46 protein-coding genes (1 of these 46 running past the window's edge) are annotated in these 57,671 nt (G+C 68.8%); 10 read left to right on the forward strand and 36 right to left on the reverse strand.

The genetic code is table 11. The features are described from left to right. Window position 1: 1 nt before the first annotated feature. Genes hrpB through ACFTSF_RS22385 form a run of 8 tightly spaced genes read right to left on the reverse strand, consistent with a single transcriptional unit; the run spans window position 2 to window position 9,393 of the window. Window positions 2–2,473 (reverse strand): ATP-dependent helicase HrpB, encoded by a 2,472-nt coding sequence (gene hrpB / locus ACFTSF_RS22350; protein WP_380155622.1) that lies wholly within the window; start codon window positions 2,471–2,473, stop codon window positions 2–4. A gap of 24 nt (window positions 2,474–2,497) precedes the next feature. Beyond that, window positions 2,498–3,667 carry an NADase-type glycan-binding domain-containing protein gene (locus ACFTSF_RS22355; protein ID WP_380155623.1) on the reverse strand — a complete coding sequence of 390 codons (1,170 nt, stop codon included), beginning with the start codon at window positions 3,665–3,667 and terminating at the stop codon, window positions 2,498–2,500. After that, window positions 3,651–4,196, reverse strand: a complete 546-nt coding sequence (locus tag ACFTSF_RS22360) for a phage tail protein (protein ID WP_380155624.1) — start codon at window positions 4,194–4,196, stop codon at window positions 3,651–3,653. Before ACFTSF_RS22360 ends, ACFTSF_RS22355 begins: the two co-directional genes overlap by 17 nt. A 5-nt stretch (window positions 4,197–4,201) precedes the next feature. Then, entirely contained in the window at window positions 4,202–6,148 is a 1,947-nt protein-coding gene (locus ACFTSF_RS22365; protein ID WP_380155625.1) for a putative baseplate assembly protein, read from the reverse strand. Continuing rightward, on the reverse strand, window positions 6,145–6,567 hold the full coding sequence (locus tag ACFTSF_RS22370) for a GPW/gp25 family protein (protein ID WP_344146276.1): 423 nt from the start codon (window positions 6,565–6,567) through the stop codon (window positions 6,145–6,147). Before ACFTSF_RS22370 ends, ACFTSF_RS22365 begins: the two co-directional genes overlap by 4 nt. 1 nt (window position 6,568) lies before the next feature. Further along, complete coding sequence (locus ACFTSF_RS22375) at window positions 6,569–6,844, reverse strand: PAAR domain-containing protein (protein ID WP_132401897.1); 276 nt, start codon at window positions 6,842–6,844, stop codon at window positions 6,569–6,571. A 10-nt stretch (window positions 6,845–6,854) separates the two neighbouring features. Then, entirely contained in the window at window positions 6,855–8,687 is a 1,833-nt protein-coding gene (locus tag ACFTSF_RS22380; protein WP_380155626.1) for a VgrG-related protein, read from the reverse strand. Between the two features lies 1 nt (window position 8,688). Further along, complete coding sequence (locus ACFTSF_RS22385; RefSeq protein ID WP_380155627.1) at window positions 8,689–9,393, reverse strand: peptidase M23; 705 nt, start codon at window positions 9,391–9,393, stop codon at window positions 8,689–8,691. Between the two features lie 170 nt (window positions 9,394–9,563). Between ACFTSF_RS22385 and ACFTSF_RS22390 the strand changes: the two genes are divergently transcribed. Together ACFTSF_RS22390 and ACFTSF_RS22395 are read left to right on the forward strand one after the other, a co-directional pair. After that, window positions 9,564–12,362: an ATP-binding protein gene (locus tag ACFTSF_RS22390; RefSeq protein ID WP_380155628.1), complete on the forward strand. Its 2,799-nt coding sequence runs from the start codon at window positions 9,564–9,566 to the stop codon at window positions 12,360–12,362. Next, window positions 12,362–15,085 carry an ATP-binding protein gene (locus tag ACFTSF_RS22395; RefSeq protein WP_380155629.1) on the forward strand — a complete coding sequence of 908 codons (2,724 nt, stop codon included), beginning with the start codon at window positions 12,362–12,364 and terminating at the stop codon, window positions 15,083–15,085. The genes ACFTSF_RS22390 and ACFTSF_RS22395 overlap by 1 nt, the downstream gene beginning before the upstream one ends. An 88-nt stretch (window positions 15,086–15,173) precedes the next feature. Here the strand turns inward: ACFTSF_RS22395 and ACFTSF_RS22400 are convergent, their stop codons facing one another. Then, complete coding sequence (locus tag ACFTSF_RS22400) at window positions 15,174–15,803, reverse strand: tetratricopeptide repeat protein (protein ID WP_380155630.1); 630 nt, start codon at window positions 15,801–15,803, stop codon at window positions 15,174–15,176. After that, complete coding sequence (locus ACFTSF_RS22405; RefSeq protein ID WP_380155631.1) at window positions 15,796–16,593, reverse strand: TetR/AcrR family transcriptional regulator; 798 nt, start codon at window positions 16,591–16,593, stop codon at window positions 15,796–15,798. The genes ACFTSF_RS22400 and ACFTSF_RS22405 overlap by 8 nt, the downstream gene beginning before the upstream one ends. A gap of 57 nt (window positions 16,594–16,650) precedes the next feature. Between ACFTSF_RS22405 and ACFTSF_RS22410 the strand changes: the two genes are divergently transcribed. Then, entirely contained in the window at window positions 16,651–18,324 is a 1,674-nt protein-coding gene (locus tag ACFTSF_RS22410) for a carboxylesterase/lipase family protein (RefSeq protein WP_380155632.1), read from the forward strand. Between the two features lie 5 nt (window positions 18,325–18,329). On the opposite strand, the gene ACFTSF_RS22415 is transcribed toward ACFTSF_RS22410, so the two are convergent. From ACFTSF_RS22415 to ACFTSF_RS22440, 6 genes are read right to left on the reverse strand one after another with little or no spacing between them, the layout of a single operon-like run. After that, complete coding sequence (locus ACFTSF_RS22415; protein WP_380155633.1) at window positions 18,330–18,767, reverse strand: phage tail protein; 438 nt, start codon at window positions 18,765–18,767, stop codon at window positions 18,330–18,332. A gap of 4 nt (window positions 18,768–18,771) precedes the next feature. Then, window positions 18,772–21,096 carry a hypothetical protein gene (locus ACFTSF_RS22420; RefSeq protein WP_380155634.1) on the reverse strand — a complete coding sequence of 775 codons (2,325 nt, stop codon included), beginning with the start codon at window positions 21,094–21,096 and terminating at the stop codon, window positions 18,772–18,774. Further along, on the reverse strand, window positions 21,096–21,305 hold the full coding sequence (locus tag ACFTSF_RS22425; protein WP_344146304.1) for a DUF6760 family protein: 210 nt from the start codon (window positions 21,303–21,305) through the stop codon (window positions 21,096–21,098). The genes ACFTSF_RS22420 and ACFTSF_RS22425 overlap by 1 nt, the downstream gene beginning before the upstream one ends. Beyond that, window positions 21,251–21,712: a hypothetical protein gene (locus tag ACFTSF_RS22430; RefSeq protein WP_380155764.1), complete on the reverse strand. Its 462-nt coding sequence runs from the start codon at window positions 21,710–21,712 to the stop codon at window positions 21,251–21,253. Before ACFTSF_RS22430 ends, ACFTSF_RS22425 begins: the two co-directional genes overlap by 55 nt. Continuing rightward, window positions 21,712–22,161: a phage tail protein gene (locus tag ACFTSF_RS22435; protein WP_344146307.1), complete on the reverse strand. Its 450-nt coding sequence runs from the start codon at window positions 22,159–22,161 to the stop codon at window positions 21,712–21,714. Before ACFTSF_RS22435 ends, ACFTSF_RS22430 begins: the two co-directional genes overlap by 1 nt. 26 nt (window positions 22,162–22,187) lie before the next feature. Further along, window positions 22,188–23,744, reverse strand: coding sequence for a phage tail sheath family protein (locus ACFTSF_RS22440; RefSeq protein WP_380155635.1), 1,557 nt, complete (start codon window positions 23,742–23,744; stop codon window positions 22,188–22,190). Between the two features lie 240 nt (window positions 23,745–23,984). Between ACFTSF_RS22440 and ACFTSF_RS22445 the strand changes: the two genes are divergently transcribed. Further along, window positions 23,985–24,341 (forward strand): cupin domain-containing protein, encoded by a 357-nt coding sequence (locus ACFTSF_RS22445; RefSeq protein ID WP_380155636.1) that lies wholly within the window; start codon window positions 23,985–23,987, stop codon window positions 24,339–24,341. Continuing rightward, window positions 24,341–24,958 carry a class I SAM-dependent methyltransferase gene (locus ACFTSF_RS22450; RefSeq protein WP_380155637.1) on the forward strand — a complete coding sequence of 206 codons (618 nt, stop codon included), beginning with the start codon at window positions 24,341–24,343 and terminating at the stop codon, window positions 24,956–24,958. The genes ACFTSF_RS22445 and ACFTSF_RS22450 overlap by 1 nt, the downstream gene beginning before the upstream one ends. On the opposite strand, the gene ACFTSF_RS22455 is transcribed toward ACFTSF_RS22450, so the two are convergent. From ACFTSF_RS22455 to ACFTSF_RS22465, 3 genes are read right to left on the reverse strand one after another with little or no spacing between them, the layout of a single operon-like run. After that, window positions 24,948–28,052, reverse strand: coding sequence for a hypothetical protein (locus ACFTSF_RS22455; protein WP_380155638.1), 3,105 nt, complete (start codon window positions 28,050–28,052; stop codon window positions 24,948–24,950). The two genes, ACFTSF_RS22450 and ACFTSF_RS22455, sit on opposite strands and share 11 nt — an antisense overlap. Next, window positions 28,052–30,052, reverse strand: a complete 2,001-nt coding sequence (locus ACFTSF_RS22460; RefSeq protein WP_380155639.1) for an ATP-binding protein — start codon at window positions 30,050–30,052, stop codon at window positions 28,052–28,054. The genes ACFTSF_RS22455 and ACFTSF_RS22460 overlap by 1 nt, the downstream gene beginning before the upstream one ends. Then, the gene (locus ACFTSF_RS22465; protein ID WP_380155640.1) at window positions 30,049–30,687 is read right to left on the reverse strand and encodes a DUF4255 domain-containing protein; all 639 of its coding nucleotides are present in this window, start codon (window positions 30,685–30,687) and stop codon (window positions 30,049–30,051) included. The genes ACFTSF_RS22460 and ACFTSF_RS22465 overlap by 4 nt, the downstream gene beginning before the upstream one ends. 170 nt (window positions 30,688–30,857) lie before the next feature. On the opposite strand from ACFTSF_RS22465, the gene ACFTSF_RS22470 reads away from it, so the two are divergent. Beyond that, entirely contained in the window at window positions 30,858–36,539 is a 5,682-nt protein-coding gene (locus ACFTSF_RS22470; protein ID WP_380155641.1) for a choice-of-anchor D domain-containing protein, read from the forward strand. Between the two features lie 107 nt (window positions 36,540–36,646). On the opposite strand, the gene ACFTSF_RS22475 is transcribed toward ACFTSF_RS22470, so the two are convergent. The 3 genes from ACFTSF_RS22475 to ACFTSF_RS22485 form a co-directional block, all read right to left on the reverse strand. Continuing rightward, window positions 36,647–37,312, reverse strand: coding sequence for a response regulator transcription factor (locus tag ACFTSF_RS22475; RefSeq protein ID WP_344146331.1), 666 nt, complete (start codon window positions 37,310–37,312; stop codon window positions 36,647–36,649). Window positions 37,313–37,626: 314 nt separating this feature from the next. Then, window positions 37,627–38,064 carry a type II 3-dehydroquinate dehydratase gene (gene aroQ, locus ACFTSF_RS22480; RefSeq protein WP_344146334.1) on the reverse strand — a complete coding sequence of 146 codons (438 nt, stop codon included), beginning with the start codon at window positions 38,062–38,064 and terminating at the stop codon, window positions 37,627–37,629. Window positions 38,065–38,068: 4 nt separating this feature from the next. Continuing rightward, entirely contained in the window at window positions 38,069–38,659 is a 591-nt protein-coding gene (locus tag ACFTSF_RS22485; protein WP_380155642.1) for a TetR/AcrR family transcriptional regulator, read from the reverse strand. Between the two features lie 64 nt (window positions 38,660–38,723). Between ACFTSF_RS22485 and ACFTSF_RS22490 the strand changes: the two genes are divergently transcribed. Next, window positions 38,724–40,715, forward strand: coding sequence for a HelD family protein (locus ACFTSF_RS22490; protein ID WP_380155643.1), 1,992 nt, complete (start codon window positions 38,724–38,726; stop codon window positions 40,713–40,715). On the opposite strand, the gene ACFTSF_RS22495 is transcribed toward ACFTSF_RS22490, so the two are convergent. Then, window positions 40,701–43,556, reverse strand: coding sequence for an AAA family ATPase (locus ACFTSF_RS22495; protein WP_380155644.1), 2,856 nt, complete (start codon window positions 43,554–43,556; stop codon window positions 40,701–40,703). The two genes, ACFTSF_RS22490 and ACFTSF_RS22495, sit on opposite strands and share 15 nt — an antisense overlap. A gap of 119 nt (window positions 43,557–43,675) precedes the next feature. On the opposite strand from ACFTSF_RS22495, the gene ACFTSF_RS22500 reads away from it, so the two are divergent. Beyond that, complete coding sequence (locus ACFTSF_RS22500; RefSeq protein ID WP_380155645.1) at window positions 43,676–44,905, forward strand: SGNH/GDSL hydrolase family protein; 1,230 nt, start codon at window positions 43,676–43,678, stop codon at window positions 44,903–44,905. Between the two features lie 27 nt (window positions 44,906–44,932). Then, window positions 44,933–45,778: an NAD(P)H-binding protein gene (locus tag ACFTSF_RS22505; RefSeq protein ID WP_380155646.1), complete on the forward strand. Its 846-nt coding sequence runs from the start codon at window positions 44,933–44,935 to the stop codon at window positions 45,776–45,778. Here the strand turns inward: ACFTSF_RS22505 and aroB are convergent. From aroB to ACFTSF_RS22535, 6 genes are read right to left on the reverse strand one after another with little or no spacing between them, the layout of a single operon-like run. Then, window positions 45,771–46,877: a 3-dehydroquinate synthase gene (gene aroB, locus ACFTSF_RS22510; RefSeq protein ID WP_380155647.1), complete on the reverse strand. Its 1,107-nt coding sequence runs from the start codon at window positions 46,875–46,877 to the stop codon at window positions 45,771–45,773. The two genes, ACFTSF_RS22505 and aroB, sit on opposite strands and share 8 nt — an antisense overlap. Next, window positions 46,874–47,374, reverse strand: coding sequence for a shikimate kinase (locus tag ACFTSF_RS22515; protein WP_380155648.1), 501 nt, complete (start codon window positions 47,372–47,374; stop codon window positions 46,874–46,876). Before ACFTSF_RS22515 ends, aroB begins: the two co-directional genes overlap by 4 nt. Further along, window positions 47,371–48,576 carry a chorismate synthase gene (gene aroC, locus ACFTSF_RS22520; protein ID WP_380155649.1) on the reverse strand — a complete coding sequence of 402 codons (1,206 nt, stop codon included), beginning with the start codon at window positions 48,574–48,576 and terminating at the stop codon, window positions 47,371–47,373. The genes ACFTSF_RS22515 and aroC overlap by 4 nt, the downstream gene beginning before the upstream one ends. A 56-nt stretch (window positions 48,577–48,632) precedes the next feature. Further along, the gene (locus ACFTSF_RS22525) at window positions 48,633–49,064 is read right to left on the reverse strand and encodes a type II toxin-antitoxin system VapC family toxin (RefSeq protein WP_380155650.1); all 432 of its coding nucleotides are present in this window, start codon (window positions 49,062–49,064) and stop codon (window positions 48,633–48,635) included. Further along, window positions 49,061–49,339 (reverse strand): type II toxin-antitoxin system Phd/YefM family antitoxin, encoded by a 279-nt coding sequence (locus tag ACFTSF_RS22530; protein ID WP_380155651.1) that lies wholly within the window; start codon window positions 49,337–49,339, stop codon window positions 49,061–49,063. The genes ACFTSF_RS22525 and ACFTSF_RS22530 overlap by 4 nt, the downstream gene beginning before the upstream one ends. 53 nt (window positions 49,340–49,392) lie before the next feature. After that, a complete protein-coding gene (locus ACFTSF_RS22535) occupies window positions 49,393–49,605 on the reverse strand; it encodes a hypothetical protein (RefSeq protein ID WP_380155652.1) in 213 nt (70 codons plus the stop codon). A gap of 122 nt (window positions 49,606–49,727) precedes the next feature. Here ACFTSF_RS22535 and ACFTSF_RS22540 point away from each other — a divergent pair, with 122 nt between their 5' ends. Then, the gene (locus ACFTSF_RS22540) at window positions 49,728–50,801 is read left to right on the forward strand and encodes an ADP-ribosylglycohydrolase family protein (RefSeq protein ID WP_380155653.1); all 1,074 of its coding nucleotides are present in this window, start codon (window positions 49,728–49,730) and stop codon (window positions 50,799–50,801) included. 3 nt (window positions 50,802–50,804) lie between these two features. On the opposite strand, the gene ACFTSF_RS22545 is transcribed toward ACFTSF_RS22540, so the two are convergent. From ACFTSF_RS22545 to ACFTSF_RS22575, 7 genes are all read right to left on the reverse strand, one after another. Then, window positions 50,805–51,455: a hypothetical protein gene (locus ACFTSF_RS22545; RefSeq protein ID WP_380155654.1), complete on the reverse strand. Its 651-nt coding sequence runs from the start codon at window positions 51,453–51,455 to the stop codon at window positions 50,805–50,807. A 3-nt stretch (window positions 51,456–51,458) separates the two neighbouring features. Continuing rightward, window positions 51,459–51,923, reverse strand: coding sequence for a hypothetical protein (locus ACFTSF_RS22550; protein WP_380155655.1), 465 nt, complete (start codon window positions 51,921–51,923; stop codon window positions 51,459–51,461). Between the two features lie 81 nt (window positions 51,924–52,004). After that, the gene (locus tag ACFTSF_RS22555; protein WP_380155656.1) at window positions 52,005–53,597 is read right to left on the reverse strand and encodes an FAD-binding protein; all 1,593 of its coding nucleotides are present in this window, start codon (window positions 53,595–53,597) and stop codon (window positions 52,005–52,007) included. Between the two features lie 88 nt (window positions 53,598–53,685). Further along, entirely contained in the window at window positions 53,686–54,393 is a 708-nt protein-coding gene (locus ACFTSF_RS22560) for a prepilin peptidase (RefSeq protein WP_380155657.1), read from the reverse strand. Next, entirely contained in the window at window positions 54,383–55,420 is a 1,038-nt protein-coding gene (locus ACFTSF_RS22565; RefSeq protein ID WP_380155658.1) for a DUF2330 domain-containing protein, read from the reverse strand. Before ACFTSF_RS22565 ends, ACFTSF_RS22560 begins: the two co-directional genes overlap by 11 nt. Before the next feature lie 13 nt (window positions 55,421–55,433). Beyond that, a complete protein-coding gene (locus ACFTSF_RS22570; RefSeq protein WP_380155659.1) occupies window positions 55,434–56,876 on the reverse strand; it encodes an FAD-binding oxidoreductase in 1,443 nt (480 codons plus the stop codon). Further along, window positions 56,863–57,671 carry the 3' portion of a shikimate dehydrogenase gene (locus ACFTSF_RS22575; protein WP_344146384.1) on the reverse strand. It continues 16 nt past the right edge of the window, so 809 of the gene's 825 nt are visible here — the last part of the coding sequence; the start codon falls outside the window, past its right edge; its stop codon occupies window positions 56,863–56,865. Before ACFTSF_RS22575 ends, ACFTSF_RS22570 begins: the two co-directional genes overlap by 14 nt.

Raw genomic sequence — 57,671 nt, forward strand, 5'->3', positions numbered from 1 at the left:
TCTACTTGCGTGGCTTCACTCGCTTGGTCGGTACGGCGGTCAACGGGTCCTCCGGCCACGGGTGGCGCGGATAGCGCGCCCTCAGGTCAGCCCGCACCTGCGGATAGCCCTGCTTCCAGAACGACGCAAGGTCGCTAGTGATCGCGACCGGCCGCCGTGCGGGCGACAGGAGGTGCAGTACGACTGGCACGCGACCATCCGCGACAGCTGGAGTCGCAGTCCAGCCGAACACCTCCTGCAGCTTCACCGCGAGCACTGGTGGCGCCACACCGTCGTACACGAGCCGCACCTCGGACCCCGAGGGCACCTGCAGCTTCTCCGGTGCGAGCTCATCGAACCTGGTTGCCGCCGGCCACGGCAGCAGTCGCCGGAGTGCCGACGCCACGTCGATGCGAGCGAGATCGCGCTCAGTACCCAACCACTCGTCCAGATTGCCCAACAGCGCTTCGTCGTCAACCGCCGGCCACGGACTGCCCAGGTGCGCATGACAGAACGCCAGCCGCTCCCGCAAAGCGACCGCAGCCTCCGACCAACGCAGTACCGACAGCCCACTGCGCCGAATACCCTCACGAACCGCCGCCTGCACCAGCACCGGATCAGGCTTGGCCAGCGGCACATCGCTCAGCACAATCGCCCCCAGCGCCTCAACCCGCCGCGCCACAACCCGCCCGCCCTCCCACCGAACCTGGTCAGTCGTCGACACGAGATCACCGGCAACGTCACGCGCCGTCTGCTCATCAATAGGCGCAGCAGACCGGATCCTGGCGTCAGCCCGCCCAGGCGCCCGATCAGCCACCGCAATCGCCAACCAGCCGCTCGTCCTTAAAGCCGACTGCTCATCCAAAACAGCCCCCGTCCCACCCGACATCTGGTACGTCGCCGACTCGGCCCCCCGAACCCGCCCAATCCGATCCGGATAAGCCAGCCCCACCACAATTCCGGCAGCCAGATCATCCGGTACGACGCGTGTCCCCGGCTGGCGGCTGGTCGTCGTACCGAGGCGTTTGGTTTCTTCTCGCCAGCGGGCCGTCGCGCCGCGGTCGTCGCCTCGGCGGAGGGATCGCCAGCGGGCAGGTAGGTCGTCGCCGAAGTCGCGGCCCGAGTCGTCCGAGAGCATCGCGACGATCTCGCGAGCCCGGTCAGCGCCCACTCGCGGCGCACCGTCGAGCAACGCACGTGCGAACCGCGGATGTGCCCCGACCGCCGCCATCCGCCGTCCGCGCTCAGTGATCCGCCCGTCGTCATCAACTGCATCCAGACGACGCAACAAGTCAGCGGCCGCGTTCATCGCCACCACCGGCGGCGCCTCGAGCAGCGTCAGACCAGCGCCAGCAGGCGCACCCCACGCAGCGAGATCAAGCGCAAAGCCAGCCAGATCGGCGATCGCGATCTCCGGCGCCGGATGATCGTCGAGATGCGAGTGATCGGTAGCAGACCAGCACCGATACACCCGCCCCGGCGCCTCACGCCCAGCACGACCCGCGCGCTGCTCAGCCGACGATCGCGAAACCCGGCAAGTCACCAGCGCACCGAGCCCACGCGACTGATCCGTCCGCGGCTCCCGAGCAAGACCCGAGTCGACCACCACCCGCACCCCAGGCACAGTCAGCGAACTCTCCGCCACCGACGTCGTGACCACGATCCGCCGAGTGGCGCCCGGCGCCAACGCCCGGTCCTGTTCCGCCCTGGACTGCCGACCGAACAACGGCAGCACGTTCTCGCCGGCCAGCCGCCGAGTCACCCCGTTGATCTCGCCCTCCCCCGGCACGAACACGAGCACGTCCCCGTCGTTCTCGGCGAGCGCACGCCGTACGACGGCCGCAACGTGATCCAGCAGCCGCGGATCAACCCGCCCACCCGGAAGCAGCGGCACTGCGACCGGCGGTGGCGCCCACTCGACGCCCACGTCGAACAACGCAGCCGACGCAGTGATCACCGGCGCCGAACCCAACGCGCGACTCAACCTCACCGTGTCCGCGGTAGCCGAAGTCGCCACGATCGCGAGGTCCTCGCGAAGATTCGCCCGGATATCAAGGCAGAACGCGAGCAGCAGATCCGCATCCAGGTGCCGCTCGTGACACTCGTCGATCACAATCGCGGCCACGCCCGGCAACTCCGGGTTCTGCTGCAGACGCCGTACCAGAAGCCCTGTCGTCACCACCTCAACGCGGACTCCGGTACCGCCGCTGCGTTCACCCCGCATCGCGTAGCCGATCCGCTGACCAAGCGGTTCCCCGACCAGCGTCGCCAGCCGAGCCGCAGCGGCCCGAGTGGCCATCCGCCGCGGCTCGGCGACGATGACCGTGCCCCCGAGCGCGTCGGCCAGCGCCAGCGGCAACAGCGAGGTCTTCCCGGATCCGGGCGGCGCGACCAGCACCGCCGTACCGTGCGAACGCACCGCCTCAACCGTGGCAGGCAGAACCGCCCGGACAGGCAGATCCGCCCCAGGCACCGACAAGTCAGGCAGCAGCACGCCCCGACGCTAGCCGACCGCCTGTCAGGGCTTGCCGAAGAGCTCGATCTCAGCGATCGCAGTCAGCGTCGCACGGCTCGGATTGGTACTGCGCACGACAGCGATCTGCACACCGCGCGCATCGTCGACCTTCAGCTTGAACTTCTGGTACTTCGAGCTGTCCGCCAGCCGGAACCGCTTGATCACCGGCTTGTCGCCAGTGAACACCGTGATCTCCAGCTCGGCCGGCCGCGGTCCTGCGACGAACTTCGGCGTCTGATCCGACACTCCCGCGTAGATCCCGAACTGCGTGAGCCGCACCGGCTGCTGGAACGTCCCGGTCAGGTACGGCCCGACCACTGCGTTCTTACCGACCCGCGGCGCGCCCCAGTACGTGTTCTTCGCGCCGTCGAAGGCGAGCGCCGGCACCTGCTTGCCCACCGCTCCACTGCCCTTGATCTTCGTCAGATGCACCGGCTGCGGATCAGTCACCATGTCCTGCACGGCATGCACTGCACGCATCACCAGCGGGCGCTGGGGAAACGCGAGAATGCCACCACCGGCCAGCAGAGCCAGTACGACGCCAATCCGGGTCGCACCGCGGAACCGGCGCCGCGCGTTGCTCGGCCGGAACCGAGTACCCGCGGCATAGATGCGTTCGCGACCGAGGAAGCGCCGCCACCACGCGGTCTTCTTGATCACCTTCGCATCGACCAAGCTGAACCCACACTTGGCGCAGAACCGCCGGGTGCCCTCGTTCGGCATCCCACAGCCGCCACAGATCCGGGAGCCGGTCGGAATGATCACCGGGGACTTGGACCGCCGCGGCATCTTCCGCTTGACCGTCTGCGGTTGCCGCGAGCCTGGCTTACGTGCAGGTGGCAGTGCGTCCGGCTGCCGCGGCTCTGGCGCCGGTACTGGTACCGGCCGATGCGGCTGCGTCTGCGCCTGCTCTGGCGGGGCGGATGCGGGGGCGGCGGCCTGCACTGCCGGCGCCTCTGCCGTGGTCTCAGCCCCGACTACTGCGGGCGTCTCTGCGACCGGCGCTGAGACCTGCATTGGGACGGGTTCGGGCGGCGCCTGCACGACAGTGGTCCGCCCAGCCGCAGCCGGCGTCGGGACACGCTCTCCCTCCCACTCCAGGAAGACACCGCAGCGGGCACAGAAGACAGTCCCGTCCTCGTTCTGCTCTCCACAATCACTGCACAAGATCATTGCCGACCTCCATGACCTCGATCCGGGCCGGCAGGTTCGCCGGCCGTAGCGCTTCGACAACGCGGTGCACAACCGCCCCGTCAGCTTCTTGCGGCACCCGTACGACGAGTCGTGGCAGATCCGAGCCCGGTGGCGCCGACTGCGCTCGCGCGGACCACGCCGTACCGCCGGACTCCGTCACCTCGGCCTCGACCCCGCAGGCCAGCCGCAGGGTCTCGCGCAATGCGGCGGCCGCGCCGCGGGAGCGGTGCAGCTCTACCGCGGCCGCGACCAGCAACCGCTGCCGGTCGGCCGGGATGCGTGGATCGGTGAACGCCGCCACCCAGGACCCAAGGAGCTCCACGAAGTCCTCCGGAGCCAGTGCGGGATCCAGGTACGCCGGGAAGTTGTCCAGCGTGGACACCACCGGCGCCAGCGCATCGTCGAACACCCCGGTCAGCCGCGCCGCGAGGTCGTCCTCGGCGTACAGGCCGGGCAGGATCGCCAGCAGGGGATGGGGGTTGTGCAGACCGTCGACCAGGCCGCGCATCGGTACTACCTCCGCACCTGGATCTGGTGCTCGAACGAGAACACCAGCTCCGTCCGGGCCAGGTCGATCCGCTCGACCGGCGTCTCACTGCGCGTCCCGAGGACCGGGTCCGCCAGGTACAGCCGCACGTCCTCCACCGACTCGACACCGCGCACGCGCTGCAGGGCGGCGTGGATGTCACCAGTCTGTACGGCGCGGCCGAGTGGCCAGCCGTCTTCGCGCGGACCGCCGACCTGCGGGTGCAGCAGGCGGTAGACCGCAGAGAGCGCTGCCGGGCGTACTCGCTCCGACGACGCGTCCGCTGCTGCCGTGAGCCTGGCAACGACCGTCACCGCCCGGTAGTACGGCGGTTCGATCAGCAGGCGGGCGCCGAGCATCCGGCGTGGTTCCAGGTGTTCGGCGAGTCGCTGCAGCACCTCGTCGGAGGGGCGCAGCGCACCGAAGTCGGTCTGGGCCTCCGGGTCGCCGGAGAGGCGCGGAATCACCAGCAGGCGAACGACATTCGGCTCACTCTCGTCCCCCGGAACACAGTGCACCCGACCGAGTTCGGGAGTCGCCTCGCGGGCGAGCAGTTCGTAGTCCTCGGCCGTGACCGCGCGCGACGCCGTACGCAGAGAGAGCGGTCCCCGCTGCATCGCGTCGGACACCTGCTCACCGTCGACGCCGCCGATCGCGGGCCGCCGGTTGTCGACCTCGGACACGAACGGGAGAGAACTCTTGAGAACGCGGAGAGCGTGTGCTGCGACGTTTCCCGCGCTGCCACCACCGATCCGATACCGGTCGAGCCGCAGTACGGCGCCCTTCGGCGGCACCGCGCCGTACGACGTGAGCGCGCCGTCGGGCTGCCGTACCGCCGGACCGAACAGCAGTTGGCCGGTCTGCCGGTCGAGCGCGAAATGGTGGTCCTCGGCCGTCGACGCGGCGAAGCTGTCGACGAGCGTCCATTCCTGCCAGCCGTCGTCGGTTCCGACGCGCAAGATCTCGGGATCCGCAGAGAGCGCTATCGGGCGACGCTCGAGAACGAACCGCTGACCGGCACTGCCATCGCTACGCCCGATCTCCTCGAACAGGACGGCCTCGGCGTGCTCCGCGGTCGCCGTACCGCCGATCGTGGAGGCCTCGACCGAACGCAGCTTCGGGGACTCGCTGTAGAACGGCTGATCGACGTCCGGCTCGGTCAGGACGCAGCGCAACCATCCGGCCCGCTGCTGCGCGATCACGGACGGAACGTGGTCGCGCGGGATGTGCAGCACGATGTCGCCGGCCCGGTTGAGACCGCCGGTACCGTCGCGGTCGACCTCGCACGGGACCCAGTCCTCGCCGTTCCAGGCCTCCCAGCGCAGCGGCGGGTCCAGCGGGTCGACACCGATTCCTTCGACCTCGCAGTCCATCCGGAGCAGGACCGCGCAAGACGGAGCTGCCTCGGTGAGACCGATGTAGAGAGCGCTCCCCGGCGTCGGCGGCTCCGGGAAACAGTCGAACCCGACCCCGTCCTGCAGCTCGACGGTCCGGTCCATCGCCCCGCCGCCAACGTTGCCGGTAGCAACGGTCTGCAGAGCGGTGGTCACGATCGGCAGGTCGTCGACGGTACTGAACCCGATCGCCTCGTCGTGCTCGGTGCGCAGCGTCGCAACCTCGGTACCGGCCCGGACGGTGATCGTCTCGGGCTGGGCCGCGGACAGCCAGAAGGTGACGTCGGCACGAGCCGCGACCGGCGCGAACAGCTTCACCCCAATCAGGTCCAGGAAGCGCAGATAGTTGCGCTCCGGCACCCGATTCAGCCGATACATCAACTGGTCGACCATGGTCGCGAACGCCTCCACCAGCGTGACGCCGGGATCGGACACGTTGTGGTCGGTCCACTCCGGGCAGCGCTGCTGGATCATCCGCTTGGCGTCGTCCACCAACTGCTGGAACCGGCGGTCGTCGAGATTCGGCGCAGTCAAGGTCATGAGTTGGCTCCGGCGTCGATCTCGATGTGCTCGGGGATCAGGTAGAAGGGGAAGACCAGGTTCCGCGGGTTGTTGCTGCCGCGGATCGTGTAGTGCAGATCGATATAGAGCGCTCCCTCGTCGACCTGGTCGAAGTGCACCTGGACGTCGAGCAGGTCGATCCGCGGCTCCCAGCGGTCCAGCGCGATCCGCACGTCGGCGACGATCTTGCCTGCCGTGGTCGCGTTCGCGGGCGCGAAGATGTGGTCCTGGATCCCGCAGCCGAACTCCGGCCGCATCGGCCGCTCACCGGGTGCGGTCCCGAGGATGAGCCGGATACTCTCCTCGATCTCCCGGTCGGCCCGGACCAGCGCGACCCGCCCGGTCGCGTCCGTACGCAACGGGAAGGCCCAGCCGGCGCCGACGAACTCCGAGCTCACCTCATCCTCCGATCATCACAGTGGGCGCGCCCATCGCGATGGGTGCGCCGCAGGCGGTCATGTCCCCCAGCCGGGCGGCCGGCAGGCCGCCGATCAGCACGGTCATCGATCCCGGCGGTACGACGGCCGACGGCGGATGCAGCGGGATCGCGCAGATGTGCGGGGTCCCGACCGTCGCGGCCGGCATCCCGCCGATCAGTACCGTCGGCACTCCCGGAGGTCCGAGCGCGCCGCCGTGTCCGGTCGGGTCGCCCACCCGGGCGGCTGGTCCTGGCATACCCGGCTCCCTAGTTGATCTTCACGAGTGCGGCCTGCAGGGTGAGCGCCGCGCCGCCGGTGATCTCGGTCGCGGCCTGGCCTTTGACCCCGACCTTCGCCGCCGACAGCGACGCCTCCGCCGTCCCCTGCAGAGCGACCTTGACGCCCTTGACGTTCACGTCGCCGGTCCCGCCGTCGAGCGTGATCCCGGCCCGCGCGGAGAGCGCGATCTTGTCTCCGCCGGTGATCTTCACGCTGCCGTTCTGGGCCGTGATGTCGACGCTGTCCTTGGCCTCCACCACGACCTTGCCGTCGCTGTGCACGGTGATCACCGGTCCGTTCCCGGCGTCCATGGAGACCTTGAGCTTGCCGTCGCCGGTCTGCAGCCAGATGCCGTTCTGCGCCGCCGCTTCGAGCAGTTCGAGCGAGTGCCCGGTGCGGCTGACCATCGCGCGCCGGCTCACCTGGCCCGCGCCCGAGTCCACGCTCTCCGACTGAGCGGCGTACGGGAGGTTCTTGGCGCTGTAGAGACCACCGAGCACGTACGGCGCGTCGATGGCACCGTGGTCGAAGGCGACCAGCACCTCGTCGTTGACCTCCGGGATGACCATCGCACCGCGGTTGCTGCCGGCACCGGCTTGGATGACCCGCGACCAGGTGGTGGCGAAGTCGTCGTGCATCCACGGCAGCCGGACCTTGACGCGACCGAGCTTGTCGGGGTCCTTGATGTCGGTGACGACGCCGGTGACGATGCCATGCCGCTCGGAACCGGAGCCGCCGCTCAGACCGAGCATCGAGCGATCCTGCTGCCCGGTGACCGAGATCAGGGTCGTGTAGCCGCTGTCGTTGTCGAACACGTGTCGGACCCGAGAGAGCGTGTACTTACCGTCGAACGGCGCACCAAGGTTGCTGAGGGCAACAGCCGATCCGGCGTGCAGGTTCGGGTTGCCCCGGCAGACGCCTTCCAGCTCGGCAAATGTCCCGGCCACCCGCTCGGCAAGCGCCTTGGCAGCGGCCTCGGCTGTCGCCTGGGTGCGATGCGGAACGTGCGTGACCACCCAAGGCTGCGCACCGAACGACTTGGCCAGCTCCGCGGGCTTCGCGCCGATCTCAGCGGTCTTGGTTTGCACGGGCGCGGTCGCAGAAACCGCTCTCTGACTGGCGTCGTCCCAGCCTCGGACCTCGACCGAGGGCACCTGGCCGGCCGCGGTCACCGCCGTCCGCAACCGCAGCAGGTCGGACCCGAGCTCCAGGGCCTGGGGCTGGGTTCCGTCCGAACCGCTCGGGGCGGTCGAGGCATCGACCGGTTTGGTGAAGGCGAGCGTCTTGTTCTCGACCGCCAAGTGGTAGCCGACGCTGTCGGCGAGCATGCGCAGGAAGTCCCAGTCGGTCTGGTTCGCCTGACTGACCAGGTCGTGCACGGTACTGGTCGAGTCGATCGTCGCGGTCTTGATGTTGTTGCGCTGAGCAACCTTCCGGACGATGTCGCTGATCGTCGACTGCTGGTACGTCATGCTCCGGGTCCCGCGCAGCATCCGGTGCGCCGCGTCGTACCCACGCACCACCGTGAACGTGCCGGTACTGTCCACCTCGATCTCGAGCGCAGTCACCTCGGCGACCAGAAGATCGCGGGGAGCGCTCTCCTGGTGTGCGTGCACGGACAGCTTGAGCTCGACACCGATCGCGATCTGCGACTTGGCCAGCACCAGGCGGTCCGGATCGCGGAAGCGCAGCGTGAACATGTCCGGCAGGTGCAGATTGTCGTCCACCCAGACGCCGGCCACGAGCGACATGAGATCGTCGGGGAGCGCTCCCCCGGCGACGCTGATCCCGAGGGTGCTGGAGATGTTGGCATTGGCCATCTCAGCCCGCCAGCAGTTCGTCCGGGGACGGCAGCAGCAGCGTGCTGCCGGGCGCGACCCGGTGCGGGTCGTCGATGTCGTTCGCCGCAGCCAACGGCCGCCACATCGCCGGGTCGCCGTACTCGGCGTACGCGACCGCGGCCAGCGTCTCGCCTTCCAGCAACACATGGGTACGGCGGGCGGTCAGGCTGCCGGAGGTCGGGTTCTGCTTGGGCGTGATCGCCGGCATCTCCTGCAGATCGACCGTGCAGGTCGCCCGGACCGGAGTTCCCTCGGGGGTGAAGAGCGTGTACTTCGCGGTGACCGAGGTGATGAAACTCGGGAAGAAGTCGAGCGCTCCCCAGTGGAAGACCACCAGCGGCGGTACCGGCTTGTTCTTGCCCAGGCTGTTGTCGGTCGGGGCGCAGCACTCGAAGAGCGCTTTCACCGCTTTCACCACGGAGTCGTTCATGGTGTCGGTGGAGTCGAAGAACATCTCCACCGTCAGCTTGCCGGGCTCCGGCCCCTGGAACTCCGGCGGCGCGGCCTTCTTCGATCCGCGGGCCGGCTCGCTGTTCCACTTGGCGGCCTTCTTGACAGTGAGCTCGTTCGGGTTGAACTGGAACGCGATGGTGCCCTTGCTCGCGCCCAGCGTGGCGCCGGCACCCTTGTTCGGCATTGCCTCGTGGATCTCCAGGTAGGCCTTCGCCAGATTCCCACGCGCCACCGCCCGCACCACCCCTCATCACCGGCCGGCTCTCCAACCGGACCTTGCTGTCGAGGCTAGGGACGCGGCCGCCGGACAGGCAGGTGCACCAGCGCCGCACCGAGGGACCTCCCCTCTTCCCGAAAGGGCAGGTCGAATTAGGATTCCCTCACAAACGTTCTCCGCTGGGGGTGAGAGCGACGGGGTCGCCGTTACTGCAGATCGACGTACTCGGACCGGCCGAGCTGTTGACCCCTGCCCGCGAATCGGTCCCGCTACGGCAACCGCTCACCCGGGCGCTCGCGGTCCGGCTCGGGCTGGCCCGCGGCAAACCCGTTGCCGACGGCATCCTGATCCGCGATCTCTGGGGCGACGACGACGATGCGGCCCGGCCGCTGGCCCGGCTGCGGGTGCTGGCCTCCCGCCTGCGCGGTGCGCTCGGCGACCAGGCCGGGGCACTGCAGCGGACCTCGGCCGGCTTCCGCCTGCTCGCCGAACCCGCCGACCTCGACGCAGCCGAGAAAGCGCTCTCTGGCCTCGATCTCAGCCGCGGCGGCGACCAGGCCAGGGTGTTCGACACCGCCGCCGCTGCCCTGGCCCGCTGGCGCGGTGATCCGCTGTCCGATCTGGACGGCATCCCGTTCGTTGCTGCAGAGCGGGAACGCCTGGAGTCCCTGCGTTTGGAGCTGCAGCTGGCGTGGGCCGAGTCGGGCCTGGCCCTCGGCAAGTTCGTCGAGCCGGAGCTCGAGCGACTGGTCTGCGTCCATCCCTTGCACGAACGCCTGGTCGGGCTCTCCGCGCAAGCGCTCTTCCGGGCCGGCCGCCAAGCCGATGCGCTGGACCGGCTCCACGCGCTCCGGGTCCGGCTGGCCGACGAACTCGGAATCGACCCGGCACCCGAGACGGTCTCCCTCGAGGGCGACCTGCATACTCGACTGACAGCGCCGTCGAGGCTGCGGACGTCATTGCCGACCGCCGCGAGAACCTTCGTCGGCCGCCGGCAGGAGCAGGCCGACCTCCTGCAGCAGATCCAGCAGCCCGGCCTGATCACCTTGCTCGGCGGCCCCGGCGCCGGAAAGACCCGGCTGGCCCGCGAGCTCGCCGCCCGGACGGCCGACGACGGCCGCCTCGTCGCCTGGTTGGATCTGGCGCCCGCACAGCCGGGAGACGACCTGGAGAGCGCTCTCGCCGGCGCTGCCGGAGCCACCAGCGGCGACCACTCGATCGGCCACTCCGCCGAACTACTCACCGACGCACTACTAGTCGTCGACAACGCCGAACACCTCGTCGACCAGGTCGCCACGGTCATCGACGTACTGCGCTTCAAGTCGACGGGCCTGTCAATCCTGGTCACCTCGCAGCGCCCACTCCGCCTGACCGATGAACAACTCCACCGAGTCGCCGCCCTGACCGCCGCCGAGGCAACCCAACTCTTCTGCGACCGCAGCGGCGCCGAGCCAAGCGCTGCCGTAGAACGAATCTGCACAGCAGTCGACCGTCTCCCCCTCGGCATCGAACTCGCCGCCGGCTTGACCCGAACCCTGTCAGTCGACCAACTCGCCAAACGCATCGACCACCGGCTCCGCCTGCTTGTCCGCGGCCTCCGCGACGCCGGCCCCCGGCACGTAAGCCTGCGCTCAGCCCTCGACTGGAGCCACGAACTCCTGGGCCCCCAAGAACGCATAGCCCTCCGCCGCCTAGCCGTCTTCGCCGCCGGCTGCACCCCCGAAGCCGCCGCCTACGTCCTCACCGACAACACCCCGACCCAAAGCGCGAGCGGCGACGCACCGGACGACGGGCGGGCGGCCGGTGGGATTGCTGGTGATCAGGTTGATGGGTTGCTGGCTGAGTTGGCTGACCGGAGTCTGATCACCAGCGGGCCGGAGCGGATCGGGTTGCTGGAGACGGTTCGCGAGTATGCACTCGACCAACTGCGTTCCTCGGGGGAAGAGAGCGCTCTACGACATCGGCACGCTGCCTGGTGTGTGGAGCTCGCGAAGTTCGGCGGTGCGTACGGACCTCAGGATCAACGGCTGCTTCTCGGCGAACCGGAGCTTGCTCGGCTGGTCCGCCTGGAAGAACCCAACATGCTCGCCGCGATCGACTGGTGCATGGGCGAGGGCAACGACCCCGGCCGGGTCAGCGAGTTCGTCGCGCCACTCGGCTGGCACTGGATGTCCCGCGGGATGATGGCGCAGGCCAGCGAATGGTTGTGCGCGTCGCTCCCCGCCCTGGCGCCGGGAACGGCAGAACGAGGGAGCGCTCTCCGAGGATTCGCATTCCAGGCCCGCAGCGTCGGCCGGTACGACGAAGCACTCGAAGCCGGGCTGGAGTGCCTGCAGATCTACCGGGCACTGGGCGACAATCGCGGTCTCGCCAGGACGTACCACGTGCTGACACTGACCAGTCTCGGACTCGACGACGTCTACGCCGCTCTCGACTACGCACACCAGGCCGGGACGATGGCCGAGACCTTGGACCTGCCCATCGTCCTCGGGGCATCACTCAACTGCACTGGCCTGGCATTGCGCATGCTCGGCTACCCGGCCGAGGCCAAGGACCTGTTCGAGCAGGCCTACGACATCTGGGCCGCTGTCCGCGACGACGAAGGTCTCGTGCTGGCTTCGAACCATCTCGGCGTACTGGCTGTCCAAGCCGGTGACACCGCCGAGGGCCGACGACGCGCGCTCTTCTGCCTCCGGATGGCGCGGGGCATCGGCGGCCTGCTCGGGATCCTCGACGGTCTGGCCCTGCTCGCCACAGTCGAGGCCGCCGAGGGCAACCCTGAAGAGGCAATCCGGCTGATCGCCGTCGTCCAGCATCAGCGCGAGGAGTTGAGCAGTCCCATCCAGGTCGCCGACGAAGCCAGCGCGCTGGCCGCCGCCTGGGAGGAGTGCCGTCGCGCCCTCGGCGCCGAGGCCCACCGGCTCGCTGAGCTAGCGCGTCGCCAATCGCCGGAGACGCTCGCCGCCGAGATCCTGGCCGGCTGATGCGTCTCGAGATCCGTGTTCTCGGACCGCCCGAGATCGTCTCTGCCGCTCGCGAAACCTTGCTAGTACGGCAGCCGCTCGCACAGGCCTTGGCAGTCCGGCTCGCGCTCGCCCGTGGTGAAGCGGTTGCCGACGACATCTTGATCCGCGATCTCTGGGCCGATGAAGACGCCGCTCGACCAGCCGCCCGACTGCGAGTGCTGGCCTCGCGGCTCCGCGGCGCACTCGGAGAACACGCGACCGCATTGCGTCGCAGCCCGGCCGGGTTCAGTCTGCTGGCCGAGCCCACCGATCTGAGCGCCGCCGAGAAAGCGCTCTCTACGATCGACGCCGTACGGCGTTCTGGAGATCAGGCCCGGGTGTTCGGCACGGCCGCTGCCGCGATCGATCTGTGGCGTGGGGATCCGCTGGCCGGTCTGGAGGACATTCCGTTCGTCGACGCGGAACAGCGGCGGATGCAAACGCTCCACGTGGATCTCCAGCTCGCGTGGGCCGAGGCCGGGCTCGCGCTCGGCCGGCCGGTCGGACCGGAGCTCGAGCGGATGATCGCCGTACACCCACTGCACGAACGGCTGGTCGGGTTGTCCGCGCTCGCCCTGACCCGAGCCGGTCGGCAGGCGGAGGCCCTCGATCGATTGCGCAGCCTGCGATCCCGGCTCGCCGATGAACTCGGGATCGACCCGACCCCGGAGACCGTCGCGCTCGAAGACGACCTCCGCGGTCATCGCCCACCCGCGCCACGAATTCCGTTGCCTACGGCAGCGAAAAACTTCGTCGGCCGCGATCGCGAACTGGCCGCCCTCTTGCGCGAACTCCGCCGACCGACACTGATCACACTGCTGGGCGGACCGGGCGCCGGCAAGACGAGACTGGCCCGCGAGGTCGCGGCCCAAACTGCCGAGCACGGCCGCTCCGTAGCGTGGCTCGACCTCGCGCCCTTACGCCAAGGCGACAACCTGATCGCCGCACTGGCTGGTGCCGTCGGAGCCGACGGCGGAGGCGAATCGCTAGGACACTCCGCCGAACTGCTGACCGGCGCGCTGCTCGTTGTCGACAACGCCGAGCACCTCGCGGACGCCGTCGTACCGATGATCGACGCGTTGCGATTCAAGGCCGTCGACCTGTCGATACTGGTCACCTCGCAACTCGCGTTGGGCTTGTCCGATGAGCAGGTACGACGGGTTGGGCCGTTGGCTGTTGCGGATGCGGCGCAGTTGTTCTGCGACCGCTGCGGCGCCGAGCCGAGCCCCGCGGTGGAACAGGTCTGCGCCGCGGTTGACCGGCTCCCGCTCGGCATCGAACTGGCCGCAGGTCTGACGCGGACGTTGTCCGTCGAACAGCTCGCGGCCCGGATCGAAGGCCGGCTCCGGCTGTCGATCCGCGGGTTCCGTGCTGCCGAATCTCGCCATTCGAGTCTGCGGGCAGCTCTGGACTGGAGCCACGAACTGCTGGAACCACCGGTACGAACCGTGCTGAGGCGGATGGCGGTCTTCGCCGGCGGCTGCGCATTGGATGCGGCCGAACAGGTGCTCGCGGGTGACGGCATCGAGGCCGACGAGGTGGCCGAACTGCTCGCGGTTCTCGTCGACCGCAGTCTGGTCACGATGGATGTGGACGAGCGGTTCAGTTTGCTGGAGACCGTGCGTGAGTACGGCCTCGAACATCTTCGGGCGGCCGGTGAGGAGACCGCCGTACGGAATCGGCATGTTCGGTGGTGTGTGGAGCTGGCGCAGTTCAGCCGGCATGCGGCAGCGCTGCATCAGCGGCTCGCGTTGCGGCAGCAGGTGACTGGCCGGGTACTGCGGCTCGAGGAGCCGAACCTGGTGGCTGCGATCGACTGGTGCCTTGCCGAGGGCAACGATCCGGCGCGGGTCGGCGAGATCGTCGCGCCGCTGTCGTGGCACTGGGTGTTCCGTGGACTGATGGGCCAGGCTCGTGCGTGGCTGCGCGCGTCGCTGGCCGGACTCACCGAGCCGACCGTCGAGCGAGCTGCTGCGTTGGCTGGATTGGCTGCGCAAACGCGGTTCGCGGGTGGGTTCACCGAGGCCTTGGAGACCGGGCTGGAGAGCGCTGCCATCTACCGTTCTCTCGGTGACAACCGTGGGCTGGCGATCGCTTCCCAGGGACTGACGTTGACGAGTCTCGCGCTTGATGACGTGTACGCGGCACTGCAGTTCGGGCACGAGGCCGAGGTACTCACCCGCGGGCTGGGGATGGGCGTCGTACTGGGTGCCGCACTGAACTGCAACGGGATGGCGCTGCGGCAACTTGGGTATCCGGCCGAGGCCCGGGCCTTCATCGTCGAGGCGTACGACGTCTGGGCCGCGGTGAACGACGAGCAGGGCAAGGTGCTGGCGATCGGAAGTCTCGGTCTGCTGGACTTCCAGGCCGGAGATCACGAGAGAGCGCGATCTCGCGCTCTGGAGGCGCTCCGGATCGCGCGCGGGATCGGGTACTCGACCGGCGTACTCGATTGCTTTGGCCTGCTCGCGATCCTGGCCGCCGCTGAGGGTTCCTACGAGTTCGCCGTCCGGCTGCTCGCGGTCAGCGACCACCAACGCGCCGAGATCGGCGCCCCCGTCTTCATCACCGACCGCCTGCAAGCCGAAGCCACCGCCTGGTCCCGATGCCGCGCCGCCCTAGGCCCCGAAACCGACCGCCTAGCCACCCTCGCCCGCCACCAATCCCCCGAGCCCCTAGCCGCCGAGCTCCTCGCCCTTTGATCCCTCAACCCGCGGCGCCCTAGCGAATAGACAAGAACTCTTGTGCAAGACACATTGCACGGACTGTCGTGCATCGAATGGCAGCCGGTCAGAGCCGCCCGCGGGCCTCGGTCAGGTGGTTCAGGACGGCCGTGGCGCCGGCTTTCTCCGCGAGCGCGGTGGCCTCGGCCAGCAGAGCCTCGGCGTCGGCCGACCGCCCTTCGTCGATCGCGAGGTGAACGAGACCGACCAGGTTCGCCGCCACCCCCTCGGTGAAACCGAGTGCCCGACGGAGCTCGGTCGACTCCCCCAGCAGCCGACCTGCCTCTTCGGTACGACCGGCCCGGTGAGCGGCAATACCGAGATGCCGGAGCACATAAGACAAGGTCAGCTGATCCCCGCTCCGACGAGCCAGCTCAGCCGAAGACTCCAGCGCAACCAGCGCCGGCTCACTGTCATCCCGCACGACCTGATGGAAACAGCCGACCCAGAACAACGCCTCCGCCCGAGCCCGATCGTCCCCTTCGGACAACTCGAGCGCACGCTGAAACAACTCCAGCTCACGCGGATCCTCCGCGCGCGTGTCGAGGAACCGAGCATGCAGAACCTTCCCCCGCACCAACGCCAACTCAGCCTCGACCGCATCCAACTCGCGATCCGCCCCAGCCAGTCCCGTCAAGTCCCCCTGAAAGATCGCCCGCTCGTACACTTCACCGGCCCGCCGCACACGCTCATCCACGTTTTCCTCCAGGGCGTTTCGTAGTCATCAGTACGTCGATCCCGTCCAGGATCCGCTCGAGGCCGAAGGCCACGTCATCGTCCACGATGTCGTCGGTGTATTCGTTCCCGGCCACCATGGACGCCAGCACCGAATATCCCAGTTCCTGCAGCCGGGGTTCGAGGAACCGGGTCACCGCCGCCGACTGGACGGGTGTGGCGGTGCTGTCGCGCACATCGCGACGCGTGCCGGCGATCTGCCGCGCATAACCGTCCAGCAGCAACGCGCAGGCCAAGCCCTCATTGGGAGACAGACCGGCACCGGTCAACGCCTTCAGGATCGCCTCCGCCCAGCCCAGCAGGTTCGGCGTCACCGGAGCCCCGCGGATCGGCAGGTCGCAGAGCCATGGATGAATCTCGCATCGGTCGAGCATTGCCCGAGTCCAGGTGGTCGCTGCGGCGCGCCAATCTCCCCCGGACATCAGGTCCGGGGGTGGACCCCAGGCTGCTTCGGCGACGAGCACCAGCAGTTCGTCCCGGGACCTGACATACCGGTAGATCGCGTTGGCGGTCAGCCCGATCCGCTGCGCGATCTTGGGCATCGAGATGGCAGCGAAGCCGTTGGCATCAGCCAGTTCGAGAGCTGCAGCGACGACCTGCTCGACACTCTGCGACGGCTTCCGGCCGAGCTTGCCCGACTTGACCGGAAGGCTCCACGCCAAGGCGAGCCCCGGCGGCAGCTCCGCATCGTCCGCGATCGGCATCAGGCCGGTTCCTCTCGTCAGCAGAACGCCGATTGACTTCGTGTGCACCTTACACTTATCTTTCGTGTGACCCACACACAAATCAGATCAGGGTAGGGGCGCGAGATGGAACAGCAGGAGCAGAAGCACGAACCGGGCCGCCGAAGAGTGCGGCTCTGGACTTCTCGCCGGCTGGGGGTGCTGCTGACCACGGCGGTCCTCGTCACCGCTACGGCCGGGGGCGGAGCAGCCACCGCGTTGCCGGCGAGCCCCGACGCACCCCGGCCCCCAGCTGCCACCGTGGTCTCGACCGATCTCGGCGCAGTACGAGGCAAGCTCGAGACCGACGCCAGGATCTTCCAGGGGATCCCTTACGCCGCACCGCCGACCGGTGAACTCCGCTGGGCATCCCCGCAGCCGGCCACTCCGTGGCGTGGCGTCCGGGACGCCACCAGGCCCGGCAATCGATGCGCCCAGGCCGAAGGGCTGATCGATCGGCCCAGCTCCACCGAGGACTGCCTCTACCTCAACGTGACCACGCCGAGCCACCGCAGCGAACGCAGACTGCCGGTGATGGTCTGGATCCATGGCAACGGCTTCATCAACGGCGCCGGCAGCCTGTACGGCGCGCAGCAGCTGGCGAGCAGCGGGAACGTGATCGTCGTCAGCTTCAACTACCGGTTGGGAGTCTTCGGTTTCCTCGCCCATCCGGCGCTCGACCACGGCCGGGCCCGGAACCTGTCCGGAAACTTCGGCCTCGAGGATCAGCAGGCTGCGTTGCGGTGGGTGAAGCGCAATGCCGCCGCATTCGGCGGCGACCCAGGCAATGTCACGATCTTCGGCGAGTCCGCCGGTGGTACCAGCGTCTGTGCTCAGCTGGCCGCGCCCGGATCCGCAGGTCTGTTCCAGAAGGCGATTGTGCAAAGCGCCCAGTGCGCCGGCCGGAAATGGTCACCGGGGCCACCGACCTGGTTTCCGTTGTCACGCGCCGAGCGCGAACAGAGCGGCATCGAGGTCGCAGCCAAGATCGGCTGCTCCGACCCGAGCACCGCAGCGGATTGCCTGCGCGACAAGCCCGTGGACGACCTCGCGAAGTTGTCCGATGTCGGGGTCGGCTCAGGTCCTACGTTCGGCGGCGGCCTGCTTCCGCTCAGCCCGGAGCGCGCTTTCGCCACCGGCCGCTTCCATCACGTGCCCATCGTTCAGGGCACGACCCGGGACGAGCACAACCTCTTCACCGCGGCCATCGAAACGGCGACCGGTCAGCAGACGACTCCCGCGAGCTATCGCGAACAACTCGCCGCCCTGTTCAGCGCGGCTGATGTCGAACGGATCCTGGCCCGGTATCCCGTCAGCCGGTTCCATTCCGCCGGCGAGGCCTTGTCGACCGTCGTGACCGACTGGGCGTGGGGCTGTCCGGTTCTCGATCAGAACCGCGCAGTCGCCGAGCACACATCCTTGTACGCCTACGAGTTCGCGGACGAGAACGCTCCCTGGTTCAGCGTCCTCCCGAAGCCCAACTTCCCCACCGGCGCGTTCCACGGTGCCGAACTGCAGTACCTCTTCGCCGACGAGCAACTCCCAGGGCCCCTCACACCCGGTCAGCAACAACTGTCGGCGACCATGATCCGGTACTGGGCACAGTTCGCATCCACCGGGAACCCGAACGGCGACGGGCAACCAGGGTGGCTGCCCTTCCAGAGCAGAGACCACGTCCAGGCACTCGCACCCGCGAAGATCGGCTCGGCCGACCTTGCCCAGGAACACCAGTGCTCCTTCTGGAACTCAGTACGCTCCTGACCCGCTCAGGCGCCGGTGTCGATGAAGCCGTGGTGGGCTATTTCGATGGTTTCGGTGAGGACGTCGGCGGGGCCTTTGGTGAAGGTGGGGCCGGTCCAGCGGACGGGGATGACGTCGATGAGGCCCCAGCGGGCTACTACCGTGCCGTCGGTGGTCATGGCGGTGATCTGGCCGGTACGGCGTTGGACGCCGGCGGCCAGGCCGGAGATCCACTTGGCGACGCGCTCGGTTTCCTTGGTGAGCGGGCGGGTCAGCTTGATGTTCGGGAATTTGAGGCGGGACGGGATCTGCAGCATGTAGGCGTTGTTGCCGCCTTCGTTGCGTTGCTCGATCACGACTTCGACGCCGAGTCCTTCGCAGCTGGTGAACAGACCGAGGTCGACGTCGTCCACCTGCACCATGAAGCGGACGCCGACAGCCGGCATCAGGTCGGTTCCACTCATCGCGTCACCACATCCGATCCATCAAGGTGCCTGTGCGGTCGCGGTCTACGACCAGTTCTGCGCGGAGGCGGCGGGCGATTGGTTCGTACAGCCGCCGGGCTAGGCCGTCGACATCGGCGGCAGAGAGCGCTCCCCCGGTTCCCGATGGCGTTCCCGAGGCCGGCGTACTGGCTGGTGCAGCGGGGGCGGCGGGTGGGAGGGCGACCGAGGTGGAGGTGTCGTCGGCGCTGACGCTCTGGACGACGTTGCCTTCGACCAGACCGCCCGCCGCGGCAGACCCCGCAGCGGGCGGCCGGGCCACCGCCGGTGCAGGCCCGGCGTCACCGGCCGGGCTGCTGACGGTGCTCATGCTCCCCTGGGCTGCCGGAGTGGCAGAAACTGTTGGCAGGCTGGGGAGACCTGCCGATGAGCCGGGTGTTCCTGGGGTGCTCGGGGGAACGGGCGGGACGCCGTAGCTGGTGCCGGAGGGGCCTGCGCTGTCGACCGAGTGCGGTGGGAGGTAGGTGATCGGCTGGGCCGGTGATGCGGCGTTGCCAGTCGGGGGTGACAGCATCTCGCTGACGTCGGAGCTGAGAGCGCGCTCTCCGAGCAGGGGTACGGTCGCGCCTGCTGCGCTTGCGATGTCTTGGAAGGCGTCGGTGACGACGGGTGGTACCGGGAGCATTTGGTTGCTGCTAGCAACCGATCGGGCTAGTGCGAGGGGTGGTACGGCGGCTGCGGGGGAACTGGGGATCGCGACCTCGGTGGAACCGGCGGCGGCGAGGTTCGCGGCGATCGTGGATGGGTCGGTGGCGGGTGGGGAGGCTACTGGGAGGGCCTGGGATGGGAGCGGGCCGGTGAGTGGGGCCCCGAGGCCGGCCCGGCGGCGGGAGAGACCGGCAGGCGCCCCTGCCGGAGCCGCCGGGCCGGCCGATTGAGAAGCCACCGGCAGACCGGCAGCGGTGGTGCCGGTCGCCATCGCCTCGACCGCCTGAGCCACGTCGGCTGAGCCGGATGCGGTGCCGCCTGTCGGCGTGAGGGTTGGCAGGAGGTTCTGGAGGGTTGGGACGGTGAGTGCGCGGCGGGCGTCGGCGGGAAGTGCTGCGGTGACCTGGCTCAGTCCCGGAGCCGCGAGCCGCGCCAACGGCATCGAGGCCGCGGAGGCGGGACCGCCGAGTGCCGAGGCGGCCGCCGTACCGGCTTCACCCAGTGCTGGGCTGGCAACGGAACTGATTGCCGGGGGCAACAGGTTGGCCGCAGCCGACGGAGTCGCGCTGCCCAGCAGCGCCGAAGCGATGGGAGAACTGGTTGCTGATGACAACGTGCTGGCCGCGCTCGACGAGACGGCACTGCCCAGGAGCGCCGAAGCAGTCGCCGCAGAGCCGGGCCCAGCCAGAGGAAATGAGCCGGCCACGCCCGAAGCGCCCAGGAGTTCGCCGGCTGCAGCGGCGCCGGGCGCGGAGCCAGATCCGACCGCGGAGGCGAGCGACGAGGTGAGCGCGGGAGCTGCGCCGAGGGATGGGGCCGAACCGGCTGTTGCGACTCCACCCCCGGCCAGAACTTCGCCGAATGTCGGCTCATTCATCAGTGCTGCAAGGGCAGGGCGAGCCAGAGCTAGCGCCCCGTCGGACATGGCGGAGCCGGCCGAACCCGAGGTGCCCAGCAAGGCCGCCGTGGCTGCGGGTACGCCGTCGCTGAACGCGGAGCCGGCGCCTGCGAGGGGGCCCGCGCCGAGGCCGGCAGTAGCGCCGGAGGTGAGAGCGTGGCTGGCACCTGCCAGGGGGCCGGCGCCGGAGGTGAGGGCGTTGCCGGCGACGGCCATCGGGCTGGAGTCGAAGTCGGCTGCAGCGCCGGAGCCGGCAGCGGTGAGGGCAGCAGAGCCCAAGCCGATCGCATTGCCGGAACTTAGCGCGGCGCTCGCACCGGCTGGGAAACCAGAGCCGATGGCGGCCGCAGTGCCGGAGGCTGAGGTTGTTGATCCGAGGAGTGCGGCTGCCTCGGGGCTGGCTGCTGCGGGCCTGCCGGCGCGGTTGCCGGTGAGGGCGTTGCGGACTGCTTGGATTACGCGGCCGATCGGCCCTGGGGCGGCCGGAGCCTCGTCAGCACCCGAGCCCTCGCCGGTTAGGGCGCCGGGGAATGAGTTGTAGGGGCGGACGTCTAGGGCTGCGTCGGCGGCGTAGGGGCGGGGTTGGCCGGGGGTTATGAGGTTGGAGAGGAGGCCGCTGGGGGCGGTGGGGTCTAGGTGGTGGGCCATGTCGCCGGTGAAGGCGGGTGAGCGCCAGGACGGGATCCAGTCGCCGCTCGGCGGGCGCAGGGTCGCGGGGGCGCCCTGGGCTAGCTGGCCGATCATCAGTCTCCCTCGGTGATGCGGCGGTTGATCTTGGAGATCTCAGTGACGAACGCCTGCCGCTGCGGGTGTTCGAGGTCGAGGATGTCGTCCAGGCGCCAGTGGAAGTGATAGGCGACGTACGCGATCTCCTCCTGCAGGCGGCCGGTCGCGTACGTCAGGATTCCCCCAGGCGGCCACCGGCGATGTCGACGGCGAACTGTTGTTCGCACGAGGGGCAGGTGACGGCGGCGCGGGTGTGGCCTTCGGAGTTGATGCGGCGGTAGAGGTCCTGGAGGAAGGCGACGTCGGAGGCGAACATGTTCTCGACCACCTGGGCGTCGATCCGGGACACGTCGCCTAGGCGGGTGATCACGCGGGCCAGCAGGACGACGGTGGTGAAGGCCGGGTTCTCCTGGACACGGGCGTCGTACAAGGGCAGGAGCTCGTCGCGGGCTGTTGCCAGGCGCATCGTTCCCGACTTGTGTACGACGCCGTCCGCGTCCAGGTAGCCGCGCGGGAGCTCGAAGTCGAACTCGGTGCGCAGCGTCGGTGCGGGCGTGGCCGCCGCCGGGGCGGGCGCGGGCTCCGCAGGGGAGGCCGCGTCCGCCACGAGGGTGTTCGTGTGGGCGCGACGCATCACGCGTACTCCATCTCGTCCCAGCACACGGTGAACTTCTCGGTCAGTGCTTCGGTCGAACCGGCCTTCAGGGTGCCGCCCAGCTCGACGTCCTTGATCCAGCAGTTGCGGAAGTTCAGCCGCCGCAGCGGCTGGCCGTCGGAGGTGTAGATGCACACCTCGGCGGTCTTGCGGGCGCCCTTGATGTCGCCCTGCATGACCGACTTCAGCCAATCGGTGACGGTCTTGGAGTCGGTCAGGCCGCGGGTGACGGTGAACGTGGACGGCTTCGGCCGCCCCATCACCTGGCGGGCCACGAACTTGCCGTCCTTGGCCTGCTCGGAGAACGAGATCATGTCGACCTCGGCCTTGAGGCCGGAGACCTCCATGACATAAGGCACCTCGACCCCGTCGATCGAAACGCTGAACGAATACGCGGTCGCCATGTCCATGGCGTCTGCGAGCGGCATCGGAATCTCCCTTTCCTAAATTCTGGTTACTCGTTGACGAGGCTGGTGCCGCCGGAGAACTGCGACAGCTGGAACACCACGAACTCGGCCGGCTTCACCGGCGCGATACCGATCTGGCAGGTCACCTGACCGGCGTCGATCGCCTCGGCCGGGTTGGTCTCCCGGTCGCACTTCACGTAGAACGCCTCGTCCGGAGTGAGCCCGAACAACGCTCCCTTGCGCCACTCGTTCACCAGGAAGGCGCTGATGGTACGGCGGACGCGTGCCCACAGCGCGTCGTCGTTCGGCTCGAAGACCACCCACTGGGTGCCGTTGAGGATCGACTCCTCCATGTAGTTGAAGAGCCGGCGCACGTTGATGTAGCGCCACGCCGGGTCCGAGGAGAGCGTGCGGGCGCCCCAGATCCGGATGCCGCGGCCCGGGAACGCGCGGAGAGCGTTCACTCCGACCGGGTTCAGCAGGTCGTGCTCGGCCTTGGTGATCACGGTCTCGAGTGCGATCGCGCCGCGGACCACCTCGTTCGCCGGGGCCTTGTGCACACCGCGGGACTCGTCGGTGCGGGCCCAGATGCCGGCTGCGTGACCGGACGGCGGGACCAGGATGTTGCGGCCGGACGCCGGGTCGAACGTCTTCGCCCAGGGCCAGTACAGCGCGGCGTACCGCGAGTCGTAGCCGGCCTGGTTCATCCGCCAGTCCTTGATCTGCTGGGCGTTCAGCCCGGGCGGCGGGTCGATGATCGCCATCCGGTTGCCCATCAGCTCGCAGTGCGTGATGACGGCCTGCTGGACCGAGTGCACGGTCTCCAGGTCGATCGCGCCGCGCTGGTAGGCGCTCATGAGGTCCGGTACGGCGACGATCGTGACGTCCTCGATCGCTTCCAGGCTGGAGAATCCGGTCCGGTCGGCGACGTCACCGACGTAGTCGGCGGCACCGACTCCTTCGCCGGTCGCGGCCGGGGCCGGCGGGGCCACCAGTGACTTCTTGCCCTTGGCAACCGGTTCGAGGGCGGCCGACTGGGTCAGCTCCTCGACCTTGACCAGCTTGGACTTGGCGTTCACCACGGTCGCGACGTTGTTCGCCTTGTCGGCGCGGCGGTCCGGGACGACCGGGTCGTACTCCTCGGTCGGCCGGCCGTTGGCGCGCACGGTCAGCTTGATCGCACCCTCGGGCGCGTTCTCGGTCCCGCTGTCGGCGACCTCGACGGTGACGTCGGGGCTCTTGCCGTTCGCGCTCTCGATCGCGGTCACCTTGTAGTGGCCGAGGGTGGTCTGCGGCGCACCGGCCGGCAGCTCCTTGGGCGCCTGGCCGTTGCCGGCCGACTCGCCACCGATCCGGATGATGTACGCCGCCGAGCCGCCGTTCTGGATGTAGCCGAAGACGGCGTGGGCCAGGTACGACCCCTCGACGAAATCACCGAAGGTCTGGGTGAACTGCGTCCAGTTGGTGATGAGCGTCGGGGTGTTCAGCGGGCCCTTCTCGGCGAAGCCGACGAACGCGGCGACCGCGGTACCGACGCCTTCGATCGGCCGCTGCCCGGCCTCCACCTCCTCGACGTAGACACCGGGCGACAGGTAGGTCGGCATTTTCACTCCTTCGAGCTGGTCTGGGTCTCGTACCCAAGCCTCAGGGCTGAGGGCGTTCGCCGGTACGTCCGCGCGGCCTGGGCCCGGGGAAGGAAGCGGTGCACCATCGGGCAGGTGCGTCACCGGTCGGTAAGCAGAGCTGTTCTTGACAAGGCCGAACAACCGGCGTGCTATGCAAAGAGGGATATCTAGGCGGGGACGGATGGTTGCCTGGGGCGCCCCCGGGGAGAGGGAGACATCATGTCCGGCAAGCAGAGCATCGACAGCCCGCACGAGCGGCGCACCTTCAAGGACCACGGGCATCTGGACGTGGTCACCCTCGGCGAGTTCACCCTCGGCCGCGCGGTCTTCGAGCCCGGCTGGCGCTGGTCCGAGGACGTCAAGCCGCTGGCCGGCACCGACTCGTGCCAGACCCACCACACCGGTCTGTGCCTCTCAGGTCAGATGACCGTCCGGTTCAACGACGGCCAGGAGCTCGACCTGGGGCCCGGCGACGTGGTCGACATCGACCCCGGCCACGACGCGTGGACGGTCGGCGACGAGGCGTGCGTGATTCTCGACACCGGTATCGCCGGCTACGCCAAGCCCACGAGCTGATGAGCCTGTATCGGCGCGGGGTGCTGCCGCGCGTGATCAACTGTGCCTGTGGCGCCAAGTCGGCGTACCCGAGTCGTCGTCGTGTCTGTGCCGGCCTGTCTGGCGAGGTGATCGAGATCGGCTTCGGGTCCGGGCACAATGTCCCGTTCTACCCGGAAACGGTCACTCGGGTCGCGGCGGCCGAGCCGGCGGATCTGGCGTGGAAGCTCGCCACCAAGCGGGTGACGGCCAGCAGCGTGCCGGTGGAACGATCGGGCCTCGACGGGCAGGCGCTCCCCTTCCCCGACGACAGCTTCGACGCCGCGCTGTCGACCTGGACCATGTGCACGATCCCCGATCTCGACGCTGCGCTGCTGGAGCTCCGGCGGGTACTGCGGCCTGGTGGCAAACTGCATTTCCTCGAGCACGGGTATGCGCCGGACGAGTCGGTACTGCGGTGGCAGCGCAGGCTGGAGCCGACGAACAAGCGGTTGTTCGGCGGGTGTCACCTGACGCGGAGGATCGGTGACGCCGTGACAGCGGCCGGTTTCGACATCGTCGAGATCGAGCAGTTCTACGAGAAGGGGGCGCCACGGCCGATGGCAGCGCTCAACCTCGGGATCGCCGTCACAGCTTGAACATGTCGTTGCCGAAGGCCTGCTGATGGAGGTGGTTGCAGTAGAGCTTGTTCGGCTCGGGTTTGGCCGCCTCGTTCTCGTCCAGCCCGGCCTGTTTGGCCGCCTCACGGATCTTGGTCAGCGTGTCCCGCCACGGTGGGTAGACCTTGTCCCGGAGGTTGCTGAAGGCACCTTCCATGTCGATCACACTCGGCTTGCCGAACCAGTCGTCGCGCCGGGCGAGCTCCTTCTGGATGATCCAGAACTGCGCGCCCTGCGCGGCCTCGAACCCGGTCAGCGCCTGTTTGTGCCCGTCGATCGCCACCTTCGCGGTCGCCTTGGCCACCTCGGCGGTCTCCTGGTCGGATTGCTCCTTGGTCGGCGGGCCCATGGTCGCCAGCGCATCCGGACCACCGGTCGCGACGCGTTGGTTGATCAGGTAGGCGCGGCCGGCCAGCGCCCGCCGCCGATCCGACAGCCGGACCATCATCTCGCCGAACGCACCTTCGCTGAACTCGTTCTTCTTCGCCAGCATGTCGGTCGCGAGCTTGTCGAGTTTGGTCGTCGTCGTGGTGACGAGTTCGAGCGCGTCCTTGTTCTTCCCGGTGCCTTCCAGCGCGAGGACCGGCGCCACTGAGTCGTCCTCGACCAGCTTCGCGAAGACCGCCTTCTCGGCACTCAACTCCCCCGGCCATTCGTACACCGCGCCGCCGTCAGTCCGCCCGACACCGCGCACGATCGAGGCCAGGTACGTCGGTGCGTCGTCGACCCCGTCGCCGTAATGCGCGATCAGTCGGGCGATCTGCTTGTGATCGTTGCCGGCGGCCACGATTCGCGACCGTAGTCCCATCCAGCCGGACCGGTCCCGCGGTCGCGCGACCGGCCGTCCCCAGCCGACCGGGTCCTGGGCCGCGCCGAAGATCCGGTCGAAGTCGGAGTCGGCCAGCTTCATGCCGATCACCTCGGTCTTCTCCTCGGCCGGTTTCGAGGCGCCGGTCACCAACCCGACGGTCGAGGCGATCGGGCTCTTCTTGAAACTTTCGGCGTACTTCGTGGCAGTCGCGCCGAGGTCGGTGTCGGACGTCGTCCGGCTCAGGTCGCCGGTCGCCGAGCCGCCCGGGTCGATCGTCGTACTGACCGCCGTCTTCTCGCTGTGCCCGACCTTGACCAGGCCCGCGACATCGAGCTCAGCGCCACCGCCGGCCTTACCCGTGTTGGTCTCGGTCGTTCCCTTCGCGTCCTTGGTGGTCGTCGTCTCGAACCCGCTGGCGTTGGAGAAACTGAGGTTGACGCCGCCGACACCCGCGGTCGTGGTCTGACTGCCTTCAGTACCAGTGGTCGCTGTGTCGCTCGCGATCAGCTTCGGGTGCTCGGCGCCGTACGCGCGCAGAGCGGCGATCGACATCCGGCCCGAGATCTCCGCGAAGTGCTGCGCGTACGCCGGATCTGTCCGGTCCAGCTCGAAGGTCACGGAGTCGGCGTGCTTGTCGGTCTTCGTCCCGCTGACCCCCATCGACGCGGCGCCCGACGACGCCGAGGCGGAGCCCGTCACGCTCTCGCTGTCCGTCTCCGCGGTCGTGATGCCGATCTTGTCGCCCTTGCGGGACAGGCTGCGCTTGAGGCTCTTGCTCGCCTTGCCGGACAGGCCGCCTTTGGCGCCGAACCCACCGCCGCTCGCGCCGGCCTCACCACCACCCTCGACGCTGCCGCCCACCTCGAACGACGCGCTGCCGCCGTCGTCCAGCTGCGACGCGGCCTCGGGCGACAGAGCAGAGTTCAGCCCGGTCATCAGGGCCTTGGCGGCGTCCAGCTTGCCGTCGGCAACCAGCTTGATGATCTGCAACTCCTTCTCGGAGCCGGTCTTGTTGTCGACCGCGCCGAGATAGCGCTTGGTCTGTTCCTCGGGGTAGATGTGAACGAAGGTCGCCGTACCGGAGATGCTGCCGCTGAGGGATCCACCCATGTTGCCCTTGGCACCGGTTGTGGCCGACTCCTTCTCCTGACTCTCGGTGGCACCGAGTTTGCCGCCGAGGTTGATCGTCATCGTGATCTGGTAGCGCAGCGGCTCGCCCTCGACCTTGGCGACATCGAGCAGGAACTTGCCGTCCAGGCCGGAAGTTCTGGAGGACTTGACGCCGTCCTTCTCGGTGCTTGTCGACTTACCGATGTTGCCGGTGGCACCGACTCCATCCGGCCCGGCGAGCAGGCCGCCACCCTTGCTGGTCTTGGTTTCCTGACCATCCGTGGTGGTCGAACTGCTCGAGCTCACGCCGAGCTGACCGCCGCCGCGGCTGACCCCGAAGGTGTCCTTCCGCGTCGTCTTGTCGTCCTTCACCTCGGCGCTCTTCGTGTACCCGCCAGTGCCGAGGGACTGCGACGTCGTCGTACTGCTCGAGGTCGTGACACCGGCCGCGGTCGTCGACGAACTCCCGGACTGTTCGCCCCAGGTCCCGGTGATGCCGCCGGGACCGATCGCGAGACCGCTCGTCTTCGAGTTGCTGGTCGCGTTCAGGGTGCCTTCGGCGGTCTTGCTGAGCGTTGCCGTGCTGTCGGTGGTCTTGGTGGACCAGCCGGAGGTGTCGATCGTGCTCGTCGTCGAGTGACTGCGAGTCGTCGAGACTCCGTTGGTGACGTCGGTCTCGACCCAGCCGGGCTTCTTGGTGACGATGCCGTCCGGGCCCAGCTGGGTGCTGCCCTCGGTGGTCTCGTTCTGCTGGGGCACATAGGCTTTGGTACCGCGGCGGACCATCATGTCGTTGAGTGGGCCGAGGCCGATCGAGGCGTCGTCGAGCATCAGCAGGTCTTGGTTCGTGACGGACAGGTCCTTGAAGAGCTGATCCCGGCGCGCAGCCAGGGCGGTTCGGTCCGCGATGCCCTTCTCGGTGATCTCGCCGGCCGCCTCAAGTTCTTCGAGCCGCAGGAGCGCCGCGTTGTGGGTGTCGTAGTCGAGCTGCAGAACCTTGCGTTCATCCATCAACTTGCCGCGAAACGCCTCTGCCTGCAGGCGGGTCTCGACGAACGCCTGGTTCCCGGTGCCTGGATCCGCGGCCGGTCCTTCCGGACCGGCTGGCCGGGACACCGGTCCGGCGGGCGCGTCCGCGTAGTCGTTCTCCATCAGCGCGCTCCCGGTGGCAGCCGGCCGAGCTTGGTGTACTCGTGCTCGATTGCGGTCAGCAGATCGTCGAGCGTGACCGCGCGCGCTCCCGCCGCGGCGTAGTACGCCGCCGTCACCGCAGCCGAGCGGATGTCGCCGCCGGACAGTTCGAAGTGGGCTGCGGCTGTGAGGTCGAGGGAGGGGTCTCGGGGAACATTGCGGCCCAGACAGCGATCCCAGAGAAGTACGCGTTCGGCTTCTTCGGGTTGGGGAAAGTGGATGATCAGGTCGAGCCGGCGGCTGAACGCTTCGTCCAGGTTGGCGCGCAGGTTCGTGGTCAGGATCGCGAGACCGTCGAAACTCTCCATCCGCTGCAGGAGGTAGGCGACTTCCACGTTCGCGTAGCGGTCGCGGGCGTCCGAGACTTCCGAGCGCTTGCCGAAGATCGCGTCGGCCTCGTCGAACAGCAGTACGCCGTTCACTCCGGTCGCCTCGGTGAACACGCGCTCGAGATTCTTCTCGGTCTCACCGATGTACTTGTCGATCACGGTCGCCAGGTCGACGACGTACAGGTCGACGCCGAGTTCGGCCGCGATCACCTCGGCCGAGAGTGTCTTGCCGGTTCCGGATTCGCCGGTGAACAACGCCGAGACGCCGGCCCCGCGGCCGCCGCCGGGCCGCATGCCCCAGCCACGAATCACCTGCTCGCGATGACGCGCGCGGATCGCGAGTTCCCGCAGCCGGGCGAGCTGTTCCTCGGGCAGGACAAGATCGTTCCAGGAGACGGCCGGCTGGATCCGGCGGGCGAGTCGCTCCAGCCCTGCGCCGTTCTGCGAGCGCGCTCCGGCCCGCAGTACGTCGCCAGTGACTAGAACCCCGTCGACTTCGGCGCGCGTGGTCGCGGCCTCGGCGGTGCGGACGATCTGGTCGACGCCGAGCCGGAAGGTGTTCGTCTCCGCCGCCGCATCCAGGCCGGGTGATGCCGTGGGCAACAAAGCGTGCCAGAGCGTGCCGCGCTGCGATTCGGTCAGCAGCGGCGGGTCGAGCGTCGCCGGTACCACCGACGCCCAGGCCGGATCCCAGGTCGGGACACCGGTGAGCACGGTGTGAACGGGGACCACGGCGAGTGCCCGCAGTACGTCGATCGGCGCCGACTCGACCGGTCCGGCGAGGATCCCGGCGGAACGGAGGCGAGCCTGGCGGGCCGCCGTACGGGCGAAGACGATCGGGTCGGTGTCCTTCAACAACTTGGTCAGATCGAGAGCCAGGACACCGAGATCGAGTTTGGAGAACGCGGCCGCGGCCAAGCCTGGGCCTGCGCTTCCGGGTCGCTCGCGCAGGTAGACGGGACGGCCGGGTTGGAGGCCGCGCACGATCCGATCCTCCAGTTCGCCGTACACGATCAGCGGCGGTGGGACGGTCACGTCGAGCAACATCGGTTCGGTCGCATAGCCGCCGACCAGGTATGCCGTGACCGGGTCGGGGACGCGCAAGGCCCGGCCGAGGAACGGTCTGGACGGGGACTCGATCTCGATCAGCCCACCGGCCATCAGCGGTGCGGACACGTCGAATCGCCCACGAGCCAAGGGATCCGCGGCCGGTACGCCGAGCAGGTCGAACACCAGGCGGGCCGTCGCCCGACGCTGCGACACGTCGTCGTTCAAGTAGCCGTACAGCTGCTCGAATCGCGCATCGAGGTCGGGCGCGATGACAGTCAGCAGGATCTCGGTGTCGAGCTCGGTCAGCCCGAAGGCGTGGACGAGCCGGCGCAACCGCGGTATCGACCCGTCGACTTCGGCCGCGTCCGCCTCGGCCTCGATGACGGCCAACCGCTCGGTGAGATCCGGCGGCGCGGTCGGTCGGCCATCCAGGATCCCGTCGATCACCGCCGGGCTCAGGTAGAGCCCGCGAAACGCGTCATCCGGCGCTGGATCGGTACGGCGGCGCAATTCGACCAGGACGCGGACCCGATCCTCGACCAGGCTCAGTCGCCCGAGCAGGTGCCGCAAGTGCGAGCTCATCCGCGCGGAGCCCGCTTGCGGCCGACCGGCTTCTCAGATCGCTGGGGAGCGCTCTCTGCGGCGTTCTCGGGCGTGTCCTTGTCCGACATCGCGACCCGCAGCGGCTCGTCGATCGCCGGCCCGGCATCCCGCGAGCGCCCAGCCTCGATCGGCAGCGACAGCACCACATCGATCGACGGCCGCAACTCCCCACCGAGCGCGGACCAAACATCCGCGAACGACCGGTCATCCTCCGGCGGCAGCCCCACCGACAACCCCACCGGCGAAGGTGCCTCCGGCAACAACTCCGGCGGCACCAGATCATGTACCAGCAACGTATCCAGCAACTGCCCCAGCAGCCGATGCTCATCCTCAGCCCGCTGCCCCCACACGCTCAACAAATAGAACAGCCGAAAGATCCGCGGCGGCGTCTGCCGCGCAACCACCCGCCCGTCATCCCCCAGCCGCGGTACCAACCCACTCGACCGACGCCGCGTATCCTCGCGAATGTCGTACAGGAACAGGTTCACCGCCGGCCCGTTCCGCTTCGCCGCCCACTCCTTCGTCGGCGCATCGAACACCACCTGCACCCGCGACGCGTCAAGCAGCTCGCGGCGCAACAACGCGGCAAGGGCGGCATCGGCTTCGGAAATCACCCGCCCAAGGTATGGTCGGAACAACCACGACGGCAGGTGCGCCCGCGCCGTACCGAGGACCCTCCAGGCTGCCCCTTCAGGCACATTGCGCACTAGGGCAGACCGCACTGCCCCCCAAGTCGCACGTCACGCTCTGCCGCTCCCCCGCCGCACCGAGTTTGCTGGACGGCGTGAGCCGTATCCCGCGTGTCCCGACCGCCATCATCACCGCCGCAGCCCTGCTGACGGCGAGCCTCGCCGTGCTGACTTTGAACCGGGGCGCGTCCGCCGCCGAGGGGGACCCGCCGATCGTCCACCCGGTCTCGTACCCGGCCGGCCAGAGCCCGTCGTACCGCTCGAGTGTGAGCAGTGACGGGCGAATGGTCGCGTTCGAGGCGGCCGATGGTGAGACGCCGAGCATCTGGCTCAACGATCTGAACGACCCGATGAAAACCACGCGACTGCCCCACCTCCAGGACATGACCGCGGTGATGCCGTCGATGTCGGGAGACGCCGGCCTGATCGCGTTCGCCGGTGGCTTGTTCGGCAGTGTCCACGGGGGCCTGGTCGCCGACGCGCAGCTGTACGCGCTGAATCGCCGGACGCCGGACAACACGCGGCTCACGCAGGTCACCGGGAACGCCAATGACCTGCCGTACCAGCGCGTCCTTGCCTGCCTAATCGACGGCGGCTACACCGTCTGCCCGCCGAAGCTTTCCCGGGACGGCACCACGCTGGTCGCGCCGATCCGGCAGTCCGTCGAATCGACCGACCTCGAGCTGACGATCAACGGCCTGCCCGCCCGGACCAGCGCCGGGTTCTATCCGGTGATGGACTTCTGGGCGTTCGACACCTCGGGCGAATCCACGGTGACGCTCAAGAACCGCAGCCAGCAGCCGATCGTGTACCCCGACACCGGACCGGTGATCGAGGGCGACCCACAGTTCACGATCGCCTCGAACACCTGTGCGGCAACCCTGCCGGCCAACGCGTCCTGCTCGGTCACAGTCAAGTACACCGGCGGCCCTGACTGCACCGTCGAATCAACTGGTGTGCTGCGGTTCAAGTCGGCCGCCGCAGCCGGCCAGACCGCGATCGCGATGACCGCCGGTGGAGAGTGCCCGCGACTCGCCGCCTTCCCGCCGCAGGCCGCGGCGGCGACGCCCAGCTGCACCGGCCCCAGCGAGTTCGGCCTGTCCAACGCCGCCGAGCCGCAACCAACCGATGCCGCCCACCCGCATCCGTGGTCCTCCCTCGGGCAGGTGACCGCGGGCAGACTCGGCGGTGCGCGGATGACCATCACCAACTCGATGTCCGTGCCACTCGTGCCGAATCTCAGCTCCAAGGGCTGCCAGATGAAGCTCGTGCTGCCAGAGGGCACCGAGGAGTACGCCTGCAAGCCCGGGCAGCCGGTGGCTCCGCAGACCAGTTGCACGGCGTACGTCGAGTACACCTTCCCCGACGTCGCGCCGTTCTCCGCGAGCATCCACCTCGGTGACACCGTCTACCGGATCGGCGGTCACTCCGCCCGCAACGCGATCGCTGCCTGGCGTGATCCTGGTGCTTCGGGCGCCTTCGGAGCAGGGCAGATCGTCAGCGTGACCGGCGCGAACGGTGCGGTGCTGGAGAGCGGCACCGACCCGACCGTGTCAGCCGACGGCCGCTGGGTCGGTTTCGTCTCCACGGATCCGTACGGGCGTGCCGCGGACGCCCTCCCGAAGTACTCGGAGCAGGTCTACCTGCACGACACCGACGCCGCCGGCGACCGGAGCTACCGGCCGGGCGAGACCACCCTGGTCTCGCTGAACGCCAACGGCCGCCAGGAGGCCAGCGGGACCGAGCCGTCGGTCTCCGACGACGGTACCCGGGTCGCCTTCCGGGGCGCGTCGCACGACGATATCTCCGACCAGGTCTGGGTCCGCGACGTGGTGGCGAAGAAATCCGTCCTCGCCTCGGCCGATACCAACGGCCAGACGTCCGACGACGGGGCCTCCGGTCCCGAGCTGTCCGGCGACGGTTACACGTTGTTCTACCTGTCCGGCTCCGACGACCTCGGCGCCGGTCCCCTGCCCGGCAACCGGGTGATCGCCCGCGATCTCACCAAGGACTTCAGCGGCGGCCGCGGCGTGAACGAGCTGATCTCGCCGCGCTCGTCCGGGACCGGCACTGCCGCCGGCGACCGGTTCATCACGATCAACCAGAACGGAACCCGGGCGACCTTCGCAAGCGTCGACCGGGTGGACGAGTACAACGACGCCGACGAGGAGTCGGATGTGTTCTGGTCGCAGCGGCGTAGTTATGCGACGGGCGCGCCGGACCCCGTCGACCTCGGCACGGCCAAGGTCGGTACGTCGGCCGGGCCGGTGCCGTTCACGGTCACGAACACCAGCAACACACCGATCAAGTTCCGCGCACCCAGGTTTGCCAACGAGGAGTTCGCTGCTGCCAGTGACCAGTGTGTCGAGGTCACCATTCGCCCGGGGCAGAGTTGCGCGTTCCTGATCAAGTTCACGCCGCGAGCGATCGGCGTTCGTAAGGGAACGGTCGACCTGTTCGATGTGAGCGGCGGCGTGGGTCCCTGGATCATCACCGACCTGACCGGTCGGGGCAGTAGTGATGCGCGGATGCCTGGTGAGACCAAGCATGTGTCGACCAATCGGCTTGAGCATTTGGATCCGGCGGTGAACGACAGCGGGCAGTTCGTTGCCTATCGGTCCCGGTGGAGTACCGGCGATCAGCAGTACACCGAGATCAATGTGCGCAACCAGGCCGGCGCCGAGATCCGCAAGGTGGGCGATCACCGCGAGGTCGGACCGCCGACTATCTCGGCGGACGGGACCCGGGTCGCCTACGAGGCGCGGGACAACTCGGACGAGCAGGTGTTCGTCGCGCATGCCTCGGGTGAGCAGCAGGTCACGGGAACGACGTCGGATCTGCGGTACCAGCGGCCGTGTGCCATGGGAACGATGAGCCGGGACTGCCGGCCGGATATCTCCGGTGACGGCAAGACGGTGGCGTTCGCGTCTCACCTCGATCCACTGGCCGGGAGTGGCATCTCGCTGAAGCTGCAGGAGCAGGATGATTCGCTGCACGATGTTCGCGGGCTGATCGACATGGGCAGAGGTGGGCTCAAGCAGTTGCAGGTCAGGTCCGGCTATGCGATCCACTTCGCCGGCAAGGCGAGCGTCGACAGCGGCTCCGGCTTCTGGGTCGACGGGACGACCTGCGACGGCGACCTGGCCGCCAACGGCACCTGCACGGTCGACATCAGGTACGACGCCTGCGCCGGCCCGGGCATCGGCGTACTGAGACTGAACGGGGCGACCCCGCAGGGTCAGGCCGCGATCGCGCTCGTTGCCAACGGCACCTGTGTCAAGATCAGGAACCAGCCGAAGGTGCGAGCAGCCGCGGAGTGCACGCCGATCCCGGCACCCGACTTCTACCCGGCGCCTTCGACAGAGACGACGTCCGCGGGTAACACCGTGGCCGACGGCGAGCGCGTGTCCATCGGCGCCGTGAAGTACGTCGCCGCCACGGTTCTCGTCCAGGAGACCGTCCAGGACCTCAAGTTCGTGTCCGGCTGCGACTTCGCCATGGTCACCCCGACCGGCCCGCCGCCGGACCGGCCACGCCCGTGCGTTGACGGCGAGCGGCTGCCGGCCGGAACCGCCTGTACGGCGTACGTCGGCTACCGCCCGAGTTCGGTGAACCCGGTGGCGGCGTCGCTGAACATCCAGAACGCGATCCGGTTCACCGGGGCGGGCATCCAGGACGTCGTACTGACTCGAACCGACACTGCCGGTGACGGGACCTTCGCCGGTGCGCCGGAGATTGTCAGCAAGGACGGCGCCGGTGCGGCGGTGCTCGGGTTCGAGCCTTCGGTGTCGGCCGACGGCCGGTACGTCGCGTTCGTCGGCGTCGACGGCCTCGACCAGCCGGGGACGGCGACCGTGCAGGTGTACCGGCGGGATCGGACCGCAGGCACCACCGAACTCGCCTCGAAGCTTGCCGACGGCAACATCGGTACCGACGACGCGCAGTACCCGTCGATCTCGGCCTCCGGTGACCGGGTCGCCTTCGAGACCCAAGGGATCAGCGATCCGGAGGGGTCGGCCCGCAAGACGAAGGCCGCGCGGGCGGACGGGCCGCCGCACCCGAGCCGGATCTGGGTGCGGGACCTGTCCAGCGGGAAGAGCGTGCTGGCGTCGTCCGCGGCCGGCAAGCCGGGCGAGGACGGTGACGGCTGGAGTCACGAACCGTCGCTCTCGGACGACGGAACGACCGTCGGGTTCGCCTCGATGGCCACCGACCTGGTCGAGCAACCTGGCAACGACAAGCAGGGCGTCTACGTCCGCTATCTCGACCCGGACTTCGCCGGAGCGGCCGCGAGTGAGCGGTTCACCGAGCGGGTGTCGGTGAATGAGGAAGGCGCCGTGGTCGAGGAGGGCGTCAGCAGATCGCCGTCGCTGAGCGGCGACGGGGCGTTCACAGCCTTCGAGTCGACCTCCGACCTGGTCGCCGGGACGGCTGACGACGGGCTGTACGACATCTTCACCCGACGGCGTTTCGCGCAACTGGTGGCGACGCCGGCGAGTGCTGACTTTGGCGCCGTACAGGTTGGGAAGTCGTCCAGTGCGCGCGAGATGGTGGTGAAGAACGTCGGGTATGGACCGGCCGCTGCGGGTCCGGCGGTTGCCTCGGCGCCGTTCGTTGCTGGGGGCAACCTATGTACGCAGACGCTGCGCCGGGGGCAGAGCTGCACGATTGACGCGCGGTTCGCGCCGACGGCTGCTGGGCCGGCTACCGGGACGTTGACGTTGCCGAGCAAGCAGGGGTATCTGGCTGGGCCTTCGGTTGCGGTTGGGCTGGCTGGTACCGGTACGCCGGTTCCGCCGGCGGCTCGGTTCGTGGTTACGCCGGCGTCGCTGACGTTCCCGGCGGTTGAGGTTGGGAAGGCTTCGTCGCCGCAGCCGGTGAAGTTGCAGAACACCGGCGATGTACCGCTGAACGTGGCGGCCAAGGTGAATGGGACCGGCGACTTCGGTGTCGAGCTCGGCTCTTGTACGACGGTGATGCCGGGGACGACGTGCGACGTACCGGTGACGTTCACGCCGCGGGTCGCGGGGACGCGGACGGGCAGCGTGGTGTTCACCCCGACGTCCGCGGACCCGACGGTCGCGAGCCCGGCGGCGGTGACGGTCGGGTTGAGTGGGGCCGGGACGCCGGGGGCGGCGGTCGCGTCGATGACGGGGGCGCCGCAGGCGGTGGTGTTTGGACCGCAGATTCTGACGGTGCCTAGTGCGGCGAAGTCGGTTGTGGTCACCAACACGGGTACCGTGCCGCTGCGGCTGGCCGGCGTTTCGTCGGTGGCCGACTTCAAGTCGGCCGTGACCTGCATTGGGCTGCTGCAACCGGGTAAGACGTGTGTGATCGCCGTACAGTTCGTGCCTCAGCTCTTGGGCGCGCGAGCTGGTGTGGTCACCGTGTCCGCGACGGCGACTGGTGCGGTTGCGCCGTTCCCGGTGCCGGTGAAGGTTTCGGGTACGACGTTGACGCCGACTCTGCTCGTGGAGCCGCCGGTGGCGCGGCCGGGGCAGATCGTGATTGCGACCGGGACCAACTTCCCGCCGGGGCGGCCCGCCGTACTGGGGTGGGATGTCGGTCTGGGCGGGCAGCCTGCGGTGGCGGACAAGACCGGGAAGTTCGTGGCTCCGGTGCTCGTGTATCGGCGGGATGTGTTGGGGCAGCGGGTGATGACGGCGACCGTGCCGGGGCTGGTGTCCTCGTCCGGGAGGCCGTTGCCGGTGAAGAGTCAGCCCGTTCTGGTGATGCCGCTCAGCTACCAGCCGCCGAACTTCGTGCTCCGCTGGTGAACGCCGTACTCCTCCTGCTCCGCCGGTTCACGCCGGCGGGGCAGGGCTTCGGGACAAAAAGAACCGGCCCTCGCTTGTGCGAGGGCCGGCGGGTAGTAGTTGGTGGATCAGATGAGGCCCTCACGCAGCGCGTAAGCGACAGCGTGCGAGCGGTTCTTCAGCTGCAGACGGCTGGTCACGTCGTGGAGGACGTTCTTCACCGTCCGCTCGGAGTACGACAGCTCCCGGGCGATCTCCTGGGTGTCTTTGCCGTCGGCCACCAGGCGCAGTACCTGCGTCTCGCGGTCGGACAGCCCCGTGTGGGAGAGCCCACGCGGTGCCAGCACGTGCCGCTGCATGCGCGACACCTGCCCGAGCAGCCGGCCCAGCAGATCTGCCGGCAGGCTCCCGTCGCCCGCGGCGGCGGTCTGCAGCAGGTGCACGATGCGGTCGGCCGTCGCCTCGGTCCGCCTCAGGACCCCGGACACCCCCAGCTCGACCGCGGTCATCAGCGCGTCGTCGTCGATCGTGCTGCCAATGAGCACGGTACGGCGGCAGCCCCGCTGTGTTGCCGACCGGAGAACCTGGACCGCACCCGCGTCCAGCGCATCCACTGCGATCAGCGCGACCACTGGCGGGGCGGTTCGCTGATCCTGCTGCGCCTGCAGTGCCGTCAGTTCGGCGTCACTGATCAGGGCGATCTCCGGCCGTTGCCTGAGTGCGTGCACCAACCCGAACTGCGAGAGCGGGTCCAGCGCCTTCACCCAAACCGGAATACGTTGTTGCGTCGTCATGCTTGTCACTCCCCCAGAGCGTTGATGAACGGAACGGATCGAATCCGTAGTCACACGAACCCCCAAAATCGTCGATTCCGATCGTGCCCTTGCACCTTCAGCCAGCCTTAAGAGCCGGTGACGGCCGGTATCACGACCCAACGCCTAGCGTGAAGCACCGGCATTTCACCGGCGTCTCACCCCGATCTCTTGGCCCGGCACGCGCTGAAACATCCCCATCAGGCCGGACGAATTGCCCTTCACTCCCCTGATGCACGAAAGGGCAGATTAGTTATGCCGGTCTCACTCCGGAGTCAGTTACACACAGGCGGTGATCAATCTCCGAGGTTGGAGAGCGCTCGCAGCGCCAGCCGGTACGAATCCAGCCCGAAACCGGCGATCGTGCCGGTGGCGACGCCGGCGACGACGCTCGTGTGCCGGAATTCCTCCCGGGTCGCCGGGTTGGTCAGGTGGATCTCGATCAGCGGCGCGGTCCGCTGCGCGATCGCGTCCCGCAGCGAGTACGAGTAGTGCGTGAAAGCGGCCGGATTCAGTACGACGGGGATCCGCCCGTCGGCCGCTTCGTGCAGCCAGCCGACCAGCTCGGCCTCGTCATCGGTCTGCCGGACCTCGACGGCGAACCCGAGCTCGGCCCCGACCTTCTCGCACTCGGCCGCCACATCGGCCAGCGTCGCCGACCCGTACTTCTCCGGCTCCCGCGACCCCAGCCGCCCGAGGTTCGGCCCATTCAGCACCAGCACTGTCTCGCTCACACAATCACCCTAGTGGGCGGATCCGCTGGAACGCGCTCTCTGCCTCTCTCAGCGCGGCTGGGTACCGCTTGGTCGCGGACTGACCGCCAGAGAGCGCTCTCCAGTTGCGGTACCCGAGGATCCGCTGGGTCGAGAGCACCTGGGCCGCGAGGAGCTCGGCTTGCAGGTCTCCCCCGAGTACGGCGGCGAGCGCGCGCTCGTCGTCGTCCATGAACTCCCGCATCCTCGTCGCCAGCGCCGCCGTGCCGAAGACGAGGTTGTAGTAGGCGAGGACCTGCGGGTGGTCGTTCAGTCCGGTCGTCGGCTCGCGGTCCTTCAGGCCGTTGCGGAAGTGCGCGGCGAGGGTGTCGATCGGGGACTCGGGCGACGCCTGAACCAGCCGGGCCGCCTCGTGGCGGTGGTCGGCGATGCGGTGCATGACGAGGTCCTGCTTGGTGGCGAAGTACTTGAACAGGGTCGGTTTGGAGACATCGGCCGCGGCGGCGATGTCGGCGACCGAGACCTCGTCGAAGCCGCGTTCGAGGAAGAGCGCGATCGCCGCCTCGGACAGGGCGTCGTACGTCTGCTGCTTCTTGCGCTCTCGAAGTCCGGTCACCGGGCTATGTTAACCTAGGCAAAAGATTGACCGGGTTAATCTTTTTGAGTTTCGAGGGAGTGGGATGCGGGGTCTGGCGGAGGAGCGGGAGTACGCCGAGCAGTGCCGGGAAGCGCTGCGGCGGATGGTGAGCGGTGCCCGGGAGAACGTGGTCGTCGGCGAGGACACGTGGGGCGACCGGTACACGGCCGAGCGACTGGGGTTCTACCTCAAGACGCTGGCGCGGGACCTGGCCGAGGAGGGTGACAACCCGCCGTACTTCGGCTTGATCCGGTACGGCGGCGCGGCCGGCGAGCACCGCGATCAGACGTACTACCTCGGCCGGCGGCACATTTCGGACGCGATCGGCCGGCCGCCGATGGTGATCGACTGGCGGGCGCCGGTCTCGACGACCTTCTACCGGGCCTCGCCGACCGATCCCCGCGGTCTCGCGACGCGCCGCCGGTTCGGCTGGTCGGGGAACACGCTCACCAGCTTCGAGGACGAGCAACTGGAGTCCGCGGATCCGGTGGCGGCGGGGTTCGGCAGCGAGCTGGTACGGCGGGAGATCGAGCGCGCCCGGGTTGGCCCGATGCGGGACATCGTGGCGACGATTCAGCCGGAACAGGACGAGGTGGTCCGGACCGAGCTCGAGGTTTCGGTGTGTGTGCAGGGTGCGCCGGGCACGGGGAAGACCGCGGTCGGGCTGCATCGGGCGGCGTATCTGCTGTACGCGCATCGGGCGCGGTTGCAGCGGAACGGTGTTCTGGTGATCGGGCCGAACCGGGCGTTCCTGCACTACATCTCGGCGGTGCTGCCGACTCTCGGCGAGGTCGATGTCGTCCAGACCACGGTCGAGGAACTGCTGGCGGGGCGGATCACTGTTCGGGCGACGGACTCGCCGGCTGCGGCGGTGGTCAAGCATTCCGTTGAGATGGCCGAGATCCTCCGGAGAGCGCTCTATGAGCGGATCTCGGTACCGGAGGACGCGGTAGTGGTGCCCGACAGTTCGTACAAGTGGCGGGTGCCTCAGTACGAGTTCGCGGAGATGGTGGCCGAGGCGCGCGCGGAGGCGACGGCGTACCTGATCGGGCGGGAGCGGGTGATCGCGCGCGTGGTGGCGGCGCTGCAGCGACAGGCCGAGGCTCGGGGACAGAACTGCAACGGGATCTGGTTGCGGAAGATGGCCCGCGCGGCGACGCCGGCCGTCGAGGCGGTCTGGCCGCTGGTGAAGGCCGACGAGATCCTGGCCGAGATCCTCGGAGAGCGCTCCCTGCTCTCTCGCGCCGCCGCGGATCTACTGACCGCGGATCAGCAGGACGCGATCGCGTGGCCCCGGCCGCGGAAGGCGAAAACCGCGGTCTGGACCGCAGCCGACGCCGTACTGCTGGACGAGGTGAGCGCTCTCCTGGAACGCGGCGAGACCGCCGGGCACGTGATCGTCGACGAGGCGCAGGATCTCTCGCCAATGCAGTGCCGCGCGATCGCCCGGCGCAGTGAGCATGGGTCGATCACGGTTCTCGGGGATCTCGCCCAAGGTACGACGCCGTGGGCGGCTCGGACCTGGACCGAGCAGCTCGCTCATCTGGGGAAACCCGATGCCGAGCAGGTCGCGTTGACCACCGGGTACCGCGTTCCCGCCTCCGTCGTGGAGCTCGCGAACCGGTTACTGATCGCGTTACCGGTCGAGGTCCCGCAGACCACGTCATTCCGGAGCGACGGGTTTCTCACGATCACCGAGTCGGACGACATCGTGAGCGCAGTTCGGAGAGCGCTCCCCCACGAAGGCTCGATCGGCGTGATCGCCGCCGACGACCGGATCGCCGAACTCGCCGGCACCCTGAAAGCCGCCGGGATCGAAACCGTCGCACCGGACGGCGACGGCCGGGTGGCCGCCGTACCGGCAAGCTTGGCCAAGGGTCTCGAGTACGACCACGTGATCGCCGTCGAACCCGCCGAGATCGTCGAAGCCGAACCCCGCGGCCTCAACCGCCTCTACGTCATCCTCACCCGCGCCGTCTCTCGCCTGGAAGTCCTCCACACCCGCGAACTCCCCACCCAACTAGACGAGGGCTAGGCGGTGGGCTACGGCGGCCGCTTCGGTACGGCGGGAGACGTTGAGCTTGGCGAGGATGCGGGAGACGTGGACGCCTGCTGTGCTCGGGGAGATGAAGAGTTCGGTGGCGATCTGGCTGTTGGTGCGCCCCGCGGTGAGGAGCCGCAGTACGTCGAGCTCGCGGGTGGTGAGGCCGAATGGCCTATCCACCGCCGGTTGCGGTGTTTCCGGTACGGCGAGGTCGAGCCGACCGCGCACGGATAGCTGCTCGATCTCGTGGAGCAGCGCCGCCGCACCGAGCTCACGGACCAGCGCGGCGGACTCCCGAAGCTGTTCCTCCGCCGCCACCCGCTGGCCGGCAGTCACCGCTGACTCCGCCAGGCCGAACAAGGCCAAAGCCAACTGATACGGCTGCGCGACCTCCCGCCACGCAGAGACCGCAGCGTCCCACGCAGCCAGCTCACCACTGCGCTCGGCGGTAAAGGTCAGGTGGTGGGCGAGTAGTGCTGGACGGTTGGTCGGGGACTTCCCGGCCAGCGCGGTCAGTTCTGCCCAGCGGGACGCGAGCTGGTCCGGCTGGCCGGTCAGCCTGCGTTGCAGTTCCGCTCCTGCGCGCAGTACGGACCAGGGGTCCCCGGAGATGGCGGGGTCGGCCAGAGCCTCCGCCAGGATCCGGTCCGCGGTGACCAGATCTCCCTGCGCGAGGGCGACCCGGCAATGGACCGCAGCCACATACACGGGCAACGTCTCCCGCCCGGCCGCAGTGGTGAGCAGCGGCGTCGACTTCTCCACAGCCTGCTGGGCCGCGATCAGATCCCCCTGAGCGAGAGCAATCTCCGCCGCCTGGTCGAGCAGCACACCTGCCATCGCCGCAGGCGGGTCTTCGGCCAGCGCGTCGTCGATGACCTCTCTCGCCTCAGGCCATCGGCCCGACAGCCACAGCGCCTGGGCCAGTACCGCGGCAAGATCAGCACCCCTGGAACGCCCCTGCCCCACCCGATACACCAGCGTGCGCCCCTCCCCGGCCACCACCGCCGCCTGTGCGTAGTCGCCGGACAGCATCAGCGTGTAGGCCTCGGACAGCAGCGCAGTCAGGGCGGTGTAGTGATACGAAGCCGCCTTCGCCAGCTCACCGGCACTCCGAAACAGCCGCAGCGCCTCGGCAGAGTTGCCCGCGAGCCCAGCAGTCCGCCCAGAGGCGAGCAACGCCGTCGCCTGTACGCCGAGCAGCCCGTGCTCGCGGCCGATCCGCAGAGCCTCGTCGGCGTACTGCGCGCTCTGCTGCGGATCACCGTTCCACCGGCTCGCGTTGATCGCCAGCGAACCCAGGAGTCGCCCGCGGAGCTCGACCGGCGCATCGGCTGGCAGCACCTCCAGCGCAGCCTCCAGATCCGCGTCCCCGTCGCGACCGACTCGCCGGTTGAGGAAGCCCCGAGTGGCGAGCGTCCTGGCGCGCAGCGCCTGCTGCCCGGTCGAGGCGAGCGCTGCAGTCGCGTGAGTGATACCTCGCTCGAAGGCACCCGCCGAAGCACACGCTTCCGCGGCCAGCTGCAGTACTGAAGCTCGCGAAGCCCCGAGCCGCGTCTCGGGCTCAGGGACCTCGTCCCACCAACTCAGCACCCGTTCGAGCATCCGCCACTGCTGCTCGTAGGCAAAAGACCGCTCGGCCTCCGCGGCCGCGTTCCAGGCTGCATCCAGGGCTCGCGCACGCTCACCCGCAGCCTCCCAATGAGCCGCCAGCTCCGCATCGGGCTGAGCTACCAGGGAACGGTCCGCCGCTATCGCCTCGGCACACCGGGCGTTGAGTCGCTGCCACTCGCCGGGCAGTACGTCGTCCACCACCGCGTCCCGCAGCAGCGAGTGGCGGAAGGCGTACCCGTCGCTTCCGACCACCAGGAGTTGCTTCTCGGCCAGTTCGCGCAGAGCCGGCTCCAGGTCCGCGTCGGTCAGCCCGGCCACGGCCACCAGCAGGGCATGCGGGACCACGTGACCGGCCACCGCGGCAGCGCGCAGTACCGAGCGGGCGGAGTCGGGGAGCTTCGCCAGCTCCGCAGCCAGCCAGTCTCGCAACGGAGCGGGAGTGCCGTCGGCAGGGTCCGTCGCCAGTGCCTCGACGAAGAGCGGGTTCCCGTCGCTCCGATCGTGGACCCGCGCCACCAGGCCCCGGTCGGGTTCACTGCCCAGCAGACCGGTCAGCAGCTCGGCAGTCTCGGCCGCGCTCAGCGGCCCGGGGTTGATGAAGTGCTGACCTGGCCGCCGTGCGAGATCGGCGAGGACGGGACGCAGCGGGTCGGTCGCGCCGACGTCGGCGGACCGATAGGTGCAGATGACGAGCAGGCCGGCTTGGTCGAGATTGCGGACCAGGAACGCGAGGAGATCAACACTGGCCGGATCCGCCCAATGCAGGTCCTCCAGTACGACGACCAGCGGCCGGTCCGCCGCCAGCCGCTCGAGCAGCGTGAGCAGCTCCTCGAACAGCCGCGACCTGCCCTGGAGCGGATCCAGGTCGACCGCCGCCGGTCCCAGTTCCGGGAGCCATCGCGCCAGGCTCAGGTCACCCGGCGGAAGGAGTTCCCGCATCGCCTCCACGCCGAGGTCGCGGCGCAGCCGCCGCAGTACGGCGAGGAACGGGGCGAACGGCAACTGGTCCGCCCCGAGCTCCAGGCATTCGCCAGTGACCCGGCGCGCGCCCTCCAGACCGGCGGTGAACTCGCGGACCAGCCGGGACTTCCCGATCCCCGCTTCCCCGGCGACGACGGCAAAGGTGGCCGCCTCCGCCACCGCGAACCGGTACGCCGCCGCCAGCACCGCCGATTCGGCGTGCCGCCCGATCAGGACGGGACTCGTTGCGCGGGTGGTCACGGCAGTCATGATGCCAGCCCGGTCGTAAAGAGCCGCGGCCGGCAAAGTAAAGAGCCGGGCGGCCGAACCTGACAGTTCTGTCGATGTCCGGCGGCCCGCATCACGGCAGATTTGCCGGTATGAGAATCCACCGTCTGACCGTCCCCCTCCTCGCAACCGGCATCCTCGCCGCCCTGTCCGCTCCCACCACCGCGACCGCAACCGACCGCGCGGCCCGGACCGACCGCTGGACCGGCACCTGGGCAAGCGCGGTTCAGCGCCCGATGGGAGCGACCTGGCAGGGCGCCAACTGGTCGCTCGACGGCTTCGCGAACTCCTCGCTCCGGCAGGTCGTCCGGATCAGCGCCGGCGGTTCCCAACTCCGCGTCCGCCTGTCGAACCGGTACGGAACGGGCCCGCTGCAGCTGACCGGCGCGACCGTCGCCAAGGCCGGGCCAGGCGCCTCGACGGTGCCGGGCACGACGCGCAATCTGACATTCCGGCACCTGGCCGCGGTCGCCGTACCGGCCGGGCAGGACGCCGTCAGCGACGCCACCGCGCTCCGGACCACCGCGCTCGAACGCCTCACGATCACCCTGTACTTCGCGACGCCCACCGGGCCCGCCACGTTCCACGAGTCTGCCGCCGCGACGACGTACCGGGCGTCTGGTGATCACCGGACCGACCCGAGTGCCGGGGCCTTCCGGGACGAGAGCCACTCGTCGTACTACCTGACGGGTGTCGACGTCGCCGGGACCTCCACCAGATCGGCCGTCGTCGCGTTCGGCGACTCGATCACCGACGGGGTCAGCTCCACCCGGAACGCCAACAACCGCTACCCGGATCAGCTCGCCGAGCGGGTGGCTGCGTCCGGACGGCGGCTCAGCGTGGTCAACGCAGGACTCTCCGGCAACAGGCTGCTCGCGGACTCGGACTGCTGCGGCGTCAGCGCGCTGCACAGGTTCCGCCACGACGTGCTCAGCCAGCCGGGTGTTCGCACGGTGATCGTGAGCCAGGGGCTCAACGATCTCGGCTTCAACCCCGACGTGACCGCGGCCCAGCTGATCGCCGGGCATCGCCAACTGATCACCGCCGCGCACAGGTACGGCGTACGGATCGTCGGCGGCACCATCACGCCGATGAAGGGCTCCATGCTCGACTCGGCGCGCGGCGAGCTCGTCCGCCAGCAGGTCAACCAGTGGATCCGCACCAGTGGTGAGTACGACGCAGTTGTCGACTTCGCCGCCGTACTGGCCGACCCGGCCGACCCCACCGCGCTCCGTTCCAGCTACGACGCGGGGGACTCCTTGCACCCCAACGATGCCGGCCTCGCGGCGCTGGCCGCCGCGATCGACCTCTCATCCCTGTAAATCACCACTGCAAACCAAGGAGACATCATGATTCTGGTTACCGCCGCCACCGCACCCGTCGGCCGCTCGATCGTCGAGCAACTCGTCGCCGCGGGCCAGCCCGTCCGTGCCCTCACCCGCGACCCGGCGAAGTCCGGGCTCCCGGCCGCCGCCGAGGTCGTCGCGGGCGACCTCGGCGATCCCGCCTCGCTGCGATCGGCGATGGAGGGCGTCTCGGCGATCTTCCTGCTGGCGGTCGTCCCGGGGTTCGCGCCGGCTTTCCTCGCCGCCGCCAAGGACGCCGACGTCCGCCGGATCGTCTTCCAGTCGTCCGGATCGGTCAGCGACGAGGCACCGGAGCAGCCGCATGCCGTCGCCGAGTTCCATCACGCCATCGAGCAGGAACTCCGCGAGTCCGGGCTCGAATGGACGTTCCTGCGGCTGGAACTGTCCGCGTCCAACGCGCTCCAGTGGGCCTTCGACGTACCGGCGCAGGTCAAGACCGGTGACGTCGTCCGGGGCCCGTACGCCGATGCCGCGGACGCGCCGATCCACCCGGCCGACTTCGCCGCCGTCGCCATTGAGGCACTGAGCGATGACCGGCATGCCGGCGAGATCTACCGGATCACCGGCCCGGAATCCCTGACTCACGCGGAGCAGATCAAGCTGCTCGGCGAGGCTCTGGGAAGGCCGTTGCGGTATGAGGAGTTGTCCGTCGACGCGGCCCGGGAAGCAATGGGTCCGTACGCACCGGCAGATGCGCTCCTTGACGACTGGGCCCGGCATATCCACGAGCCCGCGCCGGTGAACGACACCGTCGAGAAGCTCACCGGGCGGCCCGGCCGTTCCTACCTGCAGTGGGCGCGCGACTACCAGGCCGACTTCGTCAGCTGATCTCGCCGTACGCGGCGATCAGGAGGCTGGGGTCGGGGGCCTCGAGGATGGTGGGCTTGGCTAGGCCGTCCAGGATGACGAAGCGGAGGCGGTCGGCTCGGGTCTTCTTGTCGAGCTTCATCGCGTCCTGCAGGTGCGGCCAGGCATCGGCTCGGTACGACGTGGGGAGGCCGAGGGACTCCAGTACGGCGCGGTGGCGGTCGGCGGTCGGGTCGTCGAGGCGGCCGGCGGCGCGGGCGAGTTCGGCGACGAAGACCATGCCGATGCTGATGGCGGCGCCGTGGCGCCACTTGTAGCGTTCGGTGCGCTCGATGGCGTGGCCGAGGGTGTGGCCGTAGTTGAGGGCCTCGCGGCCGATCGCGCCGCCGACCTCCGTGGTGCGCTCGCGGAGGTCGGCACCGACCGAGTCGGCCTTGACCTGGATGGAGCGGGCGATCAGTTCGGCGGTGGCGTGGTAAGCCGGGGTGGAGGCGCCAGCCGGGTCCTTCTCGACGAGGTCGAGGATGACGGGGTCGGCGATGAAGCCGCACTTCACGATCTCGGCGAGACCGCTGACGTAGTCGTTGCGGGGCAGGGTTTCCAGGGCGGCGAGGTCGCAGAGGACACCGGCCGGCTCCCAGAAGGCGCCGACCAGGTTCTTGCCCTCGGCGGTGTTGATACCGGTCTTGCCGCCGACCGCCGCGTCGACCATGCCGAGCAGGGTGGTCGGGATCGTCACGAACTTGACCCCGCGGAGCCAGGTCGCCGCGACGAACCCGCCGAGGTCGGTCGTCGTCCCGCCGCCGACCGCGACGATCGCGTCCGAGCGGGTGAACCCGGCCTGGCCGAGAACCGACCAGCAGTAAGCCAGCACCTCGGCGGACTTCGCCTCTTCGGCATCCGGGATCTCGATCGCGTGCGCGGTGAAGCCGGAGCCGACCAGGTCGTCCCGAATCGCGTCGCCGGTCGAGCGGAGTGCCCGCGGGTGAATCACCGCGACCCGCTGCACGTCCTCGCCCAGCAACCCCGGCAGCTCACCCAGCAAGTTGTTGCCGATGACAACGTCATAGGGCGCCGCCGCAGCAACCCGAATCCGAGTAGCACCGCCATCGGGGGTCATGCGAGGTGCTCCTGGATTTCGGTGGCGATCTCGGCTGGGGTCTTGCCGTCGGTTTCCACCGTTAGCTTGGCTACCTCGGCGTACAGGGGGCGGCGGGCCTCCATCAGCGTGCGGAGCTGGGTGCGGACGTTGCCGAGGAGCAGCGGGCGGGCGACGCTGAGGCCGACGCGCTTGGCTGCCTCGCCAAGCGAGACGTCCAGGAAGACCACCGTGTGACCGGCTAGGTCGGCGCGGGTGGCCGGGTCGAGGATTGCGCCGCCGCCTAGTGACAGCACCTCGCCGTCGCCGGTCAGCGCGGCGACGATTGCCGCGCGTTCCAAGGCACGGAAGTGTTCCTCACCGGAGTCGACGAAGATGTCCGAGATCGGCTTGCCGGCTCCGGTCTCGACATCGGCGTCGGTGTCGCGGTGCGGCACCTGCAGCCGCTCGGCCAGGAGTGCGGCGATGGTCGACTTGCCCGAACCGGGCGGACCGACGAGAACGACAACAGGGCTCACTGCTCGGTCCACTCCCGCGGCGTGATCGTGGTCGGCAGAGCCGCCAGGTACGACTGGTGGTTACGCGCGGTCTCGACCACCGAGTCCCCGCCGAACTTCTCCAGCGACACCTCGGCCAGCACGAGCGCCACCATCGCCTCGGCGACGATCCCGGCCGCCGGTACGGCGCACACGTCGGAGCGCTGGTGATGCGCGGCCGCGGCCTCGCCGGTGCTGGTGTCGATCGTGCGCAGCGCCCGCGGCACGGTCGCGATCGGCTTCATCGCGGCGCGGACGCGCAGCGTCTCACCGGTACTCATGCCGCCCTCGGTCCCGCCGGAACGGCCGCTGGTACGGCGAACGCTCCCGCCCTCGGCGACGATCTCGTCGTGCGCCTTCGACCCCGGTGTGCGCGCCAGCTCGAACCCGTCGCCGAGCTCGACGCCCTTGATCGCCTGAATGCCCATCAGCGCGCCGGCCAGCTTGGAATCCAGTCGCCGGTCCCAGTGCACGTAGCTGCCGAGCCCCGGCGGCAGACCGTCCACGACGACCTCGACAACACCGCCGAGGGTGTCACCGGCCTTCTGCGCGGCGTCGATCTCGGCGACCATCTGCTTACTCGCGTCGGCGTCGAGGCAGCGCACCGGATCCTCGTCGAGCTTGGCAACATCGGCGTAAGACGGGATGACGCCGTACGGCGCCTTGACCGTGCCGAGCTCGACGACGTGGCTGACGATCGTCACGCCGTACGCCTGGCGCAGGAAGCGTGCGGCGACCTCGCCGAGTGCGACGCGTGCCGCGGTCTCCCGCGCGCTGGCCCGCTCAAGCACCGGCCGGGCTTCGTCGAAGCCGTACTTCTGCATCCCCGCGAGGTCGGCGTGACCGGGCCGCGGCCGCGTCAGTGGCGCGTTCCGGGCGAGATCGGCGAGCGTCGCCGGATCCACCGGATCCGCGCTCATCACCTGCTGCCACTTCGGCCACTCGGTGTTCCCGACCTGGATCGCGCACGGGCTCCCCATGGTCACCCCATGCCGGAACCCGCCGAGGAACGTCACCTCGTCCCGCTCGAACTTCATCCGGGCACCGCGGCCATATCCCAGCCGACGACGGGCCAGAGCATCGGCCACATCGTCCGTGGTGACCTGGACCCCAGCGGGAAGACCTTCGAGTACGGCGACGAGCGCTTGTCCGTGCGACTCGCCGGCGGTAAGCCAGCGCAGCATGCCGCCATCCTCCCACGCCCGCTCCGCCCACCGGACGCCGGTCTCAGCTGCGCAGGTCAGCTGCCCATGTCAGCTTCCCGAGTGAACGGATTCAGCACCTTGACACCCACACCGCTGACCGCATCGGAATCCCGGGTGACGAGAGTCCAGTCATGGACGACCGCCGTCGCCGCCAGCAGGCCGTCGACCACCGGAAGCGGCCGCACAGCATTCAACCGGCCCCAGGTCTCGGCGACTTCACAGGACACCGGGACGATGCGATCGCCGTACCCATTGACCAGCCGGTCGCGCCATTGCGCGATCGCCATCGCCTGCGGTACGTCCCGCAGTGCGAGTCGCTCGATCCCCTGGGTGATCTCACCGACGGTCAGCACGCTGAGCCGCAGATGACTCGACCGGACCGCGTCGATCCAGTCGAGCACCCCGCGATCCGGCCGCGGCCGGCGCAACTCCGACACCACGTTCGTGTCGAGGAGGAAACAGCTCATTCGAAGTCGACCTGCCGCGCCGGAGTCTCGGAGCGCTCGATCTCGAGCACGCTCAGATCAGGCCCTGTCATCAGAAAGTCCTTGAAACTCATCTGGTCCTCCCCCATCAACCGCCGGTAGTCGGCAATGTCCAGCACGACGGCAACCTCCTCGCCGTGTTTCGTCACGAACTGGGGGCCGTCGGCCTGGACGGCCCTGATCAGTTCACTGAAGTGTTGTTTGGCTTCTTGCAACTGCCAGTGGCTCTGGCGCAGTCGCCCGATCCCGATCTTCATCGTCGATCACCTCGGGAGGTCAGTCTAGACAGACTGGACAGATTTCTCAAAACTCAGCGGCAGGTGGTGGAGTCGGTGGTGGAGTCCGAGGTGAAGCCGTTGCGGAACTTCAGGACGGTGTCGAAGGTCTTCACGATCGGGGACACGGCGCAGTTCGTGGTCGCGGTGGCGGCGGAAGCGCCGGCCAGGGCGGCGCCGGTGAGCGCAGTGGTGGCCAGTGCCGCGGCGGCCACGCGGGCGGCGTTCCGACGGAATCTGGTGGTCATCGTGCGCTCCTTGCCGGTCGTCTGTTGGTACTTACGACCCTAGGAGCGGGCGAATGGTTGCGAACTGGCGCTGAATCCCGTCTTGGGGGTAGCGCTGGCACCACCATGGATAGGGTCCTGCCATGAATCGTGAGGCGTTGGAGACTTGGCGGGGCCGGGTGCGGGGGTCTTTGCTGGGTGGGGCGATCGGGGACGCGCTGGGGGCTCCGGTGGAGTTCGAGAGCGGGCGGAAGATCCTCAAGAAGCACCCGCAGCTCTTGCGGACGTTCGTGACCGGAGACGCCGGTTGGCCACCCGGGACCGTCACCGACGACACTCAGATGACGCTGTTCACGATCGAAGGGCTGATTCGGGCCGGCGTCCGGTCGGATCGCGGCCTGGGACTGACGTTGGCTCCCGTCCACCACGCCTACGACCGCTGGCTGGACACCCAGCAGCGATCCGCGCCGAGTGGTGAGCGCGACGGCTGGCTGCAGGCGGAGCAGTGGCTGTACGCCCGCCGTGCCCCAGGTAACACCTGCCTTGGCGCACTGCGAGGAGCGCGTCAGGGCGGGCCACGGATCACGCAGTACGGCGTCCAGGCGGTGAACAGCTCGAAGGGCTGCGGCGGTGTGATGCGGGTGGCGCCGTTCGGGTTGATGCCAGCGAAGTTCAGCACCGAGTGGGTGTTCGATGCGGCGGCCGAGGCGGCGGGGTACACGCATGGTCATCCGACCGGGAAGTTGGCGTCCGGTGCCTTGGCCGCGATCATCCATCAGATCTGCGGTGGCGCCGAGCTGGATGCGGCGCTCGATACGGCCGCCGAGCTGTTGACTCGCCACGAAGGGCATGAGGAGACCAGTACGGCGCTCGCCGCGGCTCGGCGTGGGCCGGTGCGGTTGGAGGAATTGGGCGGGGGCTGGGTGGCTGAGGAGGCGTTGGCTATCGGGGTTTACGCGGCGCTCGTTTACCCGGGGCCGGAGCAGGTGCTGGATGCACTGGCGTTGGCGGTGACGCACAGCGGGGACAGTGACTCGACCGGAGCGATCTGCGGAAACATCCTGGGTGCCCTGCACCGCGAGGCGGCGTTACCTGCGGAGCTCGCGTGCGCAGTCGAGGGCCGTGCGGTGATTCTCCAGCTGGCTGATGACTTCGTGGAGGAGTTCAGCCGGACAGAGCCACACCCGGGGTTCGCGGCTCGCTACCCGAGCTCCTAGGGACTACTCCTTTGGGTCGATGCAGCGCCAGCTGATGCTGCCGGAGAGGCTGCCGGAGCCGCCGACCAGGCGGGGGAGGACTAGTTTGCCGGAGCCGTCGCGGTTGAGGTCGATCTTCGCGGTGCCGTCCTCGGCCTCGTAGGTCACGTCGTCGACGACGATCGAGCCGCTGGCCTCAGCGCCCTCGACGCCGGCGCCGTCACCTGGTTTGTCGGCGGTGAACGTGGCCTCGATCGCCTCGGTGCCGATGACCTTGTTGACCTTCGGCAGGCCGGGCTCGTCGGACTCCAGGGTGCTGGCTCCGTACTCCGGGCAGGTCGAATCGGGCAGGTTGGCATCGGGTATCTCGGCGTACACCCAGTTCGACCCTGTCACTGTGGTCGCCCCTGTCAGGTTGAAGGTCACGCACAGCGCCGGGACCGACTGCGCCGCGCACACCGCCGGCAACGGCCCGTTCCCCTGTGAAGGGCCGTTCGTGCCCGGTACGCCGGTGGTCCCCGGCACCGGCGTACCGGACGTCGCGGGGAGAGTCGCCGAACCGCTCGTCGGAGTGGGCGGTGTGGCCGGCAGGGCGGTCGTGTCTCCGCAGGCGGTCAGGATGGTGATCAGCAGGCCGAGCTCGAAGCCGGCCAGCAACATTGCTTTGATGCGCATCGGTCAGCCCGCCGCAGGCTTCTTCAGGTTCGGGCAGTTGGTCTGCATCCACGCGTTCAGCGCGGTGATCGCCTTGGCGTACTTGGCGATCTTCGCCTGGTCGGCCTCCGAGACCTTGCCGGCCGAGAGCTCCTCGTAGCCGGCGGCCACGTCCTGCATGGACGGTTTCAGGTCGGTCGGCGCCGCATCGACCAGGGCGGCGAACCGCTTGATCAGCTTCTCGCGGAACGCCGGGTCCTTCTGCGGCTGACTCCAGTTGCTGAGATCGAACCCGCCACCGTTCTCGATCGCCGCACAGAACCCCTCGGCCGACCCACCGCCGGCCTGTGCTTTGGGTGCGGAAGTGGTGGACTGCGTGGTCGGCTCCTTACCGGCGTCGGTCGAACCGGAGTCCGAGCAGCCGCTCAGTGTCAGAGCCAGGCCGGCCAGCACAGCCCCGGCCGCCAGATGGATACGTCGCAAGTTCATGAGAGGTGTCTCCCCCGGAAGGTGGTGTTCGCGTTCAACCACTCTCCGGGGGAGGCATCTCACCGATCTCTCACGACCATTTCACGCAGGTTGGATGGCCAACCGGTGGCTGAAGACGTTCCGCGGATCCCAGGTGGACTTGATCTGCTGCAGCCGCGGGTAGTTGCCCAGGTAGTACAGGTCGTGCCACGGCACGCCCGACTTGTTGTACGCCGGATCGGCCAGATCGACATCGGGGTAGTTGATGTAAGACCCGGCGTTGGTCGCGTTCGGCACCGGGACTCCCCCGGTCTCGCGGTAGAGATCGGCGTACGACTTCCGGGCCCAGGCCAGGTGCTTGGCGTCCTCGGACTCGTCGTTCCAGCTCATGGTCATCACCATCTTGGCCATCACGTCGCGCTGCGCGGTGGCGGTCGCGTCGGACTTGACCGTGTTCACCTTGCCGCCGTACGGGATGAGCAGGATCGAGGTCTCGGGGGCGGTGTTGGTCGCGTCGTTGAGCTGCGCGTGGATGGTCTCGATCTGCGCGTCGGTGTAGCCCTTGCGCAGGTAGCCGGCCTTCCACTTGTTGCGGGTCGTGTTCGGCCCGGCCGCGATCGAGCGCTGGATCGTGGTGACCAGGAACGGTCCGGCCGCACCGCCGTACACCTGCGGCTTCGGGTCGAGCCCGGCGAGCATCGCGTCGGTGAACGTCTTCAGCAGCCCGGCCGCGTTCGGGACCGAGGCGTCCAGCTGGTTCGACATCAGGAAGCCGCCGGTCGACGCCGTCGACAGGATGAACGGGCTGTACAAGGTCGCGTACGGCGAATCGGCGCTGTTGTTCTTCTCGAAGAAGTCGAAGAAGTTCCGCACCGCGCGGACGAACCCGGCCTTCCCGATCGTCTTCCAGTCGTAGACGATGACGTTCGACAGCAACTCGGAAGGGGCCTTGGGCAACGATTCCGACGGCTCTCGTCCGGTCGCACCGGCCGACCGCATCAGGTAGCGCGTGACCAGACCGAAGTTCCCGCCCCCACCGCCGGTGTGCGCCCACCACAGATCGCTGTGCGCGTTGTCCCGCGTCGCGACCACCGAGCGCGCCCGGCCGTGCTTGTCGACGACGACCACCTCGACGCCGTACAGGTGGTCGACCACCGACCCGTACTTGCGCGACAGCGGCCCGTACCCGCCCCCGGCGAAGTGACCGCCGACCCCGACACCGAGGCAACCGCCGGCCGGAAGCGTCACACCCCAGCCGTAGAACAGATCCTTGTAGACCTTCTCCAGCGTCGCGCCGACACCGATCGAGAAGGCCCGGTAGCGCTCGTCGAAGCTGACATCGTCGTACGTCGACATGTCGAGCAGCACCTGGACGTCGCTCGAGTCGACAAAGTCCTCGAAGCAGTGCCCGCCACTGCGAACCGCGATCCGCTTCCCGGCCCGAACCGCTTCCTGGACAGCCCGTACGGCGTCCTCGGTCGACCGGATCACCCGCGCGTACTCCGGCTTGGCGGTGAACCGCTTGTTCTGACCGCGCTGCGCCAGGTCGGCGTACCGCGCATCACCCGGCCGGATCTTCTCGCCGGCAGCAACGGTTCCAACGGCTGATGCGGTAGCAGCACTGGTTATCGGGACCGCGAGTCCGGCTCCGGTTGCGGCGGTGCCGGCCAGTAGTCCGCGGCGGCTGATTGGCATGTCGTTCTCCCCACTAGTTCGACTGGTTCGAACCTACGAAAACGCGGGGTTCGCTCACATCAGCCATCTGGTGGAGACGATGGGTCAGCTATCCGGCGTAGAGCCGCTCCAACGGACCCCCGACGAACACTCCGGCGAGCGCGCCGATCAGCATGAACGGGCCGAACGGCACCATCTGCTTGCGGGTCATCACCCTGGCCACGATCAGCACGATCCCAACCACCGCGCCGAGGAAGAACCCGCCGTACAGGCCGCTGGCGAACTCACCCCAGCCGAGCCACCCGAGCGCGATCCCGAGCAGCCCCGACAACCGCACATCGCCGAACCCGACCCCGCGCGGAAACGCGAACCACAGCAGGTAGAACACGCCGAACCCGATCACGCCCGCGATCGCGGCCCGCCGCAACGAGCCCCACTCCCCCGATGCCAGCGCCGCCGCAACCAGCGCCAGCCCGACCACGGCGTACGACGGCCAGATGATCGCCGACGGCAGATACCGCGTCCGCGCGTCGATGTAGCCGAGCACCGCGCCGGCCACCGCGAGCAGCAGCCAGGCGGCCAGCGCAGCGTCGGTGCCGAGTACCCAGCCGAGCAACCCGCCGGAGACGGCGGCCAGCCCACCACACCAGTACGACGCGCGCGGGCCGGCCAGGTCGGCGTACGGGATCTTGGTGTCGCCCTCTTCGAGGACCGGCTCAGGGATCCGTCGCATCAGCCACGGTCCGAGGACGAACGCCGCCGGCCCGCAGAGGACTACCCCAACCCCTGCAGCGAGCAACGCGTTGTCAGCCGGCACGATCCTGGAGCCTAGACCGCCTCCGGAACAGCGCAAAACCGCCGACGATCAGGAGGAGCGCGGCGACCAGTACGCCGATCGTGCTCCAGACCGGCTCGTTCCGGGTGATGTACTCGATCCGCTGATACGGCTCGTCGGTCGCCGCCTTGGCGAAAGTGAAGTCGGAGGTGATCTGCCCCGGCTCGCGATAGATGACCTCGAACGCGGTCAGGAAGTCCGCCGGGGCCGTCATCGCGGGGTCCTGCGCGCGACCGGCGTACAGGAGTGTCGGCTGGAGGCCCGCGACCGGCAGCACAGTCGGGTCGACGCGATGCGGGGCCGCGACGTACACGGTCACGGCCTGCGGGGTGGTCGCGCCTTTGCTCAACCGCATCGGGTAGACGATCTTGTCGGAGTCGAACGTCAGTCGCAGCGGCGGTGTCGAACCGCCCAGGCTCTCATCGGCCGACTTCGGAGCCAGCTTCACCGCGACGATCTCCCAGCCCTCGCTCACGTAGGGCTTCAGGTTGCCGCCAAGACTGTCCGGTACGACGTACCCGTTCGTGCGGAGCCAGTCGGTCACCGCGGTCCCGCTGCTGCCACCCAGGCGGGCGATCTCGAACGGGCCGAGCGTCATCTGCTCCCGCACGTTCACCCCACCGCCCGCCGCAGCACCGCCCGGGGCGCCGTCGCTCTCCAGCAGGTCGAGACCGCGGAACGGCCAGTACGTCGTATGCTCGACGACCCTCGGTGCCGTCACCTCGTCGAGCCGCGGGAACAGGTTGGTGTCCCCGAGCTCGAGTTTGGCCGGGTTCGGCACCGGCATGATCCAGGCGGCCTTCTTCGACGACCCGTTGATCGCCATCGAGAGCGTGATCTCCTCGACCCCGCGGTCGTCGTACCGGACCAGCGCCTTCTCACCCGACGCCCGGGCCCGCGATTCCAGACTCGGCAAGTAGCCGCCGCACGCGCACGCCCAAGCGGGCGTCACCCCGGCCGCCACGAATCCGAGCGCCAGCACTCCTGCAATCCCCCGCCACAACCTCATGGCGGGAGATTAGCTAAACGAAGGTGTACGGAGTGTGGAAAAAGCCTTGCGGGTCGTACTTCTTCTTCACAGCGCGCAACCGGGGCAGGCTGCTGCCGTAGTACGTGCCGACGCCGCGGCGGGCCTCGACGTAGTTTGCGTAGCCACCAGCCGAGAACGAGCGGACCGCGCCATGACCGTGATCGATGAACGTCTGCGCGGCCTTGAGCTGGGCCGACGACGGGTGCGCGGCCGTCCCGACGTACCACTGGATGACGCCGAGTGCGGACCGCCACGGCCAGGCCGCGCCACCGGCCGGCTGCTTGGCGGCCTGGCCGCCGAGCGGGTCGATGATCGCGGCGGCGGGCGTCTTGGCGCGCGCCGCGGACTTGACCGCACCGATCAGCGCGTTGATGGACGACGCGTTCATCGGTGCCCGCAGGACGTCGGAACCGGCGAGGAACCCGGTGCGCGGGCTGGTCGTGCCGCCGCCGAGGTACTTCACCGCCTCCATGTGCGTCTTGACGGTGATCGAGCGCGCGGTCGCCTTCGAGCCGACGAACGACTCGAGCTGCGCGGCAGCTGCGGCCGCGTTGCCGGTGGTCGAGATCCCGAGCACGTGGACCGACACGGTTCCGTTGCTCTTGGCATCGAGGTGCAGGTTGCCCCACGCCGTACTCGGGGCGTGCTGGATGAACTTCTGCCAGCCGGCGACGACAGCGGCGGCGCGAGCCTCCGGCCAGGTCAGCCGGAAGAAGCCGATCTTCGCGGCGGGGATCGTCGCGAACTGGAACGACGTGACGACGGCCAGATTGCCACCGCCACCACCGCGTAGCGCCCAGAACAGGTCCGGGTCGGACTTGGCATTGATGACGCGAGCCTTGCCGTCGGCGGTGACCACGCTCATCCCGACCACTCGGTCACAGGTCAGACCCCACGCGCGAGTGTGGATGCCCATTCCGCCGCCGAGGGTGAGTCCGGCGACACCGACGGTCGGGCAGGTGCCGGTCGGCAGCGAGCGACCATACCGGTCGAGGAACGCGTGGACGTCGTACAGGCGCGCGCCGGCGCCAACGGTCAGTACGCCGTTCTTCGCGTACGTCATCCCGCGCAACGGACCGACGTCGAGCTGGATGCCCTTGCTGATCACGGATGCGCCGACGTACGAGTGGCCGCCGCCCTTCGGCACCAGCACGAGCTTGTTGTCCCGGGCGAAGTTGATCGTGCTGATCACGTCGGCGGTCTTCGCGGCGCGGACGACCGCGGCCGGCTGCACCGAATCCCAGCGCGGGTTGAAGAGTTGGTGCGCAGCGGCGTACCCGGGCGTCGACGGCATGAAGAGCTTGCCGCCCTGGAGCGATCTGGACAGCCGGTTCCAGTTCGGTGCGGCAGCCATCGCTTGAGGAGCGGAGGCTACGGTCAGGGCGGCGACGGCGCCGCCTGCCTTCAGAACGGTACGGCGGTCAAGCTGGCTCACGATCGTTGAGCTCCTCACGTGCTGCGGCTCTCATGGCCGCCAGCGGTGCAGGCGACCTACCTGTCATCATCTCCACTTGGAGAGTCGCCTGGTGCACAAGGAGATCAAGCCCGTTCAACAGCTCTGTACCGATCCGGTGCGCCGCGATGGCGAGCTGGGTCGGCCATGGGTGGTAGGCCACGTCGAACACCACCGGGGCGACGTTCGCGAAATGGCCCGCCCATGGATCGATTGCTCCACCAGGCACTGTTGAGACGCACAGATCGAACCCTCCGGTTTGCTCGATCTGGGAAAAATCTGCAACCGAAGTCCGGAGTCCCAGTTCGGCGGCGAGGTCGAGCAGCCGTTCCGCCTTCGACCGGTCGCGGACGACGACGGTCACCTCGCTGACCTTCATACTGCGCAGAGCGGCCAGCGTCGACGCCGCCGTTGCTCCCCCACCAATCACGATGGCGGAGTCCGCGACCGTGATCCCGCGCTCGGCGAACGCATTCACCAGCCCCGGTACGTCGGTGTTGTACGCGGACCGCGATCCGTCCGCCTCGAACACCATCGTGTTCGCGGCACCGATCAGCTCCGCGACCGGGTCGACGGTATCCACGAGCTCGAGGGCGACCCGCTTCAACGGCATCGTCAGGGACAACCCCCGGACGTCATCACCCAGCGACGCGACGAACCCGCGCAACTCGTCCTCGGCCACCTCGAAGGCGTCGTACCGCCAGTCCAGCCCGAGCTCGGCGTACGCGGCCCGGTGCATGGCCGGCGACAACGAGTGCGCGATCGGCGACCCGAGCA

It is taken from the genome of Kribbella sp. NPDC056951 (assembly GCF_042674205.1).
Taxonomy (GTDB): Bacteria; Actinomycetota; Actinomycetes; order Propionibacteriales; family Kribbellaceae; genus Kribbella; species Kribbella yunnanensis.

Excerpts from the sequence above, each read along its gene's own strand:
- ACFTSF_RS22355 (WP_380155623.1), bottom strand. The coding sequence starts at position 3,667 with ATGATCTTGTGCAGTGATTGTGGAGAGCAGAACGAGGACGGGACTGTC.
- ACFTSF_RS22360 (WP_380155624.1), bottom strand. The coding sequence starts at position 4,196 with ATGCGCGGCCTGGTCGACGGTCTGCACAACCCCCATCCCCTGCTGGCG.
- ACFTSF_RS22365 (WP_380155625.1), bottom strand. The coding sequence starts at position 6,148 with ATGACCTTGACTGCGCCGAATCTCGACGACCGCCGGTTCCAGCAGTTG.
- ACFTSF_RS22375 (WP_132401897.1), bottom strand. The coding sequence starts at position 6,844 with ATGCCAGGACCAGCCGCCCGGGTGGGCGACCCGACCGGACACGGCGGC.
- ACFTSF_RS22380 (WP_380155626.1), bottom strand. The coding sequence starts at position 8,687 with ATGGCCAATGCCAACATCTCCAGCACCCTCGGGATCAGCGTCGCCGGG.
- ACFTSF_RS22395 (WP_380155629.1), top strand. The coding sequence starts at position 12,362 with ATGCGTCTCGAGATCCGTGTTCTCGGACCGCCCGAGATCGTCTCTGCC.
- ACFTSF_RS22410 (WP_380155632.1), top strand. The coding sequence starts at position 16,651 with ATGGAACAGCAGGAGCAGAAGCACGAACCGGGCCGCCGAAGAGTGCGG.
- ACFTSF_RS22415 (WP_380155633.1), bottom strand. The coding sequence starts at position 18,767 with ATGAGTGGAACCGACCTGATGCCGGCTGTCGGCGTCCGCTTCATGGTG.
- ACFTSF_RS22420 (WP_380155634.1), bottom strand. The coding sequence starts at position 21,096 with ATGATCGGCCAGCTAGCCCAGGGCGCCCCCGCGACCCTGCGCCCGCCG.
- ACFTSF_RS22430 (WP_380155764.1), bottom strand. The coding sequence starts at position 21,712 with ATGCGTCGCGCCCACACGAACACCCTCGTGGCGGACGCGGCCTCCCCT.
- ACFTSF_RS22435 (WP_344146307.1), bottom strand. The coding sequence starts at position 22,161 with ATGCCGCTCGCAGACGCCATGGACATGGCGACCGCGTATTCGTTCAGC.
- ACFTSF_RS22440 (WP_380155635.1), bottom strand. The coding sequence starts at position 23,744 with ATGCCGACCTACCTGTCGCCCGGTGTCTACGTCGAGGAGGTGGAGGCC.
- ACFTSF_RS22445 (WP_380155636.1), top strand. The coding sequence starts at position 23,985 with ATGTCCGGCAAGCAGAGCATCGACAGCCCGCACGAGCGGCGCACCTTC.
- ACFTSF_RS22450 (WP_380155637.1), top strand. The coding sequence starts at position 24,341 with ATGAGCCTGTATCGGCGCGGGGTGCTGCCGCGCGTGATCAACTGTGCC.
- ACFTSF_RS22455 (WP_380155638.1), bottom strand. The coding sequence starts at position 28,052 with ATGGAGAACGACTACGCGGACGCGCCCGCCGGACCGGTGTCCCGGCCA.
- ACFTSF_RS22460 (WP_380155639.1), bottom strand. The coding sequence starts at position 30,052 with ATGAGCTCGCACTTGCGGCACCTGCTCGGGCGACTGAGCCTGGTCGAG.
- ACFTSF_RS22475 (WP_344146331.1), bottom strand. The coding sequence starts at position 37,312 with ATGACGACGCAACAACGTATTCCGGTTTGGGTGAAGGCGCTGGACCCG.
- ACFTSF_RS22490 (WP_380155643.1), top strand. The coding sequence starts at position 38,724 with ATGCGGGGTCTGGCGGAGGAGCGGGAGTACGCCGAGCAGTGCCGGGAA.
- ACFTSF_RS22500 (WP_380155645.1), top strand. The coding sequence starts at position 43,676 with ATGAGAATCCACCGTCTGACCGTCCCCCTCCTCGCAACCGGCATCCTC.
- ACFTSF_RS22505 (WP_380155646.1), top strand. The coding sequence starts at position 44,933 with ATGATTCTGGTTACCGCCGCCACCGCACCCGTCGGCCGCTCGATCGTC.
- aroB (WP_380155647.1), bottom strand. The coding sequence starts at position 46,877 with ATGACCCCCGATGGCGGTGCTACTCGGATTCGGGTTGCTGCGGCGGCG.
- aroC (WP_380155649.1), bottom strand. The coding sequence starts at position 48,576 with ATGCTGCGCTGGCTTACCGCCGGCGAGTCGCACGGACAAGCGCTCGTC.
- ACFTSF_RS22525 (WP_380155650.1), bottom strand. The coding sequence starts at position 49,064 with ATGAGCTGTTTCCTCCTCGACACGAACGTGGTGTCGGAGTTGCGCCGG.
- ACFTSF_RS22530 (WP_380155651.1), bottom strand. The coding sequence starts at position 49,339 with ATGAAGATCGGGATCGGGCGACTGCGCCAGAGCCACTGGCAGTTGCAA.
- ACFTSF_RS22535 (WP_380155652.1), bottom strand. The coding sequence starts at position 49,605 with ATGACCACCAGATTCCGTCGGAACGCCGCCCGCGTGGCCGCCGCGGCA.
- ACFTSF_RS22540 (WP_380155653.1), top strand. The coding sequence starts at position 49,728 with ATGAATCGTGAGGCGTTGGAGACTTGGCGGGGCCGGGTGCGGGGGTCT.
- ACFTSF_RS22545 (WP_380155654.1), bottom strand. The coding sequence starts at position 51,455 with ATGCGCATCAAAGCAATGTTGCTGGCCGGCTTCGAGCTCGGCCTGCTG.
- ACFTSF_RS22550 (WP_380155655.1), bottom strand. The coding sequence starts at position 51,923 with ATGAACTTGCGACGTATCCATCTGGCGGCCGGGGCTGTGCTGGCCGGC.
- ACFTSF_RS22555 (WP_380155656.1), bottom strand. The coding sequence starts at position 53,597 with ATGCCAATCAGCCGCCGCGGACTACTGGCCGGCACCGCCGCAACCGGA.
- ACFTSF_RS22565 (WP_380155658.1), bottom strand. The coding sequence starts at position 55,420 with ATGAGGTTGTGGCGGGGGATTGCAGGAGTGCTGGCGCTCGGATTCGTG.